This is a genomic window from Halomicrobium zhouii (assembly GCF_900114435.1).
Classification (GTDB): Archaea; Halobacteriota; Halobacteria; order Halobacteriales; family Haloarculaceae; genus Halomicrobium; species Halomicrobium zhouii.
In genome coordinates, this window is record NZ_FOZK01000005.1 from 1 (window position 1) to 56,338 (window position 56,338).

Here is a 56,338-nt window from a genome sequence, read left to right on the forward strand (position 1 = left end):
CGCCGCCGCCGCTGACGACTGAGCTCACCGACGATCCGACGACCGCCGCCGCCGCTGACGACTGAGCTCACCGACGATCCGACGACCGCCGCCGCTGACGACTGAGAGGCGTTTTTCGGGAGAACGAGGACTGTGCGAAAAAGGTGAGCGGAGGGCGGTTCAGTCGCGCCAGACGAACAGCCCGAGGCCGGCCAGGCCGGCCACGGCGACCACCGCACCAATCTGGAGCACGGTCGCGAGTCCGGGGGAACCGCCCGAAACTCCGGGCGCCGCGCCGGCGTCTTCTTGCCCGCCGGTTGCGCCCGAGCTGGAGCCTTGCTGACCGGCGCTCCCGGCCGAGCCGGACCCGCCCCCGCTCGCGGCCGATCCGACGCTGAGGGTTCCGGCCTCGACGGCCGGCCGGACCTTGCTGCCGCCGTCGGCGTCGACCTGGAGCTCGGTCGCCGTGAGTTTTGCCGTGCCGTTCTCCTGGCCCGTCACCGAGACGTACGCCAGCGTTACGTTCGTCGCGCCGGGCGTGACGACGTTCCCGAGGTCGGCGGCCTCCAGCGTGATGGTCCGCCCCGACTCACCGACGGCGGGGTCGGTCGTCGGCTGGTAGTCCTCGGGGTAGCGGGCGCCGGTGAACGACCCCGTCGCATTCGAGTCGAACGCCAGCGTCACCTCGAAGCCCGCGAGTCCCTCGGGGACCCGGTCCAGCGACAGCCTGACGGTGTCGTTCGCGTGCGGTTCGACCGTCGCGTCGCCGACGGTGAGCGTCGTCTCGTTGGCGGCGGTCTGGGCGTCGCTCGCGCCGGGTACGCCACTCACACCGGCCGCACTCGCTGGGCCGGATGCACTGGCCGCGCTGGCCGCACCGACGAGCACCGCGAGGATCAGGGCGGCGGCCAGCAGACCGCCCCACGTCGTCAGCGGGAACCGCCGGTTCGTGGATACTGAGATCATGGATGGAAGAGACCGGGAGCGCCCGGTCGATCAGGTCTCGCGGTAGAGTTCGACGACGTCGTCGTAGTCGATCTCGCCGTTCTCGTTGAAGTCGTAGGCGTCGACGTTCAGCTGGACGGCGTCCGATTCGAGGTGTTCGAACAGCAGGCTGACGTCGTCGTAGTCGATGCGGCCGTTGCCGTTGAGGTCCTCGAACTTACCGTCGCCGTCGGGATCGGTCGGTGGCCGGCCGCTGCCGCCGGGGCCGCCGCCGAGCTGCGGCGGGCCGGTGACGACGACGCCGCGGCGGGCGTCGACAGTGACCGAATCGCCGTCGTCGTCGTCCAGCGCGGGGATGCCGGGGACGACGTCGGTCGTGCCGCCGGACTGCCCCTCGACTTCGACCGTCGCCAGCGTCACGTCCGTCGCACCGTCCTGGATCTCCTCGTCGACGTCGCTGAATCGGAAGCTGGCGGCCGAGCCGTCGTCTTCGACGGTGGCCGGCACGGTCAGCGAGAAGGCGTCGCCGTAGCTCGCGTCGGTGATGGTCGCGACCTCGGGGTTACTGAGTTCGACCGTCAGTTCGCCGCCGGAGAGGCCGTCGGGTAGCGAATCCGCGGTGATCTCGACGGTGCCGGACTCGCCCTGTGCGACGGCGAGCGAGCCGGCCTGGACGTTCGTCGGCGGCTCGTAGACGTAGAGGCAGTCGTTGGGGTACGAGCGGTTGGACTCGGCGAAGCCGTCCTCGCAACAGATGACGCGGCCGTCGCGCATCGCGTAGACGTTGTCGATGTTGCGGAGCGAGTCGTTGGCGTCGCCGGCGGGGTCGGTGAAGTCGGGGCCGACGATCACCGGCTCCAGGCGGGAGACGTCGTAGTCCTCGTCGAGACGGGCGCGGTAGACGACGCCGCCGTCGACGCGCTCCATCTGGAGGTCGCCCTCGCTGTTGGCCATGTCGTCGTTGAACTCGGAGATGCCGAAGTAGACGAAGTCGCCGGGGCCGGCCTCGTCGACGCTGTCGACGCCCTCCGCCTTGTTGAACTCGATGGTGGCGCCGATCTCCTTGGCCGCCGCGCGGGTCTCGAGGAAGGGGACCTTCCGGAGCTCTTCGTCGACGCCGTCGTGGCCGTCGGCCTCGTACTGCTCGGCCCACTCGACGATCTCCTCGTTGGAGATGTAGTTCTGGTTGCCCGCTTCGACGACCGTGCGGTCGGCCGCTTCGAGGACTTCGTCGGTGACCTCGTCACCCTCGCTCCACTCGGAGTGGGCTTCGAGATAGTCGGCCTGGGTGACGTCGTCGTACTCGGCGATCCACGCCTCGCACTCGGCGTTGCTGGCGTGGCCCAGCGGGAGCCAGTCGAAGACGAGGTCGGTGTCGGCCGGGGAGTTGCGCGACCCCGAGTCGGCGACCGACGCGGCGTCGTTGGTGACCTTCGGGGCGTAGAGGGTGCCCGCGACCTGCATCGGGTCGTCGTACTCGTCGATGGGCTCGTCGGCGACGAACTTGTAGATCCCCTTGCTGTCGCCGTCGGAGCAGCCGTAGACGGTCTTGCGGTCGCCCACGAAGTCCGGGGACTCCCAGGAGGCGCGACCCATGACGTAGTACTTGATGGGCTGGGGGGTCTCCGCGGCGGGTTCGCGGAAGTCCACGTGGTAGCCGTACCGGTACGGGTTCGGGTAGACGTCCGTGATCGGTTCGGTGGTGTTCGCGTCCTCTCCCTGGTCGACCCGCGCTGCGCCCAGGTAGTACGCGAGGAACTCCACGCCGGTCAGCGCCCAGTACCCCTGGACGTTCCAGCCCTCGTCGTAGTACTCGCCGATGGCGTCGCCGATCGACGACGGGTTCGGCCGGTTCCAGAACTGGCAGCCGGCGACGAGGCCCTCGCCGCTGCCGGCCTCGACGATGTCGCTCACGGTGTTGGTCAGGGCGACGCGCGTGTGGGCGTAGTTCTCCTCCGAGGAGACCATCGTGCCCCACGGCGTCAGGTCGCCGTAGCAGTTGATCCGCGTGCCGCCGAGTTCGCGCAGCGGCTCGGTGTTGGCGAGGTTGAGAGCGTTCTCCAGGTCCGCCTCCCACTCGCCGTCGCCGGTCATCTCGATGGGGACGCGTGTCACGTTGCCGGGGCTGTTCTCCCAGTTGGTGAAGAGGTACCCCTCGGTCCCCTCCTCGTCGGTGGGGACGAACTGGTTGCAGTCGGGGTTGGTCGCCGCGCCCCCGTACTGGGTCCCCTCGAAGGTCGACTGCGTGACGTCCGTGCCGTCGGGGGTCTGGGTCACGCCGAGGCGCTCGTCGCCGCCCTGGATCTCCTCGCGGGCCTGGGCGAGCATCACGAACTCGTGGTTCGCCGAGCGGACCTGGCCTTGCTCTTCGACCGTGTTCGGGATGCCCAGTTCCTCGAAGTCGTCGTTGTCGCCGTCGAACTTGAAGGCGAAGCCGCTGAAGTAGCCCACGCCGGCCCGGTCGTAGGGCGGCTGGTTGGCCTTCGCGCCGCCGTTCGAGAATCCGTCGCCCCGGGTTCCCGTCGAGGGGTGCTGGAGGCTGTACAGCAGGCCACCGTTCTGGAAGACGAACGGGCCCGTCACTTCCGCGCCGAAGGACGTGTGGGAGAAGCGCTTGAGATCTCCCAGCACGCTCGGGGCGCCGGGCGTGTCCGTCTCGTCGACGTCTGCGCTCGCGACGCCGACCGCGCTGGCACCGAGCGCGGCGGCGACTGTCGATTTCATCAGGTTCCGTCTGTTGAGGTTCACCATGCACCCGTATCCGAGATTGCGCACACAAAGCGGTTTTATATTACGTCTCTTGGCCGTAGATAATCCACCCGCCCGCTATGTCCCGTCGGGTCGGGCACCCCTCGTTATTGTGAGTACGTAGTCATGTAGTGATCAGTCGGGATCGCCTGGGTGCCACGGTCGCGGTCGTCGGAGAGACGGACAACTGGCGGGCGTCGCTGCGACGGTGCGGAAAAGGGGGAACCGGTTGTCGATTACTGGCCGTCGGCGCCGGCCCGTCGCCGTCGCGGACCGGGAAGAATCCCGACGACGATGCCGTCACTCGGTGCCGCGCTCTCGCACTCCCTGGCGGATGCTCTCGGCACGCTTTCGGACGTTGTCGAGCATCCGCTGGGCCTTCTCCGGCTTGTGGGCGAAGAAGGATCCGAGCCACTCCAGGTCGACGTGTTCGCGCGTGTAGAGGTAGGCGGCGATGGTGTCCCGGCCCGCCTGGAACATCACGGGCGGGATGCCCCGCTCGCCGGTCCCGGCCTCCTGGAACCCGTTGACGTCGAAGTAGACGTCCGCGTACAGCGCCGCCTTCTCGGGGTCCGCGAACGTCTCGCCCCGGTGCTGGGGCGCCTCGAACCGGTACCGCCGCTCGTCCGGGCCGCGGTCCGAGTCCCCGTCGCCGGGGGCACACTCGACGATCCGGACGTCCAGGACGTACGCGCGATACACTGACTCGGTCGGTCCGTCCGTCCCTTGCCCGCTGGACTGCGCCATACTGGCCGTCTGGGCCCGGGTTATTTCACCCTGGGTATTTGTGATATATATCGGTCCCCGGAGTCCGTGTGACAGCGATACCCAACCGTCTCAGACCGGTCCCGACCGGCCGCGTTCGGCGGCGAAGCGATCCGCGGGCTCTACGCCTTTATGCCCGGCGCGTGAACGCGCCCGTATGACCCACACGAAGGTCAGCTACGAGGACGTGGAACCGGTCTCGGACGGACTGTACTTCCTGCGCGACCCGCTTGACGCCGAGAACCTCGGCGTCTCTGTCCTGGAGTGCGAACCGGGCTACACCGGGCTGGAACACGACCACGCCGAGGACGGGCAGGAGGAGGTGTACGTGCTCGTCGAGGGCGAGGCGACCGTGACGGTCGACGGCGAGGACGTCGAGATGGCGGCCGGCGACGCACTCCGCATCCCGCCGGAGGCCACCCGGAAGATAACCAGCGTCGATGCGGAGAGCCAGTTCGTGCTGACCGGCGCCCCCTGAGAGGGATTCCTTCCCCTGTTTTCGAGACATCCGGCGAAACGACGACGGCCACCGCCGTCGGGTGTCAGCGGACACGACGTTTATCAGAACCGGGACTCTCTACACGGTGTATGAGCGAACCGGCCGACCGTTCCGACGCCGCGTTCTGGGGCGACGCGGACGACGGCGAGGCCCGTCGACGCTACCGGTCCCTGTTGCATTCACTCGGCGAGGGGGTGGTTCGGCTCGACGGCGAGGGGCGAATCGCCGCCGTCAACGACCCACTCGTCGAACTGAGCGGCTACGACCGTGCGGCACTCCATGGCGAGGGCGTCGCCGCGCTGTTCGGCGACGACGGGGCTGCCATCGCAGACGCGGTCGACCGCGGTGAGGCGACCAGCACCGACAGCGGCGACGGCAGCGACCCGATTCGATGCAGCGTGCAGCGCGCCGACGGCACGACGGTCGGCTGTACCGTCCGGGTCGCCGGGACGGAGGGAACCGACGACGCCGAGGCGACCGTCTGCGTCGCCCGCCGGTCGGCCGACGACGGGCGACCGGAGCATGCGGCCGGCGAGAACCGGGGGGACGCCGACCGGCAACACGGCCTGGAGGGCTACGAGACCATCGTCGAGACGGTCAGTGACGGCGTCTACGTCGTCGACCAGAACGGTCGATTCACGACGGTCAACCGTGCGTACGCGGAGCTGCTGGGCTACGACCGCGAGGAACTCGTCGGCGAACACGTCTCGCTGGTCGTCGACGACGACGTGGAGGCGCTCGCCCAGCAGACCGAGACAGCGATGGTCGACGACGAGATGGAGGGTCCAGTGATCGAGGCGGACCTCGAGACCGCGGACGGCGACCGTATCACGGCCGAAGCCACCTTCGCGCTGTTGACGGACGTCGAAGGCGAGACGCGCCGGATCGGCGTCGTCCGCGACGTCACGGAGCGAAAGCGGGCGATCCGCCGGCTCGAACAGGAACGCGACATGTTCGCCCAGGGGCCCGTCGTCGTCTTCCAGTGGAAGAACGAGCCGGGGTGGCCGGTCGAGCGCGTCTCCGACAACGTGGCCGCGGTCTTCGGTTACACTCCCGAGGAACTCGAATCGGGCGAGGTCCCCTACACCGACCTGCTCCTCGCGGAGGAACGCGACCGGATCGCCGCGGAGGTGGCGGACGCCGCGGACGCGGGGATCGAGCAGTTCAGCCACGAACCGTATCGGATCCGGACCAGCGACGGCGACGTCCGGTGGGTGACGGACACGACGAAGATCGTCCGGGACGAGTCCGGCGAGGTCGTCCGCTACCTGGGCTACCTCGTCGACATCACCGAACGGAAGCGACGCGAGCGCGAACTCCGGAAGTACGAGACCATCGTCGAGACCATCAACGACGGTATCTACGTCAAAGACGCGGACGGTTACTTCACGATGGTCAACGAGGCGTACGCGGAGCTGACGGGGTACGACCGCGAGGAACTCGTCGGCGCCCACGCCTCGCTCGTCGTCGACGAGGCCACCATCGACCAGTCCGAGGTGATCCGGTCGGCGGCCGACACCGAGGCGACGAACCCGACGATGGAGGCGACCATCCAGACCGCCGACGGCGACGAGGTCCCCGCCGAGGGGACCTTCGCGACGATACCGGCCGAGGACGGCCCGGCGAAACGCGTCGGCGTCGTCCGCGACATCACCGAGCGCAAGGAACAGCGCCGGCGCATCGAGGAGAGCGAACGGCGCTACCGGACGCTGGCCGAGCACTTCCCGAACGGCGCCGTCGGCGTCTTCGACGAGGACCTCCGGTTCACGCTGGCCGAAGGCGCGGTCCTGGGCGATTCGCTTCCGAGCGCCGACCGGCTGGAGGGCACCCGGGTCCCGGAGCTGTTCTCCGGGGAGACCGTCGCCGACCTCGTCCCGCTGTTCCGGGCGGCAATCGAGGGCGGCGAGACCCACACCACGGAGACGGAACTCGCCGGCCGACACTGGCAGGTGTGGGCGACGCCGCTTCGGGACGCCGACGGCGAGATATTCGCCGGACTGAGCTTCGCCCAGGACGTCACCGAACAGGTCGAGCGCGAGCACCGCCTCGAAGAACTCGTCGACCGCCTGGAGGCGTCAAACGAACGCCTCGAACAGTTCGCCTACGCCGCCTCCCACGACCTCCAGGAGCCGTTGCGGATGGTGTCGAGCTACCTCCGCCTGATCGAGCAGCGCTACGCCGACGAACTCGACGACGACGGGCAGGAGTTCATCGACTACGCCGTCGACGGCGCCGACCGCATGCGCGACATGATCGAGGGACTGCTCCAGTACTCCCGGGTCGACACCGGCGGCGGCTCCTTCGAACCGGTGGACCTGGACGCCGTCCTCGCCGACGTCCGCGCGGACCTCCAGGTGACGCTCGAGGAGAGCGACGCCGAGGTCACCGTCGACGAGCTTCCCACCGTCGAGGGCGACGTCGACCAGTTGCGACAGCTGTTCCAGAACCTGCTCGACAACGCCGTCGAGTACAGCGGCGACGAGCCGCCGCGTATCGAAATCGACGCCGAGCGGGCTGGCGACGAGTGGCGCGTCTCGGTGAGCGACGACGGCATCGGCATCGGCGCCGACGACGCCGACCGCGTCTTCGAGGTGTTCCAGCGCCTCCACGCGCCCGACGACTACTCGGGGACTGGCATCGGCCTGGCGCTGTGTGAACGCATCGTCGAGCGCCACGGCGGCGACATCTGGGTCGACTCGGAACCCGGCGAGGGGGCGACGTTCACGTTCACCCTCCCGGCCGCGGGTGAACGCGATGCGTGAGGAGCGCCACGGGTCCGACCCGGCCGAGATACTGCTGGTCGAGGACAACCCAGGGGACGTCCGCCTCACGCAGGAGGCCTTCGAAGAGGGGAAGATACGCAACGAACTCCACGTGGTGAAAGACGGCGTCGCTGCCCTGGACTTTCTCCACCAGCGCGGGGAGTACGCCGACGCACCGCGGCCGGACATCGTCCTGCTCGACCTCAACCTCCCGCGGAAGAACGGCGACGAGGTGCTCGCGGCGATTCGCGACGACGATGACCTGCACAGCCTCCCCGTCGTCGTCCTGACGAGCTCGGACGCCCAGGAGGACGTCGTCAGGTCCTACGAGCTACAGGTCAACGCCTACCTGACCAAGCCCGTCGACCCGGCGGCGTTCATCGAGACGGTCCAGTCCTTCCAGGAGTTCTGGCTCTCCGTCGTCCGGTTCCCGCCGGACGACGACGCCGAGGGGTGAGCCGTTCCCGCGTGGGCGAGCCCGCGTCCGTTCGCGAGCGGTCGCCCGGAACGGCGCGCCTCGTAGCGACGTCGCTTCACTCGGACGGTAAGTACATCCCCTTCGACGCGGGAGCGGTCCGCTCGAATCCCCACTGTTCGTAGAACCCGTCGACGTCGGCCATGAGATTCACGTAGGCCGTCTCCGGCGCGTGTTCGTCGACGTACGCCATCAGCGCGTCCATCATCCGCGACCCGAGCCCTTCTCCCTGGTGTGCCGGCTCGACGACCATGTCACAGACGTGGTAGACACAGCCGCCGTCGCCGACGATTCGGGCCATCCCGACAGGCTCGCCGGTCGCCGTCGCCACCATCGAGACGCCGTAGCGGGTGTTCCCGAGACCCCGCCGGGCTGCTTCGAGCGACCGCGGCGCCATTCCGGCGGCCTCGCGCAGGGCGACGAACGTCTCCGGGTCGGGGACGGACTCCCGCAGTTCGTAGGACATGGTCGGCGCGTGGTGGGCGAGCGGCAAAGCGGCTTTCCTTCGCCCCGCTCCGTCGTTCCCGCGGCCGTGCTCCCAGTGACGATCACATACCCCAGGCGATCCGGTCCCACAGCCGCTCGTACCCGTAGTAGGTCCCCGTCTTGACGACGTTCGCGACGAGCCCGATGCTCAGCGCTTCGCCCGTGTTCCCCGTGACGACGAAGGCCACGACGACCGTGATGACGATCATCAGGACCCGGTAGCACAGCGTCTTGACCAGCGCACGCGACATCCGCTGGTGTGGCGACCGGATGAACAGGCCCGATAGCGCCTCCCTCACCGCGTCGAACAGGGACATCTCTCGTCCGGAACTGGACGCCATCGGGGAATAGTGATTGCGGATGGTGCAACGGCGGAGCGGTACTCGTTCCGAACACGACAGTGCGGCCGCTCACCGGTCGAAAACGAAAGGAAAAATCGGTCGAACGTCGATTCAGCCGGGCGTCGGTGACGGAGCAGGGTGGAACGGAGGGAACGGCGCAACGAGCCTCGCGGGCTACGCCCGCTCGGCTTCACGCAGATTCTCGCTTCGCTCCGAATCTGCCTACTGCTCGCGTGTCGCTCACTTCGTTCGCTCCCGCTCGCAATTCCGAAGACCTCCTTTCAGGAGGTCTTCCTACATCATGCCGCCCATACCGCCACCCATGCCGCCCATGCCGCCGCCCATTCCGCCGGGCGCGCCGCCTGGGCCGCCGGGGGCGTCGTCCTCGTCGTCGTCGGAGCCGCCGCCCTTCAGGTCGCCGGCCGCGATGACGTCGTCGATGCGGAGGATCATCACGGCGGCCTCCGTCGCGCTCTCGACTGCCTGGGTCTTCACTCGGAGCGGCTCGACGACGCCGTCCTCGTTCATGTCGACGACGTCGCCGGTGTAGGCGTCGAGGCCGGCGCTGGTGTCGCCGCCGTCGTGCTTGCTGCGCAGGTCGACCAGCGAGTCGATGGGGTCGAGTCCGGCGTTCTCGGCGAGCGTGCGCGGGACGACGTCGATGGCGTCGGCGAACGCCTCGATGGCCAGCTGCTCGCGGCCGCCGACGGAGTCGGCGTGGTCGCGCAGGCCGAGGGCGAGTTCGGTCTCGGGGGCACCGCCGCCGGGGAGGACCTTGCCGTCCTCCAGCGTGGCGGCGACGACGCCGAGCGAGTCGTCGATGGCGCGTTCGACCTCGTCGACGACGTGTTCGGTGCCGCCGCGGAGGATGAGCGTGACCGCGCGGGCGTCCTCGACGTCCTCGACGAAGATGCGCTCGTCGCCGCCGACGTCCTTCTGGGCGACGGAGCCGGCGAAGCCGAGGTCGTCCTCGGTGACGTCGTCGATGTTGGAGACGACGCGGGCGCCCGTGGACCGGGAGAGCGCCTTGATGTCGGACTTCTTGGCGCGGCGGACGGCCAGGATGCCTTCCTGGGCCAGGTAGTGCTGGGCCATGTCGTCGATGCCCTTCTGGGCGATGACGACGTCGGCGCCGGCCTCGGTGAGGTTCTCGACCATCTCCTTGAGCTGGGCCTCTTCCTGGTCGAGGAACTGCTGGAGCTGGTCGGGGTCGGTGACGTTGACCTCGGTGTCGAGCTCCGTCTCGGGCACCTCGATGGCCGTGTCGAGGAGGGCGACGTCGGCGTCCTCGACGGCGTAGGGCATGTTGTCGTGGACGCGCTCCTTGTCGATGATGACGCCCTCGACGAGCTCGGACTCGTCGGTGGAGCCGCCGACGACGGTCTCGACCTGGATGTTGTCGGTGTCGACGACGCCGTCGTCAGCGACCGACTGGACGGCCTTGACGACGAGCTCCGAGAGGACGTCCTTCGAGGACTCCGCGCCCTTGCCGGTCATGGCGGTGGCCGCGACCTTCTCGAGCTGTTCGGTGTCCTCGGGCGTGACCTCGATGGCCTGCTCCTCGAGGATCTCCTTGGCCTTCTCGGCGGCCTGACGGTACCCCTGGGCCAGGATGGTGGCGTGGATGTCCTGGTCGAGCAGGTCCTCGGCCTTCGAGAGGAGTTCGCCCGCGATGACGACCGCCGTCGTCGTGCCGTCGCCGACCTCGTCCTCCTGGGTCTGGGCGACTTCGACGATCATGTTGGCGGCCGGGTGCTCGATGTCCATCTCGTCGAGGATGGTGACACCGTCGTTGGTGACGACGACGCCGCCCGCGTCGTCGACGAGCATCTTGTCCATCCCCTTCGGACCGAGCGTGGTCCGCACGGCCTCGGCGACGGCCTGGGCGGCCGTGATGTTCATCGACTGTGCGTCTTTGCCCGAGGTCCGCGAGGACTCCTCGGACAGTACGAGCATGGGCTGATTACCCATCTGTCGCTGGCTCATAGTCACTGATTGATTGAATGTGATTCTATATAAAGGTGGTGGTGCCGGACGAGTCGTCCGCGACGCTCGCGGCGGTTTTCCGGTGTGTCAACGGTTAGCAAATGGCTGGTTTAAGTACGGGCCGGTGCGCCGACGCCGGTGAGCGGAGGCTATCCCATCGCGAACTGGCGATGGCGGAGTTCCGGGGTCACCTTGATCCGGTCGATGTCCTGGCCGCTCCGGAACCAGACGAACCCCGCCCGCGTGAACAGCTCGCGACACTCCAGGCGGACCTCCCGGGGGTTCCCGCCCGTCCGCTCGTAGACGTCCTCGATTGCGGCCTGGGTGAACAGCTCCTGGGACTGGCCCTCGTAGGGTTCGTCGCGGAAGTACGCCAGCGACCGCTCGACGTACTCGGCGACTTCGGCCGGCCCGAACGGCTCGATGCCGTCGTAGAACCGCACGCGGGAGTCGAGCGTCGCGCGGACGTCGGACAGCCGCTCCTTGCCGGTGGGCGTCCCGCTCAGGAACAGCCGAACGCCGGCGTCGCCGGCGACCTGGATGGCCGGCAGCAGCGACTCGGGCAGGTCCTCCAGTTCGTCGACTACCAGCAGGATGGTCTTCCCGTCCGCCCGGATGGCGTCGGTGACCTCTTCGACGGCCTGTTTCGTCTCGTCGGTCGCCCACGGGATGCCGTCGTTCACCTGCCAGTAGTCGGACGTGTCTATCTCGTAGCCGGCGTCGAAGGCCGTCCGGAGGATCCGCTCGTACAGTCCCCGCGGCGTCGTCTCGGCGGGGTTCTCGATATAGGCGACGACGAAGTCCTCGCGCTCTCCCAGGTCGCGCCGCAGGATCTCCCGGAACGCCGTCTTGCCCGTGCCGTACGGGCTGACCAGGCCGATGTGCTGGTCCTGAAGGAGCCAGCTCGTCACCTGGTTAAGCAGCCCGCGGTCGTGGCGGACGTACAGCGGCTCGGGCATCCCGTCGAGCCCGGCCTCCTCCGTAAACGGCAGGTCGCCCAGGTCGGCGGGGTCGCCACCGAGCGCCCGGCCGAACGCGAGGAGCCGGTCCTCGACCTGGTCGAGCTGGTCGAGGATGACGCCCCCGTCGGTCCCGTGCGAGCGCTGGCTGCTCTGCTCGTGAGTCCGTCGCGATTCGGCGGCTGTGTCGTCCGCGGCGCGACCCGGGCTTTCGCCGTCGCCGGTCCGGACCCCGTCGTCCGGTCGCCTGCGCCCGCTGTCGCTCGAGTGGCCCCCACGCTGTCTCCCCATGTCGACCGACCACTCACCCCGCCCGGACTTTAAATTGATGACTGTTCTAGTCGAAACCAGGCCGGGCGTCGCTTAGGACCCTGCTAACCCCCGGCAATACTGACCTGAACCACGCCACGGTGCTGTTTCCGTCCCCGGAATCGACACCTCCGCAGGGTGACTGTTACGAGCGAGGCGGCCCAATCGTCGGCTGTGACTTCGACGCACACGTGCACGTGCGGGGCGACGCTTCGCTACCGCCAGGACATGGTCCGCGAGCAGTCGGGCGTCTACCCGACCTGGAAGTGCAAGGACTGCCTGACGCCGGTGCCGAGTACGGTCGCCGAGCGGATCAAACACCAGCATCCGTCGTGAGCCGGTGACGGCGAGCGGAGCGGTGGCGAAGAACGGACGTCTCGCGGGTCAGCCGTGGAACTGGTGGTAGTTCAGTCCCTGTTTCTTCATCTCGTTGTGGCGGCGTTCGAGGAAGGAGTACACCGAACCGTGCGGCGCACCCTCCAGGAGCATCTCGGCGGCTTCGCGGACGGTGTCGACCTGCTCGGGCCCGCCGATGATGCCCAGCGTCGACCCGTAGATGACGACAGAGGCGCCGGAGAGGTCCTCCATGAGTTCCCTGGTTCGTCCGCCCTCGCCGATGAGGCGGCCCTTCTGGCGGGTGAAATCGTTCCGGTTGCGGGAGGCGGCGTCGATGTCGATGATGTCGAACAGCATCACTTCGTCGTCGAGCAGCCGGAAGGCGTCCTCGGGGGCGAACCCGCGGCCGATGGCCTTCACGATGTCCGGCCCCTTCAGCGCCGTGACCGGGTCACCGACGGACTCGACCTTCACCGCGCCGGTCTCGGAGTCGATGTCGAGGCGAACCTCGGCGCGCTCTTCGATCTCGCGCATGGTCTCACCCCCTTCACCGATGACCGCACCGATCCGGTCCTGCGGAATCTTCACGTGTTGCATAGATGCCCGGAAGTACTTGGTCCGCGCAGTTAAGCCTTCGTCTGTCGATGGCCCGCCGCTGTCGGGCCCTGCAGGCCGTTCCCGGTCCGAGATCTCGCCGGTTCAGACTCGGGGTCAGTGACCGGCGGTCGTCCGTTCAGACCCAGATCCCTTCCCGATAGTTCTCGACCACCTGAGGCGCGTTCGCGAGCGTCGGTATGCGGTCTTCCGGCGCTATCGAGGCCTCCGTCGTCTCCGTGGCTGTCTCGGCCGCCGTCGCGGTTTCGGTCCCGTTCGGCGTCGCCGTGGCGGTTCCGTTCGCGGTCGGCGACGCGGTGGCGGTCGCCGTCTCCGTCTCGGTGGTGGCGTCGCCGCTCCCGTCCCGGACTCGTTCCACGATTTCGCCGTTGTTGCCGACGGCGACGTCGACGCCGCTGGTTCCGTAGGCGACGCCGCGGAGCTTCGTCTTCACCGGGGTCTGGAACCGCTCCCACTGGCCGGTCGAGGTCCGGTCGTACACCTTCCCGCCGTCGCCGGCCGCGACGCCCGCGTCGGGCGTCCGGTCCACCGAGCGGATGCTCTGGCGCCCGCCGTCGACGACGTGTGGCGTCCACCGGTGGCCGTCGTACCGGTAGACGATGCCGTTGCCGGCGGCCACGTTGACGTCCCGTCGCCCGACGCTGGCGACGTCGAAGAAGCTGGTTCCGGCGAAGTCGATGCCGATCTGGTTCCAGGACTCGCCGCCGTCTGTCGATTGTGCGACGTACTGGCTCGTCGAACAGACGTGCCCGTTCGACCGGGAGTGGAAGTCGATGCCGGGGATGGTCGACCCGCCGCCGGGCTTGATCACCTTCTGGTACTTCACGGCGCCGCTGTCCTGCCGGTCGCCGACGAGCAACTCGCCCGACCCGTTGACGAAGTAGAGTCGCTCGTTCTCGCCCGCCGTCCCGCGCACCGCGCAGTCCTCCCACGTGCTGGTCTTGCCCTTCGGCGCCGAGTAGTTCGTCAGTGTCTTCGTGGCGACGTTGTACTCGCCGATGACGCCGCTGCCGCCGACGAACCAGATGGCGTTCCCGCCGTCGGTCACGTCGACGCCCGTGAGTGGCCGACTCCGGGCCTGTGGTCCGTACTCGACGACCTTCTGCCAGCCGTCGTCGAATCGACCGAGGACGTCGCCCCCGCCGCCGACCGCGAAGGGCCCCTCGGTCGTATCGACGACGTCGTTGAGCGGTTTGTCCGTGGGCGATTCGGCCGCCGCCCACTCTCCCCCGCCGTCACTCTGGGCCAGGGCCGTCGCAGACGTCCCCGTGATTCCGACCGTGGTCGCTCCTGCAAGCTGTACGAACCGCCGTCGCGTGTGTTCTGTCACTGTCGTCCCTCCACCACTCGATCGGATCGGTGCGCGTATGTATTACCGACAATAATTAGATTTCTGGACTGTCCGCTGGCCGGCCGAGGGCCCAGCTGTGCCTCGTGCCCGCCGTCGGGTGGGGGCGACGTTCGGTGGTCCACCGACCGCGCTCTGACTTGAAATTATTATAGAAACAGAGATGTATACGAAGTCTGTGACTATGTGGGTGATCGAATCCGTCTGGCGATCGAAAGACGACGGGCGTACAGGGTCGCCTTTCGAGATTCTATTAGAGTGACTCTTCACTTTCCAATCGTCTCTTAACACTCGGTTTAGCATGGGAGATGGGGAGAAATACACCAATAATCTCGCAATTCGACACATTCTGTGGCGGTTTCGGTTCCAAAACTGGTTTATCTCTACCGACAGAAAATAACACTTCCAAATGTATACTGTAGATCTGTCACATTTGCCGTTGGGTGCCGGTGGGCTCCGGACGCGTATCGCCCTCACGGTAAGGCGGAGGAACCGCCAGCGGAGCGTCGGCGGGCCCCGTCGCGGCAGGTCGTCCGAAGACTGTTGGTGAATAACAGGATTAATATTGTTATTAGATGCCCTTTTCGCAACCGGCTCGGTCGAGGTGGAAAGGGCGTTCGGCGCCCCCACCGAACCGTTCGCGGCTGGCGAACGATCTGGGGCGGGTGCGAGGGGTTCTCACCCGAAGTCGGCCGGGCGCGTTCGCTAGTCGCGAACGCCAGCCGCCGCCTCCCGACCCATGGCGTTCTCGACGGAGCGGGACGCGCTGACGAGGAGTCCCTGGGTTCCCTCCTCGATGGGGGTGCCGTCGAGGTCGTCGGTCGTCCCCGAGATCACGATGGCACCAACGGGATCGCCGGGCGATCGGACGATGGGGGCGGCGACGCACTCGACGCCCTCGACGTACTCCTCGCGGTCGACGGCGGTTCTGCGCTGCCGGACTGCCTCGAGCTCGGCCCGTAACGCGTCCGAATCGGTGACCTTCTCGCCGGTGGACGGGGCGAGGTCGCCCTCTAGAACCCGTTCCTGGACCGTTTCGCCCGCGTACGCCAGGATGACCTTGCCGGCGGCTGTCGAGTGGAGCGGCTGCGTGTCTCCTCTGGCGGGGCCCATCCCCTCCGTGGACGCCGCGTTGTTCACGTAGGTGACGACCGCCGTCTCCGCCTCGTACAGCACCAGGGCGACCGTCCGGTCGACGGAGGCCGCCAGGCTGTCGACGGCATTCTCCCCATTCTCCGTGGGGAATCGTGCGAGCGTGTCGGTCCCGAGCGCCCACGTCCCGAGGCCGACGTGGTACTCGTGGTCCTGCTGGACGAGGTACCCACCTGCCGCCAGCGTCTTGACGTGCTTGAACACGCCGCTCTTCGACCGGTCGAGGTGGCGAGCGATCTCGCTGACCCCCGCACCGTCGAGTTCACGAACGGCTTCGAGCACCTCGAAACTCGTCGCCGCCGCGTTGACCAGCCGAGCGTCGTCCTCTGTCATACGAACCCGTTCGAAGCGACGCCACATTAATCGTTCGCCATCAGCGAACGCCTGGCCGACCAGCTGGCTCGCGCCGTTCCAGGCACCGCCTCCAGTCAGTCAGATGTCAGGACCCGTCCCCAGCCGGCCCGACGTGCTCACCGGCTATCGTTCGCAAGATCGGGGGAGCCCACCCGGCTACGCGGCCGAATCGACGGCCGGGTACACCGATCGTTCGCCAGTAGCGAACGACGTTCCCTGCCGAGTGGCCGCTCTCACGCCGGTCATCGGCCCCCCTCGGACCGGATACCGGCCGACATCGCCGTGGGCAGGGGGAAACTGTTACCTTCTCGCGGCGAGCATGCAGTGCAAGCACCCGAACCATGGCAGATCAGCCCCGGTCTGAAGTAAGCAGGGACGACGGCTTCTCGTCGGTCGTCCGCGCCGTCGTCCCGGACGTCGTCAGGCGGCGGTACACGCTGAAGTTCGCGCTGATCCTCTTGATCATGGGTATCACCGTGGGCGTCATCGGTGCCACGGCCACGGGGATGCTCTCCTCGGAGGTGGAGAACAACGTCGAACAGGAGTACGAGGACCTGGCGACGCAGCAGGCAAACGCCGTCGAGAAGTGGGTCCAGCGCAACTCCGTCTCAGTCAAACTCGCCTCGAAGAACGCCGTCCTCTCCCGGACGGACCCGAGCGCCCGCTACGACATCCGGCGCGAACTCGCGACGACCGGCGGGAACCTCTACGGCGCTCGCTCGACGTACGTCATCAACCGGTCGGATTCGAGCACGCGGATCGTCGCCAGCCCGCAGTTCCCCTACGACGTGGACGTCTCCGAGACGTCGCGACACTGGATCGCCAACGTCTCGCTGACCGAGATGGGGGTCGCCGACGTGCGCGTCACCGACGTCCACGACGTCGGGAACGGACCGGTGATCGCCTTCATCAGCCCCATCCAGAACGCCCCGAACCGGTTCCTGGTCATCGAGTACGACGTCAACCGCCTCGCGCGCTCGCTCGAACAGGGTCGCTCCTCGCGGTTCACACAGGTCGTCGACGACGAGGGGACGGTCCAGGTCGCCTCCGGGTCCTCGGAGATCCTCCGGCCATACGGTAGCGAGGCGGCCCAGGAGCCGCTCAGGCGCGCCGCGGCGCTCCAGGGATCGGGCGAGTCCGCCGGCGTCATCGCCCGGTTCGGACCCCATCCCGAGGTGCTCGACGAGGAGTACACCGTCGGGTTCGCGCCCGTGACCGTCCAGAACACGGACCTGGACTGGACGGTGGTGGTCCACCAGCCGACGAGCGAGGCCTTCGCGTTCGTCGAGGCCATCTCCCTGTACGGCCGGCTGGCGACGGTCGCAGGGATGACGTTCATCGTCCTGATCGGCGCAGCTATCGGCCTGAGCACGACCCGGTCGATCAACCGCCTGCGCCACCTGGCCGAACAGCTCCAGGCGGGCGACCTCGACGTCGACGTCCACTCGCCGCGCATCGACAGCATCGGGGAGCTGTACGGCGCGTTCGACGACATGCGGGCGTCGCTCAAGCGACAGATCGAGGAGGCCGAGCAGGCCCGCGAGGAGGCGGAGGTCTCCCGCGCCGAGGCGGTCCAGATGAACGCCTACCTCCAGAACAAGGCCGCCGAGTACTCCGAGACGATGCGCGAGTGCGCGGCCGGCGACCTCACGCGCCGCCTGGAGACCGACGGCGAGAACGAGGCGATGGACCGCATCGCGACCGAGTTCAACGCGATGGTCGAGGAGCTGGAGGCGACCACCGCCGAGGTCAAACGCTTCGCCGAGGAGGTCGAGGAGGCCGGCGAAGTGCTCCAGACGAGCTCCGACAGCGTCCGCGTCACGAGCGAGCACGTCGCCGACTCGGTCCAGGCCATCTCGGACGACGCCTACGACCAGAAGGAGCGACTCGAGGCCGTCGCCGAGGAGATCGACGAGGTGGTCGACGCGCTCGTCGACTACGCGGACGACCACGACGAAGTCGACTTCGAGGAGCCCCTGACGCAGTTCAACGAGATCGTCCAGCAGGTCCACGACGTGGCGACGACCAGCCAGAAGACCCTGGCCGAGTCCGAACTCGTCGCGGGCGCGGCCGAGGAACAGGCGGCAGAACTCAACGAGGTCTCCGGCCGAGCCCAGGAGCTGACGCGCAACGCGCGGGCGCTCGGTGACGTCCTCGACACCTTCGAGGTCGACGCGGACGCCGGGGCTGACCGCGGCGAGGACGGGCCACGGACGAACGGCGACTCGCCCGAGCCGGAGCGCTGACCCCCACGTCCCGCCAACGTACTGCGAAGATCGTTACAGATATAGAAAAGCATATATGGCCAAATGTGAGTATGATTGTCCATGGCGAACGTCTCACTGGCGGCTGCGACCAAAACCTTCGACGACGACGGCGACAAGATCGTCGCGGTCGACGAACTCGACCTGGACATCCGGGACGGGGAATTCCTGGTGCTCGTGGGTCCGTCGGGCTGTGGGAAGTCGACGACGCTCCGGATGGTGGCTGGTCTCGAATCCCCGTCGTCGGGCACGATCACGCTCGGCGACGAGGTGATCAACGACAAGACACCCCAGGAGCGGGACATCGCGATGGTGTTCCAGTCCTACGCCCTGTACCCCCACATGACTGTCCGGGGGAACATGGCGTTCGGGCTCGAGGAGTCGACCGACCTCTCCGACGCGGAGATCACCGACCGGGTGGACGAGGCCGCCGACATCCTCGGCATCACCGACCTGCTCGACCGCAAGCCCGGTGAGCTCTCCGGTGGCCAGCAACAGCGGGTCGCGCTCGGCCGGGCCATCGTCCGCGACCCGAAGGTGTTCCTGCTCGACGAGCCGCTGGCGAACCTGGACGCGAAACTCCGCGCGGAGATGCGCACGGAGCTCCAGCAGCTCCAGGAGGACCTGGATACGACGACCATCTACGTCACGCACGACCAGACGGAGGCGATGACGATGTCCGACCGCATCGCCATCCTCGACGGCGGCGAGCTCCAGCAGGTCGGCACACCGATGGAGTGTTACCACGAACCGGCCAACGTCTTCGTCGCCGGCTTCATCGGCGAGCCCTCGATGAACTTCTTCGACGTCACCAACGAGGGCGACGTGCTCGTCGGCGAGGACTTCCGCTACCCCGTCTCCGATGCGGCCGCGGCCGCGGTCCAGGGTCACGACGACCTGGTGCTCGGCATCCGCCCGGAGAACATCGAGATCGTCGAGGATCCGATGGCCGACGACGTCCTTCCGGCCGTCGTCGACGTCGTCGAACCCCACGGCAACGAGAACGCGGTCCACCTCCGCTTCGCGGACCAGAGCGGCGAGACGCGCTTTACCGCCACGGTCGGCGGCATGCGCAGCCTCTCCGGGGGCCAGGATGTCGGCGTTCGCTTCCCGGAAGACGCGCTCCACCTGTTCGACGGTCACAGCGGCGACGCGCTCCGGAACCGGATCGTCGAGGACCTCGACCAGGTCGAGCAGATCGGCACGACGTAGCGCCTCGCTTTCTCCCACGGCCGGCCGGTTCTGGTCGGCTCTCCCTCGGCTCTCCCGCCGCCGGCCAGCGCTGGTCGGTTCTGGCGGTCCGTCCGGCCCGTTCGTCCGCCGGGAGCACCGTCGCTTCCCGGAGTGACCCCAACTGACGCACCATAATGATTAAATAGTTTGGAAGGGATCCACTACCATATGCCTGAGAACGGTGACTCAGACGGCGACAGCTTCGTAACGCGGCGAAAGATGATCGGTACCGGCGTCGCCGGTATCGGCGCGATGGTGGCCGGGTGCAGCGGCGACGGCGGCGACGGTGGCAGTGGCGGCGACGGCGGCGACGGTGGCAGTGGCGGCGACGGCGGTGACGGCGGCGATGGCGGCGACGGCGGAAGTACGCCGACGGTGACGGACAACCCGATGGAGGCGCTCCACGGGTGGACCGGTGGCGACGGCGCCGCGGCCGCCGAGCAGATCGTCTCGATGTGGGAGGAGCGACACCCCGACTGGGAACACCAGATCGAACCCATCGGCGGCGACGCGAACGAGAACCTCAACGCGACGGTCGCTCGCCGGCTCGCGAACCGCAACCCGCCGGACGCCTTCGCCGGGTGGCCGGGCCTGAACATGACCCAGTACGGTGGCATGCTCTCGAACCTCTCGCCGGTCTTCGAGGAGCACGGCTGGGAGGACGTCATGCACCCCAAGGCCCTGGAGGCCTGCAAGATGAACGACGAGTACCGGGCCGTCCCGCTCGGTTCCCACCGGCTGAACAACCTGTTCTACAACGTCAGCGTCCTCGAGGAGGCGGGCGTCAATCCCGACGACGTCACCGACTGGGACTCGTTCGTCGAGGCGCGCCAGATGATCGCCGACAACACGGACTACACGCCGGTGACGACGACGACCGTCGCGCCCTGGGCCGTGCTCCAGTACTTCGCCCAGATCATGCTCGGGACGGAGGGCCAGGACGCCTACCGGGCCTGGCTCGACGGTGAGGGCGACGAGCAGGCGCTCGTCAACGCCCTCGACAAGACCCAGGACTTCGTCGAGACGGGCACCAACGAGGACCGCTCGACGCTCAGTTTCCCCGAAGCCAACGACATGATCATCAACGGCGAAGCGGGCTTCTTCACGATGGGCAACTGGGCGGCCGGTATGTACCGGAACGCCGAAGACTTCGAGTTCGAGGAGGACTGGGGCTGGATCCCATTCCCCGGCACCGGCGACATGTACGTCTGGCACCTCGACTCGTTCATGTTCCCGCAGGACGGCAACGCCCCGGTCAAGTCCGAGGCCTTCGCCGAGCTCATCGGCGACGCCGAACTGCAGATCGCCTTCAACAACCTGAAGGGGTCGATCCCGCTCCGCACCGACATCGACGGCGGCGAGCTCCACCCCTTCCTCAACCTCAACGTCGAGGACCTGAACAACCTAGAGCAGTTCCCGCCGACGCTCGCCCACGGGCTGGCGTGCACGCCCGAGCAGCTCGACGCCTGCAAGGGAGCCATCGCAGACAACTTCATGGGTCCGTACAACTCCCAGGACGCGGCCTCGGCCCTGATGGCGGTCTTCGAATAGGCACGGAACCGTCCACCTAACTCTATTCATTTATGGCAAGCTCAGAAGACACGGTAACCGGTTCCCGTTCGATAGCGGCCGGCGAGACCCGCGGCGACTGGCGAGACCGGGCGCGGCGCTTCTCCAAGAGCGACTTCGTCCGCAGTCTCCCCTACTGGTTTATCCCGTTCAGCATCATGGGGCTCGGCGTCTACGGCGGCATCGGCTGGAACACGCTCATCTCGCTGACCGACTACGAGGGATTCCAGCCGCCGGACTTCACCGACCTGGACTTCAGTATGTACGTCCAGGCGCTGCAGGACCCCTCGGTCATCCTCGTCACGAAGAACACCTTCGTCCTGATGGTCGCGTTCACGACCATCACGATGATCCTGGGACTGTTCCTCGCGATCGTCCTCGACCGGGGAATCAGGTACCGGGAGAAGATCCAGACCATCTACCTGTTGCCGATGGCGCTGTCGTTCGTCGTGACGGCCCAGTTCTGGCTCTGGATGTACAACATCAACAACGGTCTGGTCAACGCGGTGATCGGCCTGTTCGGGCTGGGGCCGTACAACTGGATCGGCAACCCCGATCTCGTGCTCGGGTCGGTCGTCTTCGCGCTGATCTGGCAGTTCAGCGGCTACGCCATGGTCGTGTTCCTGGCGGGGCTGCAGTCACTGCCCGACGACCAGTTCGAGGCCGCCCGTATCGACGGCGCGAGCACGTTCAAGACCTACTGGCGGGTCATCATCCCGCAGCTCAAGTCGTCGTCGGTGAGCGCGGCCGTCATCCTGGTGATCTTCGCGCTGAAGGCCTTCACCTTCCTCTACTCGATGTTCGGTCAGTACCGCGTCCCGCGGGCGACGGACATCCTGGCGACGCTGATGGTGCGAGAGGCCTTCCAGCTCCAGAACTGGGCGTTCGCGGCCGCGATCGCGACGATCCTGCTCGTCATGTCGCTCGCCGTCATCGCACCGTACCTCTACTACCAGTACAAGCAGGGGAGCCTCTGACATGAGCAACGCAACCAACTCACGCGCGGAAAGTATCGCTCGCGTCCTGCCGGCGCTCGACTACTCGAAGATCGCCATCTACCTGCTGGTGATGTTCTTCGCGACGTTCTTCATCGCGCCCATCTGGACCGGGCTGGTGACGGCGTTCAAGACGACCGGTGCCGTCACGGCGACGACGCCGTTTCTCCCGCCCGGCTCCGAGGGGTTCACGCTTCAGAAGTGGACGACGGCGATCGAGTACCTCTCGACGGGGATGACCAACAGCCTCCTCATGTCGTTCCCGGCGACCATCGCCAGCGTCACCCTGGGCAGTACCGCGGCCTACGGGCTGACGCTCGTCGACTGGCACAAGCGGACGCAGTTCGCCGTCCTGGTGCTGTTCATGTTCGGGATCTTCATCCCGTACCAGGCGGTGCTCGTCCCGCTGTCGGACTTCTGGATCAACATCGTCGGCGTCGACGGCCTGGTCGGACCGGTGCTGGGGGGCCTCCCCTTCTTCACGGAGCGCCACTCGCGGCTGTTCGCGGTGACTGTCACCCACGTCGTCTACGGCATCCCGATCTGTATGCTGCTGTTCCGCGGCTACTACGTCGCGCTCTCGGACGAACTCATTGAGGCGGCCAAGATCGACGGCGCCTCGATCACGAGCATCTACCGGCGCATCGTGCTCCCGCTGTCGAAGCCGATGTTCGGCGTCGTCTTCATCTACCAGTTCACGATGATCTGGAACGAGTTCCTGTTCTCGCTGACGCTGATCGGGAGTTCGTCCAGCCCCGCTGCGACGGTGACGCTCGTCCTCTCCGGCCTGGGGAGCGACCTCACCGGCGTCGACTTCGGGCTCCGGATGGCCGGCGCCTTCGTCGCCGCCCTCCCGACGCTGATCATCTACGTCCTCTTCGCCGAGCAGTTCGCGAAGGGGCTGGCCTCGGACAACTAGTCCGGGCTGCCGATTTTCGTAGCCGATCCGTGTATACTCATTCTCTTATATGTTATCGCGGCCGACAGTTACCGGTCTAGCGACGCATTCGTCTCCGGAGAGCGGGACGATGGCGTAACGGCAGTGAAGCGACCGATACGAGAGGAACTGTCGAGACGGGGCTCCGGACGACCAGACGGAGCGTTTCAGCGGTCACTCGCGGACATCCGGGCCCTCTCCGACGGCGAACGGTCCGGTGACCGCGTTTCGAGCGGTCAGTTCCGAGCGTGCGCCGTACCGCTGCCGAATGATGTGGAATATGACTATTCCGAGGAAACATACGTGCTCCGTCACGACGGTAGCGTCGTCGATCACTACCTCGAAACCGTTACGGTCGTCGGGGCGGCAACGTCCATCCATGCACTCTCGTCGTCCGCCCCGCTCTCCGCCCCGACGGACGTCGGGCCAGCCCAGTCCCCGCGAGGAGTGTCACCCACCGACGGCCGCCTGCCGGCGGCGTGGTGGCCGATGACGGCCGACCGCGGGGTCGCGGCCTCGTGGGCCATCGGGATGGGGTTGCTCCTGGGGGCCGTCGCCGGGACGGTGGTCTCGACGCGGACGCCCGGCGAGGAGGTCCGCCGCGTCGCCGGGTTCGCGCTGCTCTTCGTTCCCGCGCTGTACGCGATGATCGTCAGCCGGTGGGACCACTGGCACCAGAAGAACCCCTACGTCCGGTTCGCCGTGCTCTTCCTCGGCGGCTTCGCCGCCATCGGGCTGGTGACGGCCCCCGTCGTCCTGCTGTTCGGCGGCACCGGCCTGGTGGCCACCGTCGCGGAGTTCCTGGCCGCCCTCGGGGGTTTCGGCGTCGCCGCCTGGATCGCCTTCTACGGCGGCGACGAGCGGATCTGGGCGGTCGTCGTCGACCGGCTGGACATCGAGTGGTGAACGCCGATCCCGGTACGAGTTCGCACACTTCGCGAATCGTTAAGTGAGGACCGGCTGTAGCGAGCCGGTATGTCGCTGACCGACAGGGAGTCGCCCTACGCCATCACGATGTGGGACTTCTCGTGGCTCGAACGCCGGTACAAGGGCGGCGGGTACGCCGACTGGGACCGGACGCTGGACGAACTGGTCGAGCGGGGGTACGACGCGGTCCGCATCGACGCCTACCCGCACCTAGTTTCCCGGGACCCGGACCGGACCTGGACGCTGCCGCCCGCTTTCGAGGCCAGCGACTGGGGCGCACCGGACACCTGCGAAGTCACTGTCGGCCCGGCCCTGACCGAGTTCGTCGGGAAGTGCGCCGAGCGCGACGTGGCGGTTGCGCTCTCCTCGTGGTTTCGCGAGGACGAGACCGGCGCCCGGCGGGGGATCCGGACCCCGGCGGACCTGGCGACGGTCTGGGTGGACACCCTCGACCACCTCGCCGACGCCGGCCTGCTCGACGCCGTCGCCTGGGTGGACCTGGTCAACGAGTTCCCCCTGGCCGAGTGGGCACCGTTCTTCAACGACCCCGAGGCGCCCCGTTCCGACCGCCTCGACCGCGACACGCCCGCGGGTCGCCGGTGGATCAACGAGTCCATCGCGGGCGTCCGCGAGGCGTACCCGGACCAGGAGTACTGCCTCTCGGAGACGGCCGGCCCTGGCAAGGAGTGGGGTCGAGAGCCGGCCGACGGGATGGACCTGCTGGAAACGCACCTCTGGCTGCAGAACACGACCGACTACTACCCGTGGGCGGCGTTCGACCACGGCATCGACACCGACGCCCACTACGAGTGGCTCCGCGACGTCGGCCGGGAGCGCTACCGCGAGGACCCCGACCGCTGGCAGGCGGCGCTCGAAGCCGAGATCGAGGCCGCCGCCGAGTGGTCCAGAGACGTCGGCCTCCCCCTCGCGACGACGGAGTCCTGGGCGACGATTCACTTCAAGGACTGGCCCGGTCTGGAGTGGGACTGGCATAAGGAACTGTGTGCCGTCGGCACCCGGAAAGCCGCCGAGACCGGTCGCTGGACGGCCATCTCGACGAGTAACTTCTGCGGTCCGCAGTTCAGCGGGATGTGGGACGACGTCGCGTGGCACCGCGAGCAGACGGCCGCTATCAAGGACGCGACCGTCGACGTGTAGGTCGGTCTATCGAGAACCGGGGTCTCATAGTGGTGGTTGTAACTTTTTACCGGCGTTCGACGTGGCCGGTGCCGGCGAACGCCGGAACGGGCTTACAACCACCACTATCACCCACCGAAGCAGTCGTGTCGCCAGATCGTTCGCTGCTCCGGCGGTTCGTCGCCGTCGGGCCCGGTCTGTTCGAGGACGTAGACGATGCGGAACGTCTCCAGCCTCGCGCCCCGGTCCCGGTCGTCGTTCCACTCGCGACAGTGGTACTGGCCGTAGTAGAGGCGGTAGTCGCTGTAGGAGCGCTGCCAGAGGTTCATCATGTACTTGCGCGACCGCGCGTCGTCGTACTGGGCGGAGACGTCGGCCGGTTTGTCGAAGCTGACCGGTGCGCCGCCGCGGTAGACGTCGACCTGGGTGCCGTTAGTGAGCGTCCCGGGCATCACGTACCAGCCGTCGTCGCGTAGCGGGTCGGGGGCGAACATGGTCCAGTACTGGGGCAACTGCAGCGTCTCGCCCCACCGGTCGAGGGGCTGGGGGACGATGTCGCGGTGCTCGGTGGAGTAGCTTGTCCGGTCGTCGACGAGCTGGACGTTCCACAGGCCGACGAACACCAGCGAGGTGACAGCGACGGCGAGGGCCGTGAGTCGGACGCCACGGCGGGCGTGCCGGGCGACGTCGTCGTCGGCGAACGAGAGCCCGACGCTCCCGCGCTCGGCGACGGTCCGGGCCCACGACGGCGTCCACCGTCCGGTGTCCTCGGGGATCAGGCGGTCCCAGACGACGGGCGGCACGAAGGCCGTGAGGGCGACGACGGCGACGAAGGGGAACAGTCCCAGGTGCATCGTCAGGAACATGCCGAGGTGGGCGCCGACGAAGGACGCCGCCAGCGCCGCGCGCGGCCACCACGTCAACAGGATCAACAGCGGCGCGGCCGTCCAGAGGACGACGATGGCCCAGTTCAAGGCGACCATCACGCCCGGCATCCCCGCGAGCGCGTCGCCGAGGGGCGTCGTGAACTGTTCGAGGCTCATCGCGTAGGCGAGGCCGTCGCCCCGGAGCCAGACGTCGCCGTCGTGTTTCATCGCGACGTTGGCGGCGTACATCAGGACGACCTGGCAGAGCAGGCCGACGGTCCCGATGGAGAGGACTCGCCCCTCGCGGCCGCCGGTCCGGAGCGCGTCGACGGAGAAGCGCGCCCCCATCGGCGCGAACATCGCCCAGAACAGCACCAGCCGGAGCAGGGTGTCGCCGCCGTTCAGCACCAGCGGCATCCGGGCGTGCAGCGACGCCCAGAGGAGCCACGCCAGCACGCTCGCGACGCGGGTCCGGTAGCCCACGAGAAAGGCGACGGCCACGAGCGCCTGCACGGCGAACAGCGCGCCGACCAGTTCGACGCTCCCCGCCGCGAGGTGGATCGAGAGTTCCGACCGCTCGGTCAACAGCGCCCACCGCGGGAGGACGCCGGCGTCGGTGTAGTGGGCCCGCAGGTGGGTCGCCCGCATCGCCAGGTCCGCGAGCAGGAGGACGCCCAGGCCGATGCGAACGGCGCCCAGCGCGCGAGCGTCGACGCCCAGACGCGGCTCCAGGAGGGCCCGCACCCGCTGCCACCGCCGCCCCGCCGGGAGAGACATGGTTCCATTCACCGAACCGGACGACGAAAAATGTTACGTACTGATCACTAGCCGGTAGCGGGCCCACCGGCGGTCATCCCGTGCTCACTCCCCGAGCGACGGCTGCAGGGCTGCGCGCTCGTCCCCGGTCAGTCGGAACGGTGCCAGCTCCTCGGCGAGCGGCCCGAGCGCGTTCCGTCGTTCCTGGTGTGCCCGCAGGAACTCGCCGACCGTCTCCGCGGCGTACTGCTTCAGCTCGCCGCTGAGTAGCTCCCCGTGTCGGTACTCCCCGGCGAGTCGTTCGACCGCCTCGTCGTCGGGTTCCAGGAAGTAGTACAGCAGCTGGTAGGCCACGTCGACTTCGGGGTCGCCGCCGTGTTCGCGGTGTGCGTCGACGTCAGCGCGGCCGCCGGAGTAGGCGTGCTGCACGATCGTCTCGCGGGCGTCTTCGGGGTCGTCGGTGAGTTCGATGCCGGGCGCGTCGTCGGAGGAACTCATCTTCCCCGGGCCCGCCAGGCTCGGGAGGAACTTGCCCAGCAGTGCCCCCGGCTTTTCGACGTCGAAATCCTCCTTCGCGGCGACGTCGCGGGCGACCCGGACGTGCGGGTCCTGGTCGATGGCGACCGGCACCAGCGTCGGGTGGCGCCCGTGGACGAGCTGTGGCAGCAGGAGGTGGGCGGCCTGCACCGCCGGGTAAAAGGAGAGCCCGACGTTCGGCGGCTCGCCGTAGACGGCGTCGACGGTCGACTGGGTGATCCGTTTTGCCATCCGGACCGCCGTCGGGTAGACCACGTCGGCGTCGAGGGTGTCGACGAGGATGCGCGTCCGCTCGGGGTCGAACCCGACGGCGAGCAGATCCCGGAGGTTGTCCCGCGTGTGCCCGCGGATTTCCTCGACTGACTGGTCCTTCAGGAGGTACTTCTCGTCGTCGGAGAGGGGAATGTAGACGCGAGCGCCGGTCTCGTCCTGGATCCGCTTCGCGAGGTAGAACGGCATGACGTGGCCCAGGTGCAGCGGTCCGGACGGGCCGACCCCGGTAACGATGGAGTGAGTCGTCCCGCGCTCGGCGGCGTCGAGGAACTGGTCGACGTCGCGACCGGCGTAGTAGATGCGCCGGCGGACCAGCGGGTGGTCCGGGAAGCGGGCGGCCTGCTCGTCGGTCAGCCGGTCGGCGCCGAAGCGGTCGAGGAGCTTCTCGTAGTCGACGTCCCCCTCGATGTCGTACGGCGTGACGGTGAACTCGTCCTCGTCGGTGTTCGTCGGTCGATCACTGGCTGTCGGGTCGGTGTCGTCGTCGGCTGGCATCGGTGTCGTAAGTGGATTCGCGTCGGTGGTCGCGCGTCGGTACCGAGTGAGAGAACGAGTGAGCGTCGACCCGCCGCCGGGACGGTTACGCCGCCCCGGAGGCGCTGCCGACACTGTCCGCTCCCGGAGTCTGCGTGCGCCAGCGCCACGCGGGAGCGGACTGCATCAGTGTGAACCAGTCGACCGGTTTACAAAACGGTTTCGAACAGCTAACTCAGTCCTCGCGTACCGCGTCGACGACAGACAGGTCCTCGTCGAGAGTCACCGCGAGCGTCTCGCCGCCGTGCTCCACGTCGACGCGAACCCGGAGCGGGTCCTCTGCCAGCACAGTCGTCGCCTCTCGCCGCAGGAACGGCAGATGCCAGGGCGGCTGGTCCCGCAAGTCGACGCTGTGGTCGCGGTAGAACGCAATGACGGCGGGGTGGGTCAGCAGGACAGCGCCCGGTGAGGCCTGCAGCGAGTTCTGGCACCGCTCACAGCGGAAAACGGCGAGCGGGAAGTCGTCCACGTCGAACGAGGGAACGCTTCCCCGTTCGAGCCGGCCCGTCGTCGGCCCCGAACAGAGCGTACAGAACCCCGCCATTGACTTCCGCAACGTAGCGTCCAGGTACCGGCCGAAGGCGGCCGGGATCTCCTCTCGCGGGCGTCCCTCAACCGCGGCTGGCGGGAGCGCACACCCGGCGACCACTCTGTCGCAGTCGACGCAGCCGACCGTCATGCGCTCGTCCTCGTAGCGCGCTTCGAGCCCCGCGCCGCAGGACGGACAGACGTCGCGGTCGGCCGACAGCGGGACCGGATCCACCGACAGCGACGCCGTATACGCCCCTGAGAGGATGGCGCCATACACCTGTGCGCCCGCGGTGGTGAGTTCGTATCCGTCCTCGCCCTTTCGGACGAATCGGTCGAGGAGCTTCTGGAGGTGGTAGTTGAAGCCGGCGCTGTCTCGGACGCCGACGCGCGCTCGGAGTTCCGAGAACCCGAGTGCGTCGGGTTGCGCTTCGGCGAGTGCCCGAACGATGTCGACTCGCGTCTCGTCCCCGAGCACGGCGAATGCCTGTTCGGGCGGCACGTCGGCCTCGGTGTCGTCGGAGTCGGTCACTCTCGGAACGTCGACCGCCGGGATAAAAACAGATACCGGTGGCCAGACCGCTGGCGGAGGCCCGAGAGCCTGCCGGAGAAATAACGCGCCTACGCGTCGTCGTCGTCCTCGTCGGCGGTGACGAACTCGTACAGGTCGTCGGCCGTCACGTCGACGCCTTCGCCGGCGAAGAAGTTCGCGATGTTCTGACAGTCCCGTTCGAGGAACTCCCGGGCGTTGCCGTGGTGGGTCGTCACCGCCTGCCCGAGGTCGATGACGACCAGCTGGCCCTCGTGGAAGACGATGTTGTACTCCGAGAGGTCGCCGTGGACGAGGCCGGCGCGGTGGAGCCGGCGCATGTACTCGCGGACCACCTCGAAGGCCGTCTCGGGGTTCTCGACGTGGACCTCGTTGAGTCGCTTGGCCCGCCCGCCCTCGTCGGTGGCGATGTACTCCATGACGAGGACGTTGCGCTCGACGGCCAGCGGTTCCGGCGCCCGGACGCCCGCCGCGCGCGCTCGCTTGAGGTTGGCGAACTCCTTGCGGACCCAGGCGGTGACGACCTTCTTCTTGTCCGAGCCGATGCCCTCGAAGCGCGGGTCGCCGTCGAGGTACCCCCGCATGTCCTTGAAATCCGAGGCGTTGATGCGGTACACCTTGACGGCCACTTCCGGTGACTCCGCCCGGCCCAGTTCGTCGCGGGCGGTGTCGCCGCCCAGCGCGGTGTAGACGTTGGCCTCCTTGCCGGTCGAGATGGGACCGCCGAAGGCGTCGATGTAGCCGTCCTGGACGAGCTTGTACAGCGCGCCGAAGGTGGCGTCGTCGAACACCGACGCCTCGACTTTGAACTGCTCGGTGTTCTTGATCCGCTTGCGCCACTGGCTGAACTCGCGGTCCCGCTCGCGGGCGATGCGGTCCGCGTCGGTGTCGGAGACGTCGATCTCTTCCCACTCGTCGCCGACGCCCTCGACCTCCTCGGGCTCCAGCAGGTCGAACTCCGCGTCGCCGGTCATCGCCGCTCACCCGGGGCCGTGAGGAAAGTCATGTGAAGTGGCTACTCCTGGATGTGTCCCTCCTCGCGTAACTGGTCTGCCTCCTGCTTCTCGTAGCGCCACGTGATGTCGGCCTTCTCGTCCTGCCAGTCCCAGGGCTCGACGAGGACGACGTCGTCTTCGCGGATCCAGATCCGCTTTTGCATCTTGCCAGGGATGCGAGCAGTCCGCTCGGTCCCGTCCATACACCGGACCTCGACGCGGTTGGCTCCCAGCATGTTCGTCACGACGGCGAACACCTCGTCCTCGTCCGGCATGCGGAGATCTTTCCTGCTCTCGTTGTCGCTCATGGTCGCCTCTTGGCCGGGGGGACGGTTAAGTTTTGCAAAAACTGCTCTCTGGAACAGTCGGAACCGCGTTTGTTGCTGCCGAGAGCGACTGTAACCACAAGAAAGCCCCGACGCGTTCACCTCCCGCGGGTCGTTGCGGTCCTTGCGTCCCCGGGGTTCGGTGAACGCGTCGCCCCTTTCAGTCCCGCCCGCCTGGTCAATCAAACCGGGCGGGACTGAAAGGGGCCGGTCGCTCGTGGAGCGAGACCCACCAAGCACGCCGAAGGCGCGCGCAGGTGCGGTCGCAGCCCACGAGCGACCGGGGGCTTTCTGGTTCTACTTTTCGTTGGAGTTCCCACTCCTGCCACGAGCCTCTTCGATTCGACGTCGCGAGTGGTAACGTACAAAACCCGCCCGGCTAAAACACGGACAGATGACGCCGACGTTGCCCGACGAGGCCGACGCGTGGGTTCGCGCCTGGCGCGACCGGCTGAACGACTCGGAGGAGTTCGTCGACGCCGCTGGGGAGTTCGAGGCGGCGATACTGTTCGTCGTCCAGCCTGACGAGAGTTACGACGGCGACCCGGTCCGCATGCTCGTCGACGTGGCCGACGGCGAGTGCGTGACCGCGGCGGCAGTCGCTGTCGACGCCGACAGGCAGTACGACTACGCGCTCCGGGGCCCTTACGCGGCCTGGAAGGCGCTCCTGCGGGACGAACTCGACACCGCCGAGGCGGTGATGGGCGGCCCCTTCGACGTCGAGGGCGACACCCTGGCGCTGATGAGCCACCGGAAGGCCTTCCTCGCGATGGTCGCGACGGCCCGCGACGTGGACGTCGAGTTCGCCCACTAGCCGACGGGACCGTTTCCGGACCGTAGCGCTTACCGCCGTGGCACTGGCAGGTGGGAGTATGCTCGACAAACTCGGGATGGCCGGCATCCTCGGTGTGCTCGTCATGCTGGCCGGAATCGCCATCGTCGCCTGGCAGAACCTCTTCCTGGCCGCCGGCCTCGCCTTCGTCGTGGCCGGCATCGGACTCATCGTCTACGGCATGGTCACGAACCTCCTCTCCGCGTTCGGCCTCGGCGGCGGTGGGATGGGCGGGATGGGCGGCGGTCTGCAGTAGAACGCCGGGACGTATCGCGCTAGTCGCTCTGCCCTCTCTCACCAGCCCGGTGCTCGGAGATCAGCCGGTCGACCATCTCGGCGTTGCGGTCCCGCCGGCGTTCCTCGGCGCGTTCCTCCCAGTCCGCGATGGCGGCCTCGACTTCCTCCTCGCGGGCGACGGCGAGTTCGTCCACCTCCTGGACGGTGACCATCTCGGCGGGGGCGACGGGAATTCCGTGTTCGAAGAGGATAGTGTCCGCCACGTCCGAGAGCCCGCCGGTCCGGAGGACGAGCTTGGGGTCCACGTCGGCCAGTTTCTGGGCAGTGCTTCGGCCGGCGCCCGAGGCGTCCCTGAGGAGGACGATGTCGTCCTCGATGAGCCCGATGCTCTCGTCGGCCTCGCGGATGGCGCCCGTGGTGAACTGGTCGACCACCTTCACCGACGTGAGGCCCTGCTTCTTCTCGGAGACGTCGGCGAAGTTCGAGTGGTCGAGCTTCCACAGCGCCTTGAGCCGGTCGAGTTTCCCCTCCAGGTTCTCGTTGCGCTCCCGTTCCTCCTCGAGTTCGTACTCCAGGCGCTCGGTCTTCCGCCGGAGTCTCGTCACCTCGCTGTCCCGCCGGACCTCGATGCGCTCGTCGCTGCGTGCCTGGGAGAGCGCCTCTTCTTTCTCGGCCAGCTCGTCGTCTTTCTCCGCGATGGTGTCCTCCAGCGACTCGGCGTGGTCCTGGAGGCGCTCGACCTGTTTCCGTAGCTCCTTGATCGTCTGCTCTTCTTCGGTGAGTTCGCGTGGCTGGTGGTCCTCGCTCCCGTCTGCTCCGTCGTGACCACCGTCACCGTCGCCGTCCTCACCGAGGTCCGCCAGCACGGTCTCGACGGACTCCTCGCCGGCGACGACTCTGGCGGTCACCTCGCCGGTGTCGACGCGCGGCGGTACTTTCCGCGCGATGCGCTCGAACTGGTCCTCGTGGGCGTCGTAGGCCGACAGCGCTGCCGCCATCGCGTCCCGCTGGTGGTCGTTGTCGTACCCCTCGTCCCGGGTCCGGTGCTGTTTCTCGTCGACCGGCAGGTCGGACTGCGGCGTCCACCCCGCCGCGTCGAACGACCGGCGGAGCTTCTCGACGGTCTCGGGCATCGGCGTCACGTCCGCGGCGACGATGATCGGTCGCCCCTGCTCGACGATCCACTCGGTGACGTCGGCGGCGTCGACGGTCCGCGAGGAGAAGACGTCCAGCACGGAGCCGTCGAGGCCCACCACTGCGGCGGCTGTCGTCGTCCCGGGGTCGACCCCCACCACGACGTGGTCCCGCCGTTTCGCGAGCGGTCGGAACTCGATGCCGTCGCGGCGCTCGCGCTCGATTTCGATGCGCGTGTCGCCCGCCCGCTCCCTGGAGACGGGGATGTCCTGGGGTCGGGCAGAGACTGTGAAGATTGCCTGCGAGAACCCGCCGTACTTTTCGGTGACGTCCTTCTCGTAGTCCAGACCGGCGCCCTCCAGCTCGGACTCGACCTCGCGGGCCCGGCGCTTGACCGAGCCGTGGATCCGGCGGGTGAACCGGTCCTCAGACCAGCCGCCACCGCCACCCGTGGAGCGCCCGCGCGAGACCTTCACCTCCGTCGTGTTCGTAAAGGCCGACACCTCCTGGCCGACGTTGGCCGCCGCGAGCCTGGCCGCCGCCTCGGCCTCTTTCATCGGTTCCTTGGCGTAGGGGACCCCGTGGCGCGAGGCGACCCTGGAGAGTGGCTCCGGTCGCTCCGCTCCGGTCACCTGGACGAGTTTCGTCTCGTCCGGCAGCTCGCCGAGGAAGTGGACCAGCGAGTCCTTGTCCTCGGCGAGTTCGTACATGTTGTCCGTCGCGACGATGGCCGGCTCCTCGCTCTCGATGCGCCGCCGGAGTTTGCGGTGGCTGACGACGTCCCGTTCCACCTCCTCCCCGCCGTCAGAACGCTCCCCGTCCTGACGTGCTCGGGAGACTCCCGTCTCCCGACCGTCGAAGACGACGAGCGCGTAGGAGGGGGCGTCGCCGCGGACGTCACCGCTCTGGACGTCCACCCCGAAGACGACCGCGTCCAGCGCTCCCGTGCGCGTGTTCACGTTCGCGTGGTAGGGCGTCCCGGACCATAACGCTCACGCCGGGATCGGTCCGGCGACCAGTAGCGGCCGCGGTCCTATAGCGACTCGATGAACTCCAGCGTGTACCCCTCGGGGTCCTCGACGAACGCGACGTAGGCGTCCGCCGCTTCGACGGTGAGGGGATCCGTGACGACGGTGCCGCCGGCCTCGACCGCTCGCTCGACGGTCGCGTCGAGGTCGTCGACGGTCAGGGCGACGTGGTCGACGTCGGCCCGGCCCGGCGCGATGGGCGTCGTCCGGTCCGGGTCGTGTTTGAGCTGCAGTTCGCCGTGTTCGTCGCCGAGGTAGATATTCTCGACGCCGTCCATCTCGAAGGACCAGGTGCGTTCGAGGCCGAGGGCCTCGTAGAACTCGATCGCCCGGTCGACGTCCGATACCCACAGCGCGACGTGTGCGACGTCCATGGTTCCACTCTCGAACCGCGCTGAAATGACAGTACCGACTCGGTCGTCCGTGGTCTCGCTGGGTTCCCATCAGGCCGTTCGTGTCGGAAAGTTGGCGTCGACTTTTTCCACTCGTCCCCCGACCTCCGTCGCATGGAGTACACGACCCTCGGTTCGACCGGGATGGAGGTCTCGAAGATCTGTCTGGGCTGCATGAGCTTCGGGAGCGGCGACGAGTGGATGCTCGACGAAGACGACTCGCGGGAACTCATCGAGCGCGCGATCGACCTCGGAATCAACTTCTTCGACACGGCGAACGTCTACTCGTCGGGCGAATCCGAGGAGATCCTCGGGAACGTGCTGGCCGACTACGACCGGGACGAGCAGGTCGTCGCGACGAAGGTCCGCTGGCCCGGTGCGAAAGAACATCGCAACGCCGAGGGGCTGTCGCGGAAGACCATCGAACAGGAACTCGCCCACTCGCTGGACCGGCTGGGAATGGACACCGTCGACCTCTACCAGATCCACCGCTGGGACTACGACACGCCCATCGAGACGACGCTGCGGGCGCTGGACGACGCGGTCCGCCGGGGGCAGGTCCGGCACCTCGGCGCGTCGTCGATGTACGCCCACCAGTTCCAGCGCGCGCTACACGTCAGCGACCGCGAGAACCTCGCGCGCTTCGAGGCGATGCAGGACCTCCACCACCTCACCTACCGCGAGGAGGAACGCGAGATGTACCCGGTCTGCGACCGCGAGAACGTCGGCGTCCTGCCGTGGAGTCCGCTCGGGGCGGGCTACCTCACCCGGCCACACGAGGAGTTCAGCGCCACCACGCGGGGCGAACACGAGATCGACTACGGCACCCCGTATCACGAGGGCCCCGGCAGCGAAGAGATAAACGAGCGCGTCCAGGAACTGGCCGCCGACAAGGGAGTTACGATGGCCCAGATCGCGATGGCCTGGCAGTTCCAGCACGACGCCGTCACCGCGCCCATCCTCGGGACCTCGAGCATCGAACACCTCGAGGAGGCCGTCGAAGCGCTCGATATCGACCTCTCGGCCTCGGACGTCGAGTACCTCGAAGAGCCCTACCACCCGGTGCCGGTCTACGGCCACGAGTAGGGTCTCCCATCCCCGTCCTTCTTGCCTGCAGCGTCCGTCCGATCCGACATGTCCGACGCGGACGACGCCGTCGTGTTGGTGACTGGGGGAACGAGCGGCATCGGCCGCGAGACGGTTCGCGGGCTGGCGGATCGGGGTGCGACCGTCCTCGTCCACGGACGCGACCGCGGCCGGGGTGAGCGCGTCTGTGAGATGGTCCGCGAACGCACGCCGGGTGCGGCCACCTTCTACCCGGCCGACTTCGCTGACTTCGACCAGGTGCGAACCCTCGCTGGCGCGGTTGCCGACGACCACGACCGACTCGACGCGCTCGTCAACAACGCGGGGACCTGGCAGGACGAGCGACGTCTCACGGACGCAGTCGGTGACCGCTCCGATGGGTCACGAGTCAGGATAGAACTGACCGTCGCGGTGAACCACTGCGCCCACTTTTTGCTCACCCACCGTCTCTTCCCGCTCCTCGACGCCGCGGACGGGCGCGTGGTCACGGTTTCGTCGGACCTCCACCGGCGAGCCTCCTTCGACCTGGACGCTCTCACCGGACCGGACGGGCCGACCGGGCGCGACGCCTACGCGCTCTCGAAACTGGCGAACGTGCTGTTCACGTTCGGCCTGGCGCGTCGCGCAGCGGCCGCGGGTGTCACGTCGAACGCGTGCCACCCCGGGGTGGTCCCGTCCAGCCGCCTCGCCCGGGATTCGAGCGGCCTGTCCTCGCTCGTCTGGAAGGCATTCGGCGCTCTCGGTGCGAGGATCCCGATCGGCCCGGTCGTCGACGAACGCGAGGCAGCGCGGACCTCAGTCTACCTGGCGGCGTCGGACGACGTCGCCGGGACGACCGGCCAGTACTTCGCCGACCGTGAGCCCCGGTCGGCGGCGCCGAGCGCGTCAGACCGCGAGCGACAGGACGCGCTCTGGGAGTGGACTGCCGACGCCACCGACGTCGACGCCCGGCTACCGGGGGTCCCTCACTCCTCGTCGGGGTAGGGCACCCGGAGTTTCTGGCCGTCCTGGGCGACGAAGCTCTCGCCCTCGAACGCATCGGCGGCCTCGTGGGCAAGTGGCGACGGGTCCCCGCCGTAGCGCGTCGAGACGTGCGTGAGCGCGAGGCGTTTGGCCCCCGCTCGCTGGGCCACCTCGGCGGCCTGCTTCGCCGTGGAGTGCGCCGTCGCCTGCGCCCGGTCCCGGCGGTCTTCGGCGAAGGTAGCGTCGTGGATCAAGAGGTCGGCGTCCTCGCTGGCCGCGGCCACGGCGTCGGTGGGCTCCGTGTCGCCGGTGTACACGAGGGTACGACCAGGCCTGGCCGGGCCGACGACCTCCTCGGGTTCGACGACGCGGCCGTCGTCGAGTTCGACGGACTCGCCGCGGTGGAGCTTGGAGTAGGCGGGACCAGGCGAGATGCCCAGTTCGTTCTCCGCCTTCTCGCGGTCGAACCGGCCCTTCCGGTCGTCCTCGACGACGGCGTAGCCCACGGAGTTGCAGCGGTGCTCGGTCCTGATCGCGCGGACCTCGTACTCCTCACGGTCGACGACGACGTCGCCGGGCGAGACCTGGTGGATTCGCACTGGAAACGCGGGGTCGTTCCCGCCGACGTGGATCAGGTCTTCGATCTGGCTGCGAGTGCCCGTGGGGGCGTGGATGGCCAGGGGCTCCTCTCGGTCGTTGAAGTCCCACGTCTGGACCAGGCCCGGAAGGCCCAGGATGTGGTCGCCGTGGAGGTGGGTGACGAAGACGTGCTCGACCGCGAAGCCGGTGTTGTACCGCATCATCTGGCGCTGGGTCCCCTCGCCGCAGTCGAACAGCAGCTGGTCCCCTTCCCGGTTGACGAAGACGGCGCTCGTGTTGCGCTCGGTCGTGGGCACGGCGCCGCTGGTCCCGAGAAACGTTACCCGCATGGCGAATCGTCGGCGGGGGAGGGGTAAACCCGTGTCGGATTTCCACCGAGACGCCACTGGCCAGGGGGACGGACGCCTCGATCTCCCGCCGTTCGTTCACGTTGCGGAGGGACACCACGACACGCCCCGTCCAATCGCAAGACGGCGGCCGGAAACCGGGACGTATTTCAGTGGGGGGTTCGGGAAAGCAAGGCTGACTCGCCCTCGTGCCTGTCGGGGGTTCTCCCCCTCGATTCCGGTGGGACCAAGGCTTCTCTTAGAACCGACAGAATCGCACTAGGGCGGGCCTGTCACCGCCCCCAGGACTGAACGAACTCTCCGGTTTATCTGTTGATCGAACGACGTTTCGACTGCATCGTCATGACAGTACCAACACCTGACCAGAGAGTAGTATGACACGCTCCACGAACAGGGCCGCTGTCGTCATCGTCGCGTTGATGATAGCACTCAGCGGCGCGTTCGTCGTACAGGGGGCCGTCGCGCAGGAGACTGCCGACGACTCCGGGAGCGACGAGTCATCGCTCGAGGTCGTATCGCTGAACGCACCGGAGAGCGCCGCGCCCGGGTCGAACGTCACCGTCGGCGCGGAGATCGAGAACCCCACCGACGACCGGATAACCGAATCCGTCGAGTTCCGCCTCGGCGGGCCGGTCGTCGCCACGAAGCTCGTGACAGTCGACCCGAACGACTCCGAGGTGGTCCAGTTCCGGGCCGACACGGAGGGGCTCGAGACGGGGACCTACTACCACGCCGTCTTCGCCGAGGACAGTGGACAGGTCGAACAGATCACCCTCTCCGAGTCGTTCACGCTCGACTCGGTCGACGCACCGGAGAGCGCGACCGTCGGGGACGAACTCACCGTCGAGGCCGAGGTGACTAACCCCAACGACTTCGAGACGAACCAGTCGGTGACGTTCCGCCTCGACGGCCAGGTCGTCTCCGAGGAGCGGGTCACGCTCGACGCCGAGGAGAGTGACACCGTCACGTTCGACGTCGCCACCGACGACCTCGAAGCCGGCGACTACGTCCACGGGGTCTTCACCCGTGACGACGGGCAGTTCCTCCAGCTGACCCTCGACGCCTCCGAGGACGGAGAGGAGACCGAGACCGAGACGGAGACTGAAACCGAGACAGAGACGGAGACCGAGACGAAATCTGAGGATACGGAGACCGAAACCGAAGCGGAAGAGCCCGAGACCGAGACGGAGACAGAGACGGAAACTGAAACCGAGACCGAGGCCGAGGACGAGGACGAAACCGAGACTGAGACGGAAACGGAAACCGAGACCGAGACCGAGACCGAGACCGAGACCGAGACGGAAACGGAAACGGAAACCGAGACTGAGACGGAAACGGAAACCGAGACTGAGACGGAAACGGAAACCGAGACTGAGACGGAAACGGAAACCGAGACTGAGACGGAAACGGAAACCGAGACTGAGACTGAGACTGAGACTGAGACTGAGACGGAAACGGAAACTGAGACAGAGACAGAAACGGAAACCGAGGCTGAGACTGAGACCGAGGACGAACCGAGCGCGTCGGTCGTCTTCCCGACCTACAACGCCACGATGGTCACCGTCGACCAGGTCACGGTGTCGGAGGGCGGCTTCGTCGCCATCCACGAGCAGACCGACGACGGTGAAGTCGGGCCGGTCATCGGCGTCTCGGAGTACCTGGAGGCCGGGACTCACGAGAACGTCGAGGTCCACCTCTTCGACGTCCCCGGTGCGGAGTACGACCAGGACGAGCTCACGGAGAGCCAGACCCTGATCGCGATGCCGCACCTGGACACCGACGACGACCAGACGTTCGACTTCGTCGAGAGTGACGGCGCGGACGACGGTCCCTACACCCAGGACGGTGAGGCGGTCACCGACGAGGCCTACATCCAGCTAGACGACGTCGAAGAGCCGGAGACGGAAACGGAAACTGAGACGGAAACGGAGACCGAGACCGAGACCGAGACGGAGACAGAGACCGAGACGGAAACGGAAACTGAGACCGAGACAGAGACCGAAACCGAGGCGCCCGCTGCGGAGGTGAACGCGAGCGTCACCTTCGAACAGCAGACGACCGACGGCTCGACGATAACGGTCGATTCGGCCGAACTCGATGAGGGCGGCTTCGTCGCCGTCCACAACGAGAGCCTGCTCGACGGCGACGCCGTCGGCAGCGTCGTCGGCGTCTCCGAGTACCTCGAACCCGGCGAGCACGAGGACGTCGAGATCGAGCTCTTCGACGTCCCCGGTGCGGAGTACGACCAGGACGAACTCACGGAGAACCAGACGCTGATCGTGATGCCGCACCTGGACACGAACGACAACGAGACCTACGACTTCGTCGCGACCAACGGGTCGGAAGACGGGCCGTACACCCAGGACGGTGAGGCGGTGACCGACGACGCGCTCGTCCAGGTCGACGCCGTCGAACAGCCGCCAGAAGAGACAGAGACCGAGGAACCGCTGACCGAGACGGAGACGGAAGCACCGGTCAACGAGACGGAGACCGAAACCGAGACCGAGGTCGCGGCGCCCGAAAACGCCTCCGTCGCGTTCGAGAACCAGACCTCGAACGGGACGACGGTGACCATCGACAACGTCACCGTGCCGGAGGGTGGCTACGTCGCCATCCACGACCAGTTCCTGTTCGAGGGTGACGTCATCGGGAGCGTCGTCGGCGTCTCGGAGTACCTGGAGGCCGGGACCCACGAGAACGTCACGGTCACCCTGTTCAACGTCTCCGGCGCGGAGTACGCGCAGGACTCGCTCACCGAGAACGAGACGCTGATCGCGATGCCGCACATGGAGACGAACGACAACGAGTCCTACGACTTCGTCGCCACGAACGGCACCGAGGACGGTGCCTACACGGTCGACGGTGAACCGGTCACCGACGAAGCGCTGATCACCGTCCAGGCAGACGCCGAACCGGTCCAGGAGACCGAGACGGAGACGCCGGTCAACGAGACGGAGGCGCCTGTCAACGAGACGGAGACGCCGGTCAACGAGACCGAGGCCGGACTCACCGAGAACGAGACCGAGAACGAGACGACGAACGAGACGGCCGCGATGGACGCGAACGCGTCCGTCGAGGTGACGAACGTGAGTTCGCAGGGCACCGCGGTGACTGTCAACGCGACCCTGTCGGAGGGCGGCTACGTGGCCATCCACAACGATAGCCTGCTCGCCAACGCGACCGAGCTCGACCTGGACGAGGCGGTCGACAGCACTATCGGCGCCTCGGAGTACCTCGAAGCCGGTGAGCACGAGAACGTGACGATCACGCTCTTCGACGTGCCGGGTGCCGAGTTCAACGAGACCGAGCTCACCGAGAGCCAGTTCCTGGTCGCGATGCCGCACATGGAGACGAACGACAACGAGACGTTCGACTACGTCGCGACGAACGGCACCGAAGATGGGCCCTACACCATCGACGGTGAACCGATCGTCGCACCCGCGATCTACGACGCGCCGGGCGACGACGAGACGATAGTCGGTTACAACGAGTCCGACGACGAGGCGGCGGACGTCAACGAGACCGAAAACGAGACTGAGGCCGGACTCACCGAGAACGAGACCGAGAACGAAACTGACGGGCTGAACGAGACCGAAACGGAGACCGAAGCCGGACTCGACGAGACTGAAAACGAGACCGAAGCCGGACTCGACGAGACCGAAACCGACGCGGCGGGTGACACGACGACGGTCACGGCACAGACCGCGGTCACCTTCGAGAACCAGACCGCGAACGTCACCGAGAACGGTACCGCGGTGACCATCGCGTCGACGACGCTCTCCGAGGGTGGTTACGTGGCCATCCACAACGAGAGCCTGCTCGACGGTGACGCCGTCGGCAGCGTCGTCGGGGTCTCCGAGTACCTCGAGGCCGGGACCTACGAGAACCTCTCGGTGGTTCTCTACAACGTCTCCGGCGCCGAGTTCGACGACACCGAGTTCACGGAGAACGAGACGCTGATCGCGATGCCGCACATGGAGACGAACGACAACGAGACGTACGACTTCGTCGCCACGAACGGGACGGCTGACGGGCCGTACCTCGCCGACGGCGAACCCATCGTCGACGACGCCACCGTCGCACCGCCGACCGAGGACGCGACGGACGCCGACGAAATGAACGAGACGAACGCCACGGAGAACGAGACGAACGAAACCGCGACCGGGACGAACGCCACGGAGAACGAGACCGAAGCGCTCGTCGCTCCCTGACGCGATCCGCCCGGCTTCATTTTTCGACTCGCGATCGAGTTCCGTAGCTCCGCGGCCGCTCGTGGAGGGCTAGCGTTTTTAGCCCTGGTACCATACACCATGGTATGAAGTTCGTCATCGTCGGCTACGGACGCGTTGGGATGCGGACCGCCGGCATTCTGGCCCCGGAGGGCCACGACGTCGTCGTCGTCGACAACGACCCGGACAAGGTAGACCGAGCACGGACGGAGGGGTTCGAGACCGTCGCGGGCGACGGCACGGACGAGAGCGTCCTCGAGGAGTCCGGACTGGCCGACGCCGACGCCATCGGCGGGCTGACCGGCGACCTCAACACCAACTTCACGGCCTGCATGATCGGCAAGGAGTACGGCTGCCGGACCGTGTTGCGCATCGACGAGGACTACCGCGAGGAGATCTACGAGAAGTACGACGCGGACGTCGACGAGATAATCTACCCCGAACGCCTGGGCGCGGCGGGGGCCAAGACCGCACTGCTCGGGGGCGACTTCAACGTCATCGCCGACCTCGCCGAACAGCTGACTGTCGCGACGGTGGACATCCCCGAGGGCGCGCCCGTGGTCGGCTCGCGCGTCGTCGAGGTCGACCTCCCGAGCCAGGCGCGCATCTACGCCCACGGCCACGACAAGGAACCCATGACCATCCCGCTGCCGCGGACGGAGATCGAAGCGGGCGACCACGTGGCGGTCCTCTCCGATCCCGACGCCATCACGGAGGTCCGGACGGCGCTCAGGGGAGCGTAGTCACTCCGGAGAGTGGAGAGGGGGTCGAGCGCGACCCGTCCGGAGGGCAGCCGGCGCGTACCGAAAGAGGATGGGTCGCGTCGTCCGGGCGCGCGATGGGAGGATGGGATACGGGCGCACCGTCGTCCTGTCCGGCGACGGCACGCGAGCCGTACGTGCGCACCCGTCGAGTCGGACCCGTGGCTCTCACTTAAACACCCGTCAGACGGTCGTCTCACACGGCCGTCCGCCGGGGATTTTTGGTCGCGCCGTCCCTCGATACGCCCATGACATGGGGAACGCTCTTCGAGCGCGCAGACGAGTACGACGTCACCGTCGAGGCCATCGACCGGGCGCTCTCGGAGCACAGGGATGACCGCTGACCCGACCCGCGTCGTCGCCGACGCCGACGTCCTCGCCGCGGACCTCCTCGTCGGTGGTGACGCCCGCGCGGCCCTCGACCACGTCCGCAGGCACTCCTGGGTAACTCTGGTCGCCAGCGATCCGCTGCTCGACGACGCCGAAGCGGTGATCACTGACCTGGCCGACGCCGACCTCGCCGCGGACTGGCGCGAGCGAATCGAGCAGGAACGGGAACCGGTCGACCACCCCGACGACGACCATCCGGCGCTGGCCTCCGCCTACCGCGGCGAGGCGGCCCACCTTCTCACGTTCGACGAGTCGCTGCGCAGCGCCGAGGCCGGTCTCTCCCTGCAACCGCGCGTCTCGGTCAGCGTCCGCTCGCCGGACGCGTTCGCGACCGTCTTCGACGCCGAATCCCTGTACGAGGCGACCCGCGACGGCGAGTATCCGGGACCGGACCGCGACCCCAGGGACTAGCACTCACTCACTCTCGCCAGCGGCCGCTCGTGGCCGCTACCGCCCGTTACCGGCCACCGTTGACGATCCGGGCGCCCCAGCGACGGAGTCGCCGGGGACAGATCCGCAGGAACAGGGTCAGGAGTTTCATCGGCAGACCGGGGATCACGACCGCCTCGCCGGCCTGGAGACCGTCGTACGCCGCTCTCGCGACCTCATCGGGCGTGTGGGAGAACACCTGTGCGACGGTGGAGTCGCCCATGCCGGCGCGTTCCTGGAACTCGGTGTCGACCGGACCTGGACAGACCACGGTCACGTCGATCGCGGTGTCGCGGTACTCCGATGCTAGCGCCTCCGAGAAGCTGTTCACGTAGGCCTTGCTGGCGTAGTAGCCGGCCAGCAGCGGCCCGGGCGTGAAGCCCGCGACGGAGCCGACGTTCAGGACCTGCCCCCGGGACCGGCCGTCGAGGAACCGGTGGGTGAGTTCCACGAGCACGTCGACGTTCAGCCGGAGCTGGGTCCGCTGGTCGGCCAGGTCGCCCTCGCCGAAGCGGCCGTAGACGCCGACGCCGACGTTGTTGACGAGGGTGTCGAGGGAGATTCCCCGGCCGTCGAGTGAGTCGAACAGCCGGTCCGGTGCGTCGTCGTCGGTGAGGTCAATCGGGATGGCGGTCGCGTCGACGCCGTAGTCGGTTTCGAGTTCGTCGGCGAGCGACCGGAGGCGCTCCTCGCGCCGGGCGACGAGGACCAGGTCGTGGCCGTGCCTGGCGAACTCGGTCGCGAGCGCGCGGCCGATGCCCGCGCTGGCACCGGTGACGAGGGTAGTTGGAGCCATCAGCCGGTCAGACCCGTCCGGTCTCGTCGAGCCAGTCGCCCAGTTTCGCCAGCGCCCGGCCGCGGTGGGAGACGGCGTTCTTTTCTTCAGTGCTCATCTCCGCGAACGTCGTCCCGTCGTGTTCGAAGATGGGGTCGTAGCCGAACCCGCCGTCTCCGCGGGGGGCGACGATGGTCCCCGGAACGACGCCCTCGAAAACCTTGACCGGCGGGTCGCCGTCGCGGACGGAGTCGGTACTGTCCGACGCTTCGAACCCCTCACCGTCGCAGTACGCGACGACCGTCCTGAATTTGGCCCCGTGGTCGTCCTCGGGTTCCGTGAGCCGCCAGACCCGATCGATACCGACGTGGGACTCGACGTAGGAGGAGTACGGCCCGGGGAAGCCGTCGAAGGCGTCGACGAACAGCCCGGAGTCGTCGACGATGACCGGCCCGCCGGCCTCCCGGTAGGCCTCCCGGGCGCCGTGGGCGGCGATGGCGCCCAGGTCCTCGCCCTGTACCTCGGTGTAGTCGAAGTCCAACTGCTCGACCGACCCCAGGTACTGCTCGGCCTCGTGGACCTTCCCGGGGTTGGTCGTGACGAACGTGAGCATACCGCTACTCCGGCGAGGGCGGGAAAATAGGCGTCGGTTTCGCGAATGCTCCCCTCAGTCGACGATAACTTCGACCGGTTCTTCGTCGCGCTCGGCTGGGCCCTGGGACCGGCTCTTGCCCTCCTGCCACAGGAGCGCACCGACGACGGCCAGCGCCACCCAGGAGCGCCAGTTGGCGAGGTTCAGCGTGTAGCCGATGCCGAAGGGCTTCTCGACGAGCATGCCGTCGTCCGGTTGCCAGTACGAAGAGAGCAGTCGCCGGACGCTGGGGCGGTCGAAGTTGTACGGCACGCCGAAAATCTCGCCAGACTGTGGTTTGTCGGCCATACGCGACGGTTGGGCACGCGCCGTTAAGTCGTTTTTCCCGCCGATAGTGACGACTGGCGGTCTTATCCCAGCAGCGTCGTCACGGGGCCGTCGAAGTTGAGGATGATCGCCTGGGCGCGGTCGCCGAAGACGGCCTTCCCCGTCGGCGAGCGCTTCTTGCCGGTGAGGAACACGTGGTCCGTGTCGTTTTTCTCCGCGCTCTGCAGGATCCGGTCGGCCTCAGTCTCGGAGTCGCCGAGGCGGGCGGCGACGACGTCCCAGTCGAGGTCGAGGCCGTCGAGCGTCTCCTCGACAGTCCCCTCGGAGCGCTGGCGGAGGTTGTCGAGGACCGCCCGCTCGTTGTACGTCGTGTGTTCTCCCTTTCCGGCGGCCTCGAGGCTCTCCCGCTTCTCCTCGTACTCCTCCGGCGTCATCAGCGCCAGCACGTCGAGGTGGGCGTCCACCCCGGCGGCGAGCTCGCTGGCTTCGCGGAGTATCGTCTGCCCGTCCTCGCCCGTCTCCAGAACCACGAGTGCTCGTTCCATGGCTTGGTTTCGGGTAGCTGACCACTTAATCTCACTGGTAGCGGCCACGCCCTTCGATCTCCCGTAGCTGGTCGATGACGGCCCCGTCACGCTCGCTGGTCTCGCGGTAGGCGTCCTCGGCCACGTCCCGGAGCACCCCGGCGTCGTCGGTCGTCCCCGCCAGCGACTGTGCGAGCACGTGCAGGTCCATCGCGTGGTCCTCCTCGTCCTGGGTGTAGTAGCCCAGGCCGAAGTCGATGAGGAAGGTCTGGATAGCGCCGTCTCCCTCCGCTGGCCCCACGCGGACGTTCCGCGTCGTCGGGTCGCCGTGGACGAATCCCGCGTCGTGGATCCGCGCGAGGTGTCGGCCCACGTCACGGACAGTCGCCTCGGTCAGTGCCTCCCGGAGGTCGTTCTCACCGACGTGCTGGAAGACGATGCGGGACTCCCAGGGGTCGACGTCGCGGATCACCGGCGTCGGGACGCCGTGGCGGCGGGCCTCGCTCGTCAGCCGCGCCTCCTGCCGGGTGCGTTCGACCCGCAGACGCTCGTCGAGTGCCGGATGGCGGTAGGACCGGGGCTTCCGCTCCTTGACGACGCGGTCCCCCTCGAACCGGACGGTGGCCTCCGCGCCCTGGAGTTCGCGGTCATCGACGGTTGCCGATTCGTCGGGCCGCTTCGCGCCCCGACCCCGCCAGCTGACGTCCACCTGATCCGGCCGGTAGTCCGAATCGACGCGCGACTCCTCGATGGCGACGGTGTCGCCAGCCGCGAACATCTTGGCGCCGAGGACGGCGATCATGCCGGCGTTGTCCCGCAGGAACTTCGCCGGCGGGGCGTAGAAGTCGGCGCCGCGCTGGTCGCACATCTCGGCGAGCATCGCCCGCAGGCGGTCGTTCTGGGCGACGCCGCCGCCGAGGACGAGTTCGTCGCCGTCGGTCAGCGACAGCGCCCGCTCCGAGACTTCGGTGAGCATCGCGAAGATCGTCTCCTCCAGCCCGCGGCAGACGTCCTCGACGGCCTCCCCCTCGTCGACGGCCTGCTTCGCGGCGGACATGATCCCCGAGAAGGAGAAGTCCATCCCCTTGACGACGTAGGGGAGGTCGAGGTACTCGCCCTCCTTCGCGTGGCGCTCGACCTTCGGCCCGCCGGGGTGGCTCCAGCCGACGTGGCGGGTGAACTTGTCCAGCGCGTTGCCGACGCCGGTGTCCATCGTCTCGCCCAGCACCCGGTAGCGCCCGTTGCGATAGCCCAGGATGTGTGCGTTCGCGCCGGAGGCGTTCAGGCAGACGGGGTCGTCGAACCCCGAGAAGTGCCGGCCCACCTCCAGATGGGCGACCATGTGGTTGACACCCACGAGGGGAACGTCGAAGCGCTGGGCGACGGCACGGGCCGCGGTGCCGACGATGCGGAGGCACGGTCCGAGACCCGGACCACGGGAGAAGGCGACGGCGTCGATGGGCGACGCTGGATCCTCGCTGGACTCTGCGACTCGCTCTTCGGCGTGTTCGATGGCCGTCTCGACGACCTGTGGAACCGCCTCACCCATGTGCTCGGCGGCCTCCCGGGGGTGGATGCCGCCGCTCGCGGGCTGGTAGGCGTCGCTCTCGATGAAGACGTGCTCGTCGTCGGTGTGGGTCGACGGGTCCGCCGTCTCGAAAACGGCTGCGCTGGCCGCCCAGGCGGTCCCCTCGATGCCCAGTACTCGCATTCGGTCGCCCGATCCGGCCGATTCGCTCATCTGGTTGTGGTGGATTCGGATACCCACGGAAAAGACGACTTCGATACGCGCGGGCGCCAGGCGCCGACGCTGGAGCCGCCCTCGGACCCTGTCGCTGGCGCGGTCAGGACTGGTCGTCGAACTCACTGCCGTTCCGGGACCGAGAGAGCGCGGCCGCCCCCGTCGCGAACGCGACCTGCGTGGCGACGCCGGTCGCGAGCGAGACGTCGCAGGCCAGGCCCGCCCACCGGACGACCGACCAGGTCGAATCCCCGGCCGCGAGCACTTCGACGGCGACGGGGAACGCGATCTGGTACCCGAGAACCGCGCCGACTGGAAACAGTGCGGCGCCGACCAGCGCGAGGAACGCGCGACGGGATCCGGCGTGCGACGTACTGGCCCACCACCGGCGGAGAACGACAGCCTCCAGCGCCAGGACGAACCCGACGACCAGTGCGACCCGAACCTGCGCGAGGATGACGTCGAACGGGGTGACCCTGAAGTGCGTCTCGACGGTCGCCGCGTCGTTCAGGCTGCTTTGCAGTACGTCCCAGAGGACCGCCTGCATGGCGAACACCGTCACCGGGACCGCGGCCAGGAAGGTGACTACCCCGAGGACGATCGCCAGTGGGTCGCCGAGCGTGCCCACGATGACGGCACGGACGCTCGACCGATCGTCGGCCGTCTGGCGAGCGGATGACGAACTGGTCATTCGTCCGAACGGTTCGTCGGTCGGGGTATCAATCTACTGGGACCGAACGGGATGAGAGGCCGCGCGAACGCAGTCGCTACCGGAGAAGATGCGTCGAAAGCGGAAAAACGGCCCTTACTTCCACTCGGTGTAACCGCACTTGCCGCAGTGCTGGCGGTCGTCGTGCTCGGCGAGGAACGCGTCGCCACAGCGGGGACAGCGTTCGCGGGCCTCCTGGCCGTCGTCGTCGTAGTACTCGTTTCGGGCCATCGGATCAGGCCTCCTCCGCCTCTTCGCCGTCGCCCTCGCCGTCGGCGACGATCTTGTTGCGTTCGAGCATGTGGTCCTGTTCGACGTCGCGGGCCTGCTCGGCGCTGTCGTACACCTTGGCGTAGCCGATGGTCCGGCGCATGCCGAACTTCGTGTCGAGTTCGTGGACGACGGTCTCTTCGGCGTCTTTGTTCAACATTGCGGCCAGCGAGTCGCGGACGGAGAGACGAGAGGGGGTCGCGTCCTCGTGTCGCACCTCGAACCGAACGTCGGTCCGGTGCAACATGGGGTTCTCGTCTTCCTCGATGATTTCGATGTCCATGTTTCGTTGTGTGTTTCTAGCCCTTGAGTCGCGTAAAAGGATTTCGAAGCCGTCGGTGGCCTCACTCGACAGTGCTGGCGTCGTCGTCGGACCCGCTGGCGGCGGATGCGTTTTCATGTGCTGGGACCCGAATCCCCCGGCGGACGGCCGTTTCGAGACCCGAGAACAGGCCCACGGCGAGGAGAAAGCTCCCGAAGAGGACCATGCCGCCGACGGCGAGCGCGCCGCTGGTCGAATCCATCGTTCCGAGTGCCACGCTGACTGCTCCGATGGCGACCAAACCTGCGTCTTCCCAGTAGGCCATGACCGACGTGTCTCCTGCACGACGTGTAAATTTACCGTGACGGGAGTTCACTATCGATCGCTGGTTCCGCCGAACGAGTCAACGAACGGAACGGTTTTCACTTCTGTGGCTGAATCCCCTCCCGTGCCCGAACGCCGTCACCGAAACCTGATCCTCGGGACGATGGCCCTCCTGATCGCCGCCTTCGCCGCAGCCGACGTCCTCGCGCTCGGTGGAACGTCGACCGACCTCGGGCGCTTCGACGCCGTCGTCTGGAGCGTCGTCGCCACCGTCGCCCTCGTCCCCTACGCCTCCGCACGGGCTCGCCGGATTCGCGATCGCGCTCTCGGGAGCCGGCCGGTCCGCGTCGCCTTCGGTCTCTTCGGCGTGGGGTTGCTGGCGCTCGCCGGCGGTTTGCTGCTCGAAATCTCTGGGTCGTGGGGCCGTGCATCGCGTCCGTCCCGTTTGAGCGCCGGCTTCTGGATAGCCGTCTTTGGTCTCGGTGGCGTCGGCGCCCTCTGGACGGCACTCGACGGGTGACTGGATCCGGCGCACCGCGGAGGCGACAGGGCTATACCGGCCGACAGCCCCCTGTACGTCATGTGGTGTCCCATGACGTTCTCATCGCCCGGGCGCCGTCACCGGCGAACCGCGAGGCCCGACGCAGTGCGACGCGTTTTGCCCGGATCCGGTGTGCGTCCGGTGCTGGTCGACGGGGATGAGTGACGGGTCGCGCGAGCGGGACCGGGCCGTCGACGCCGACGAGCTACTGGCGGCGCTGCCGGACCCGGTTCTCGTCGTCGCCGGTGACGACGTGATCGTCCGTGTGAACGAGGCGTTCTGCCGCTCCTTCGGCGTCGAGTCCGATCACGCCGTCGGCCGCTCCCTGGACCGGGTCGCGGGCGTCCCCGGCACAGTGATCGGTGCCGTCTCCGAGTGCGTCGCCGACGCTCGCTCCGGTGCCGCCCAGGGCCCGGTCGAGGCGGCGGTCCGGAGCGACGGCGCGGTATCGACGGTCGAGATCGACGCCGGCGTCCTCGACACCGACGACGGCCGGGTCATCGTCGTCGTCCGCGACGTGACCGAGCGGGCCGAACGCGAGCGCGTGCTCGCCGACGGCGAGCGGCGGTTCCGGGCCGTGTTCGAGGGGACGACCGACGCGCTCGTCGTCGCGGACGACGACGGCGAGTACGTCGACGCGAACCCCGCGGCCTGTGACCTGTTCGGCCTCGACAGAGCGGCCCTCCTGGAACGCAACGTCTCGGCGTTCGCCGACGCCGACTACGACGTCGCGGCCGCGTGGGACCGGTTCCTGGCCGAGGGTGCGATGACCGGCGAGTTCGAACTGGTCCGGCCAGACGGCGACCGACGGACCGTCGAGTTCACGGCGACCGCGGACGTGACGCCGGGGCGCCACCTCGCGACGCTCCGGGACGTCACCGACCGCCGACGGATCGAGGCGGACCTCCGTGAGAGCGAGACCCGCTTCCGGCAGATCGTCGGCCGGGTCGAGGAGACGATCTGGATGGCCGAGGCCGAGACCACCGACCTCCTCTACGTCAGCCCCGGCATCGAGGCGCTGACGGGCCGCCCGCCCGCCTACTTCGTGGACGACCCGATCTGGAACTTCGTGGCTGACGTCCACCCCGACGACGCGCCGGCGGCGCGGGCCGCCGTCGAAGAGTGGCTCGCCGACGTCGAGTCGGGCGACCCCGACGACGAGTACCACTTCCAGTTCCGGTACGTCCGGTCCGACGACGCCGTCGCCTGGCTCCACGTCGACGCCAGCGTCGTGACGGATGCGACGGGCCGGCCCGACCGCATCGTCGGCATCATCGACGACGTGACCGACATGAAGTGTCGCGAGCGAGAACTGGAACGGAAGAACGAGCGCCTCGAGGAGTTCGCGGGGATGGTGAGCCACGATCTGCGCAACCCGCTCCAGGTCGTCGTCGGGCGGGTCGCGCTCCTCCGCGAGGAAGGCGTGGCGACCGAGTCGGTCGCCGACATCGAACGCGCGGTCGACCGGATGGCACAGCTCATCGACGACCTGCTGACGCTCGCGAGGGGTGGCGACGACGTCGACACCGTCGAGCCCGTCTCGCTAGAGGTCGTCGCGAGCCAGGCCTGGGGGACGGTCGCCAGCACAGACGCGTCGTTCGCCGTCGTCGACCGCGCGGTCGTCACGGCAGACGAGGGCCGGTTCCGCCAGCTCTTCGAGAACCTCTTTCGCAACGCGATCGAACACGCCGGCCCTGCGGTCGCTATCGAGGTCGGCGTCGTCCGCGACGACGGCGTCGCGACCGGCTTCTACGTCGCAGACGACGGCCCGGGAATTCCCCCGGCCGACTGCGACCGGGTGTTCGAACCCGGCTTCTCCACCGCCACCGACGGCACCGGATTCGGCCTGGACATCGTCGCCGTGGTCGCTGCGGCCCACGGCTGGACGGTCACCGTCACGGAGGGCGCCAGCGGCGGCGCTCGCTTCGAGTTCACCGACGTCGACGTCGCGTGAGCGGCTGGGCCACCGGACGGATAGGACTCCCGACACTCAGGCCCGTCCCGCGGCTATCTCACCAATCTCGGCGAGCAAGTGACTCAGGTGGATCCGGTCGCTCGTCCCCTCCACGAGGTCGGCGTCGATTTCGCCGGCCAGCGCGTGGATCCGGGCGACCCGCTCGCCCGAATACCGCGACCGGGACACGGCGAGGATGTCGTCCAGCACGTCCGACCCGCTGTGGCCCTCGTCGACGAGCAAGTCGTCCAGCGTCGAGCGGGCGTCGGTGAACTCCCCTTCCTCGGCGGCGTCGAGCATCTTCTCGACCGCGTCGTCGGCCTCGACCTCGTTGAGCGACTCGTACGAGTTCTGCATCGTGACGGCGCCGTGCTGTTCGTGGGTGGTCTGGGCGCCCAGCACGGCCTTCCGGAGGTCGCCGTCGGCGTAGCCCGCGACGTACTCCAGGCCGTCGTCGTCGTACTCGACTCCTTCGGCCTCGACGATGCGTTCCAGCGCGCCGACGGTCTCCTCGTGGGTCGGCGCGCGCATGACGACCGGGAAACACCGCGAGCGAATAGGCGGGATGAGCTGTGAGGGCTGGCGCGTCGCGATGACGAACTGCGTCGCCTCGTAGTACTGCTCCATCACGCGGCGCAGCGCCTGCTGGAAGTCCTCGCGCATCCCCTCGGCGTTGTCCAGCAGGATGGTCTTGTAGCTCCCCGACATCGGCGTGTAGCTGGCCGACTCCTTGAGCACGTGGTTGATCAGGTCCGCCTTGGAGGACTCCCGCCGACGCTTCGAGTCGATGAACGGACTGAAGCGCGGGTCGTTCGATATCTCCTTCTTGGTCATGTCGAAGACGTCGGCGACGTTGATCTCGATGAGGTCCGCGTCGGGGTTCTCGTGGACTTCCTGGGCGAGTGCCCGGACGCCCGCCGTCTTGCCCGCCCCCTTCGGCCCGTGGACCAGGAGGTTCATCGGCTCCTCGATGGCGCCCCGGAGGTGCTCGCGTGCCTGCGGCTGGGGTACGTCGTCGAGCGCCGGCGCGTAGGTCTCCGTCCACAGCGGCCCCTTCATTGGGTGTACGTGTGGCGACGCCCGCGTATCAATCCCGCGAAAGTCGCTGTCGTTCTCGCTCCTGTTCCGCCGCTCACGGTGACCCGTTCAGCACAGGTCTCGCACCGTCTCGGCGGCCTCGTCCAGCGTCTCCAGGGGGTCCTCGCCGGGATACTCGTAGATGAGCCAGTCGGAGTCGTTCTCGGCGACGGCGTCGCTGACGCCGTCCAGGTCCAGGTCGCCCTCGCCGACGGGGACGGACTCGCCGGCGTCGACGTCGTAGTCCTTCAGGTGGACGAGGTCGGAGCGCTCGCCCAGCTGGCGCAACCTGGCGACGGGGTCGTCACCGGCGGCCAGCGCCAGCCCGAGGTCGAGTTCGACGTGGAATTCGGTCTGGTCCAGGAACGCATCGAACCCGGTCTCGCCGTTCAGGTCGACGTACTCGTGGTCGTGGTTGTGGTAGTGGAACTCCATCCCGTGCTCGTCGAGTTCGGCGTCGAGGAACTCCAGGCGTTCGACGGCCTCGTCGATGGCCTCGTGGGACGCGAAGTGCTCCCGGTCGAGCCAGGGAACGACGATGTCGTCGGCCGTCAGCTTCTCGTAGCGCGTGACGGTCTCGGCGAACTCGTCTTCCAGTTCGTCGATCTCGACGTGGGCGCCGGCGACCGCCAGTTCCGTCTCGTTGAGCGCCTCGACCACGTCGTCGGGGTCCTCGTCGGCCACGCGGAAGGCGAACTCGACGCCCTCGAAGCCGGCGTCGGCCACGAGTTCGAGCAGTTCGGTGAACGGCCGGTCCACGTTACGGAGCGTGTACAGCTGGATGGCGGGGCGGGTCATGGTTCGAAATTGGGGCCTCGAGCGGAAAGACGTTCGCGTCTGACAGTTTGCGATTCGGCGTCCGGTGGCCGGCGGCTGACGTTTATCTACCATGGGTTTGCACAGTGCTACCATGGAGGTCCCCACCGACCCCTCGCGGCCGCCGTCCCTGCGGTCGGCGCCGGCCCACGAGTTGCCCCCGCCGACCGAACTCCCCGACCCCGCGGACCTTCCCGCCGACCCCGACCTGCCGGACCCCTTCGAGACGTTCGGCGGGGAAGCGGTCGAGCGGCGGGCCGACTGGCTCGCCCGCCGTGCCGAGATTCTCGACCTGTTCCGCCGCTACGTCTACGGCTACGCGCCAGATCCCCCCGAGATAGAGACCGCGGCCGAGCGGACGCCGGGGGTCCTCGACGGCGCGGCGACGCTGACCGAGGTGACGATTTCGTTCCCCGACCTGCCCGCCGACGCGCCGTCGATCACGATGGCGCTGTTCCTGCCGGCGAATGCTGACCCGAACGCCGACACCGACACCGACGGCGACTCACCCGCCGAGACCGGGGTCCCGGTCGTGCTGGGGCTCAACCGCGCCGGCAACCAGGTGACCGTCGCGGACGACGCGGTGACGATACTGGGTGACGCACCGCGGGGCGCCCGGCAGGAGTTCTGGTGCGTCGACCGGATCCTCGACCGCGGCTACGGCTTCGCGACGTACTTCTGCGGGGAACTGGCGCCCGACAGCGAGGACGTGGGCGGCGCAACCGCCGGCGGCGGGAGCACCGCTGGCATCCACGCCACCTACGACGCCGCGGCCCTCCCCGGCCCGCCAGGGAGCGAGTGGGGAACTATCGCCGCCTGGGCGTGGGGACTCCACCGCTGCGTCGACGTCCTCCGCGCGGTCGAGGGCGTCCGTGCTCACCAGATCGCCGTCCTCGGCCACTCCCGCCGGGGCAAGGCGGCGGTGTGGGCCGGCGCGACGGACGAGCGCATCGCCCTGGTGGTCCCTCACCAGTCCGGTACCGGCGGCGTGACCCTCTCCCGGGCGAACGACCAGGAGTCGGTCGCCGACATCACCGGCGCGTTCCCCCACTGGTTCGCCGACGACTTCGACGCCTTCGCCGGGCGCGAGGCCCACCTTCCGGTCGACCAGCACCTCCTCGTCGCCTGCGTCGCGCCGCGGCCCCTGCTCGACACGGAGGGGTCGCTGGACTTCTGGGCCAACCCCGACCTGGCCCACGAGTCGCTCCGGGCCGCTGCGCCGGTCTGGACGTTCCTCGACGCCGACGGCATGGTCGGCGACGGCCTGCTGGCCGGCGACGACGAGATATCGCGAGCCACTGCGGGCGACCTGTGCCAGTACCGCCGGGACACCGAACACACCCTGAACCGGGGGTACTGGGATGCCATCCTCGACTTCGCGGACGCTCACTTCGAGTGAGTTGCGGAGTCGCGGATCCGGCCGGCCGCGGTCGCGACCGTCACCGTTCGCCACTCCGCCGCCGGCCGACCTTGCGCCGAACGTCAGCCTTTTTCGCCGACCGCGCGACTGACAGCGTATGACAGACTGGGTCGCCGACCACCCCATCGAGAGCCGCGAGGCGGCCGACCCGCACCTCGCCCACGTCCAGCGATTTCCCGTCAAGTCGCTCGACCCCGAAGAGCGCGAGGAGGCGACGCTCACCACCGTGGGCGCCCTCGAGGGCGACCGCGAGTGGGCCATCCTCGACCGCGCCGGCACCGAGCCCTACGACCCCAAATCGGCCGACGTCGGCGGCAGCGGTGACTACGTCAACGGGAAGAAGACCGACGCCGTCCACCGGCTCTGGTCGCAGTACGTCCCGCGCGACCAGGGCGGGCCCGCGCTGGCCCTGCGGCGACGGGACGACGACCCGGACACCAGCCGCCTGTTTCCGCTCTACGACGGCCGCTCCGGCGAGAACCCCGCCACCGAACGCGACGTCCACGGCGACCTGAACCGCTGGCTCTCCGAGTACTTCGACCGGCAGGTGAGCGTCCGCTGGGACGGCCGCGGCCAGCACGACGACCGCGAGCGCCACGGCCCGACCGTCGTCTCGACCGCCACGCTCCGGGAGGTCGCCGCCTGGTTCGACTTCGACGTCGCGTCGGCCCGCCGGCGCTTCCGCGCCAACCTCGAGATCGGCGGCGTCCCGCCGTTCTGGGAGGACCAGCTGTTCACCGACGAGGGCGAGGTCGTCCGGTTCCAGGTCGGCGACGCCGCCGTCGACGGCGTCCACCCCTGCCAGCGCTGCGTAGTGCCGGGACGGGACCCGGACACCGGCGCGGAGACGCCGGGCTTCCGGGAGACGTTCATTCAGCGTCGACAGGAGACCATGCCCGAGTGGACCGGCTGCGACCGCTTCGACCACGCCTTCCGCCTGATGGTCAACACGCGCGTTCCCGAGGAGTCCGATGGAACGTCGGTTCGGGTCGGCGACCCCGTTCAGATCGTCGGGACTCGGTCTGAGTAGGTAGGTGAGCCTGATGTCGGGACTGATCAGCGAGTGTAACGAACTCACCCCGATCGTTAGCAGTCGAGGGCGATACTGCAAAGGCCTCGAAAGCCCTCGGCGCGCTCGCGGTCGCTCAACGGGATACCCTCACGCCCGTTCGGGTAGGGCCCGCTGAGCGACTGCCTTCCAGCGCGACCGCACCTCGCCCTTTCATTCCTCCAGGACAGCATCGCTCGCGCGATAAAACGCGCGAGCACTTCCCTCCCCACTCCTCCCCGGATTCGCGGCGTCCGCCGCGAATCACGCTTCCTGACCGCACCGCCCGGTGATCGGCCGGGAGCACGTGCCCGAACGAATGTGAGGGCCGTGCGACCAGGGGAAGGGCAGGGCTGCTGTCCTGGGGGAATGAAAGGGTGAGGCGGGCTCCGGGAACCCCGGCCCAGCAAGCACCGGAACGAAGTGAGGAGCGCAGCGGGGCCGCGGGACCGGAGCGCGCCGAGGGCTTTCTGGTTGTCGTTGGATCCGAAGTCAGCTCCAGAGAGCGCGCCGAGGGCTTTCTGGTTATTAGCTGTTGTAGGAGTCGCGGATCCAGCCACTCCAACAGGCCCGATCAAATCACGCCCTCCCCAGACTCCAGCGCCGTCCCTCGAATCCGCGTTCAAACCCGCCGAAGACGACCCAAAACCAACGACTTCGGAACACCGGAACAACCGCCAGAGCATTAGGACCGTCCGTCCAACCAGTGATCGATGCCAATCGACTCGTTGCCGAGGATCGGCCTCGGGACATACTCCGACGACAACAGAGCGCAGTGGCGCGACAACGTCCGGACGGCACTCGACGTGGGCTACCGGCACGTAGACACGGCCCAGGTGTACGAGAACGAGGAGTACGTGGGCCAGGCCATCGCGGAGAGCGACGTCGACCGCGAGGACGTCTTCCTCTCGACGAAGACGGTCCACGTCGACGTGCCCCCGGAGCCGGAGGACACCGCCGACGCCATCGACGGCTGTCTGGACCGCCTCGGCGTCGACTACGTCGACATGCTGTACGTCCACTGGCCGGCTGACAACTACGACC

At 67.9% G+C, this 56,338-nt stretch carries 53 protein-coding genes (1 of these 53 cut by a window edge); 23 read left to right on the top strand and 30 right to left on the bottom strand.

Translation table 11 applies throughout. The features are described 5' to 3' along the window. Positions 1–159: 159 nt before the first annotated feature. The 3 genes from BM337_RS18430 to BM337_RS18440 all read right to left on the bottom strand — a co-directional run bounded on the left by BM337_RS18430 (position 160) and on the right by BM337_RS18440 (position 4,419). Positions 160–945 carry a hypothetical protein gene (locus BM337_RS18430; protein ID WP_089818734.1) on the bottom strand — a complete coding sequence of 262 codons (786 nt, stop codon included), beginning with the start codon at positions 943–945 and terminating at the stop codon, positions 160–162. A gap of 30 nt (positions 946–975) precedes the next feature. Continuing rightward, positions 976–3,675 (bottom strand): alkaline phosphatase PhoX, encoded by a 2,700-nt coding sequence (locus BM337_RS18435; protein WP_089818736.1) that lies wholly within the window; start codon positions 3,673–3,675, stop codon positions 976–978. A gap of 297 nt (positions 3,676–3,972) precedes the next feature. After that, positions 3,973–4,419 carry a hypothetical protein gene (locus BM337_RS18440; RefSeq protein ID WP_089818738.1) on the bottom strand — a complete coding sequence of 149 codons (447 nt, stop codon included), beginning with the start codon at positions 4,417–4,419 and terminating at the stop codon, positions 3,973–3,975. Between the two features lie 175 nt (positions 4,420–4,594). On the opposite strand from BM337_RS18440, the gene BM337_RS18445 reads away from it, so the two are divergent. From BM337_RS18445 to BM337_RS18455, 3 genes are all read left to right on the top strand, one after another. Beyond that, positions 4,595–4,915, top strand: coding sequence for a cupin domain-containing protein (locus BM337_RS18445; protein ID WP_089818740.1), 321 nt, complete (start codon positions 4,595–4,597; stop codon positions 4,913–4,915). A 110-nt stretch (positions 4,916–5,025) separates the two neighbouring features. Further along, a complete protein-coding gene (locus tag BM337_RS18450) occupies positions 5,026–7,698 on the top strand; it encodes a PAS domain S-box protein (RefSeq protein ID WP_089818742.1) in 2,673 nt (890 codons plus the stop codon). Beyond that, complete coding sequence (locus BM337_RS18455; RefSeq protein WP_089818744.1) at positions 7,691–8,155, top strand: response regulator; 465 nt, start codon at positions 7,691–7,693, stop codon at positions 8,153–8,155. Before BM337_RS18450 ends, BM337_RS18455 begins: the two co-directional genes overlap by 8 nt. 76 nt (positions 8,156–8,231) lie before the next feature. Here the strand turns inward: BM337_RS18455 and BM337_RS18460 are convergent, their stop codons facing one another. The 4 genes from BM337_RS18460 to BM337_RS18475 form a co-directional block, all read right to left on the bottom strand. After that, a complete protein-coding gene (locus BM337_RS18460) occupies positions 8,232–8,639 on the bottom strand; it encodes a GNAT family N-acetyltransferase (RefSeq protein WP_089818746.1) in 408 nt (135 codons plus the stop codon). An 82-nt stretch (positions 8,640–8,721) separates the two neighbouring features. Then, positions 8,722–8,976: a DUF2061 domain-containing protein gene (locus BM337_RS18465; protein WP_177227713.1), complete on the bottom strand. Its 255-nt coding sequence runs from the start codon at positions 8,974–8,976 to the stop codon at positions 8,722–8,724. Between the two features lie 318 nt (positions 8,977–9,294). After that, positions 9,295–10,971 (bottom strand): thermosome subunit alpha, encoded by a 1,677-nt coding sequence (thsA, locus tag BM337_RS18470; RefSeq protein ID WP_089819174.1) that lies wholly within the window; start codon positions 10,969–10,971, stop codon positions 9,295–9,297. Positions 10,972–11,135: 164 nt separating this feature from the next. Continuing rightward, entirely contained in the window at positions 11,136–12,236 is a 1,101-nt protein-coding gene (locus tag BM337_RS18475) for an ATP-binding protein (RefSeq protein ID WP_089818748.1), read from the bottom strand. 192 nt (positions 12,237–12,428) lie between these two features. Here BM337_RS18475 and BM337_RS21305 point away from each other — a divergent pair, with 192 nt between their 5' ends. Continuing rightward, positions 12,429–12,590 (top strand): hypothetical protein, encoded by a 162-nt coding sequence (locus BM337_RS21305; RefSeq protein WP_177227708.1) that lies wholly within the window; start codon positions 12,429–12,431, stop codon positions 12,588–12,590. Positions 12,591–12,638: 48 nt separating this feature from the next. Here BM337_RS21305 and BM337_RS18480 read toward each other — a convergent pair whose 3' ends face one another. From BM337_RS18480 to BM337_RS18490, 3 genes are all read right to left on the bottom strand, one after another. Then, complete coding sequence (locus BM337_RS18480; RefSeq protein WP_089818750.1) at positions 12,639–13,187, bottom strand: KH domain-containing protein; 549 nt, start codon at positions 13,185–13,187, stop codon at positions 12,639–12,641. 136 nt (positions 13,188–13,323) lie between these two features. Next, positions 13,324–14,535, bottom strand: coding sequence for a WD40/YVTN/BNR-like repeat-containing protein (locus BM337_RS18485; protein WP_245778703.1), 1,212 nt, complete (start codon positions 14,533–14,535; stop codon positions 13,324–13,326). 723 nt (positions 14,536–15,258) lie between these two features. Next, positions 15,259–16,038 (bottom strand): IclR family transcriptional regulator, encoded by a 780-nt coding sequence (locus BM337_RS18490; RefSeq protein WP_177227715.1) that lies wholly within the window; start codon positions 16,036–16,038, stop codon positions 15,259–15,261. Between the two features lie 362 nt (positions 16,039–16,400). On the opposite strand from BM337_RS18490, the gene BM337_RS18495 reads away from it, so the two are divergent. The 5 genes from BM337_RS18495 to BM337_RS18515 all read left to right on the top strand — a co-directional run bounded on the left by BM337_RS18495 (position 16,401) and on the right by BM337_RS18515 (position 23,039). Next, positions 16,401–18,305: a HAMP domain-containing protein gene (locus BM337_RS18495; protein WP_089818754.1), complete on the top strand. Its 1,905-nt coding sequence runs from the start codon at positions 16,401–16,403 to the stop codon at positions 18,303–18,305. Between the two features lie 81 nt (positions 18,306–18,386). Further along, positions 18,387–19,535 (top strand): ABC transporter ATP-binding protein, encoded by a 1,149-nt coding sequence (locus BM337_RS18500; protein WP_089818756.1) that lies wholly within the window; start codon positions 18,387–18,389, stop codon positions 19,533–19,535. Between the two features lie 189 nt (positions 19,536–19,724). Next, positions 19,725–21,107, top strand: a complete 1,383-nt coding sequence (locus tag BM337_RS18505; RefSeq protein WP_089818758.1) for an ABC transporter substrate-binding protein — start codon at positions 19,725–19,727, stop codon at positions 21,105–21,107. A gap of 32 nt (positions 21,108–21,139) precedes the next feature. Then, a complete protein-coding gene (locus BM337_RS18510) occupies positions 21,140–22,102 on the top strand; it encodes a carbohydrate ABC transporter permease (RefSeq protein WP_089818760.1) in 963 nt (320 codons plus the stop codon). Position 22,103: 1 nt separating this feature from the next. After that, positions 22,104–23,039, top strand: coding sequence for a carbohydrate ABC transporter permease (locus tag BM337_RS18515; protein WP_089818762.1), 936 nt, complete (start codon positions 22,104–22,106; stop codon positions 23,037–23,039). Between the two features lie 192 nt (positions 23,040–23,231). Here the strand turns inward: BM337_RS18515 and BM337_RS20805 are convergent, their stop codons facing one another. Next, positions 23,232–23,438, bottom strand: a complete 207-nt coding sequence (locus BM337_RS20805) for a hypothetical protein (protein WP_143117761.1) — start codon at positions 23,436–23,438, stop codon at positions 23,232–23,234. Positions 23,439–23,546: 108 nt separating this feature from the next. On the opposite strand from BM337_RS20805, the gene BM337_RS18525 reads away from it, so the two are divergent. Then, on the top strand, positions 23,547–23,963 hold the full coding sequence (locus BM337_RS18525; protein ID WP_089818766.1) for a hypothetical protein: 417 nt from the start codon (positions 23,547–23,549) through the stop codon (positions 23,961–23,963). Positions 23,964–24,032: 69 nt separating this feature from the next. After that, positions 24,033–25,142, top strand: a complete 1,110-nt coding sequence (locus BM337_RS18530; protein WP_089818768.1) for a cellulase-like family protein — start codon at positions 24,033–24,035, stop codon at positions 25,140–25,142. Positions 25,143–25,249: 107 nt separating this feature from the next. On the opposite strand, the gene BM337_RS18535 is transcribed toward BM337_RS18530, so the two are convergent. The 5 genes from BM337_RS18535 to eif1A all read right to left on the bottom strand — a co-directional run bounded on the left by BM337_RS18535 (position 25,250) and on the right by eif1A (position 30,468). Next, positions 25,250–26,764 carry an HTTM domain-containing protein gene (locus tag BM337_RS18535; protein WP_089818770.1) on the bottom strand — a complete coding sequence of 505 codons (1,515 nt, stop codon included), beginning with the start codon at positions 26,762–26,764 and terminating at the stop codon, positions 25,250–25,252. Between the two features lie 84 nt (positions 26,765–26,848). After that, positions 26,849–28,048 carry a tryptophan--tRNA ligase gene (locus BM337_RS18540; protein ID WP_089818772.1) on the bottom strand — a complete coding sequence of 400 codons (1,200 nt, stop codon included), beginning with the start codon at positions 28,046–28,048 and terminating at the stop codon, positions 26,849–26,851. A 214-nt stretch (positions 28,049–28,262) separates the two neighbouring features. Next, positions 28,263–29,147, bottom strand: a complete 885-nt coding sequence (locus BM337_RS18545) for a winged helix-turn-helix domain-containing protein (RefSeq protein ID WP_245778704.1) — start codon at positions 29,145–29,147, stop codon at positions 28,263–28,265. A gap of 89 nt (positions 29,148–29,236) precedes the next feature. Then, entirely contained in the window at positions 29,237–30,139 is a 903-nt protein-coding gene (rio1, locus tag BM337_RS18550) for a serine/threonine-protein kinase Rio1 (protein ID WP_089818774.1), read from the bottom strand. 41 nt (positions 30,140–30,180) lie between these two features. Further along, complete coding sequence (gene eif1A, locus BM337_RS18555) at positions 30,181–30,468, bottom strand: translation initiation factor eIF-1A (protein ID WP_089818776.1); 288 nt, start codon at positions 30,466–30,468, stop codon at positions 30,181–30,183. A gap of 412 nt (positions 30,469–30,880) precedes the next feature. On the opposite strand from eif1A, the gene BM337_RS18560 reads away from it, so the two are divergent. Both BM337_RS18560 and BM337_RS18565 read left to right on the top strand, forming a co-directional pair. Beyond that, positions 30,881–31,300, top strand: a complete 420-nt coding sequence (locus BM337_RS18560; protein WP_089818777.1) for an SCP2 sterol-binding domain-containing protein — start codon at positions 30,881–30,883, stop codon at positions 31,298–31,300. A 58-nt stretch (positions 31,301–31,358) separates the two neighbouring features. Beyond that, on the top strand, positions 31,359–31,574 hold the full coding sequence (locus BM337_RS18565; RefSeq protein WP_089818780.1) for a DUF7470 family protein: 216 nt from the start codon (positions 31,359–31,361) through the stop codon (positions 31,572–31,574). Positions 31,575–31,593: 19 nt separating this feature from the next. Here BM337_RS18565 and BM337_RS18570 read toward each other — a convergent pair whose 3' ends face one another. Both BM337_RS18570 and BM337_RS18575 read right to left on the bottom strand, forming a co-directional pair. Then, positions 31,594–33,648 (bottom strand): DUF460 domain-containing protein, encoded by a 2,055-nt coding sequence (locus tag BM337_RS18570; protein ID WP_089818782.1) that lies wholly within the window; start codon positions 33,646–33,648, stop codon positions 31,594–31,596. A gap of 74 nt (positions 33,649–33,722) precedes the next feature. Further along, a complete protein-coding gene (locus tag BM337_RS18575; protein ID WP_089818784.1) occupies positions 33,723–34,091 on the bottom strand; it encodes a VOC family protein in 369 nt (122 codons plus the stop codon). Positions 34,092–34,223: 132 nt separating this feature from the next. On the opposite strand from BM337_RS18575, the gene BM337_RS18580 reads away from it, so the two are divergent. Together BM337_RS18580 and BM337_RS18585 are read left to right on the top strand one after the other, a co-directional pair. Continuing rightward, positions 34,224–35,195 (top strand): aldo/keto reductase, encoded by a 972-nt coding sequence (locus BM337_RS18580; RefSeq protein ID WP_089818786.1) that lies wholly within the window; start codon positions 34,224–34,226, stop codon positions 35,193–35,195. A 48-nt stretch (positions 35,196–35,243) separates the two neighbouring features. Continuing rightward, the gene (locus tag BM337_RS18585; RefSeq protein ID WP_089818788.1) at positions 35,244–36,179 is read left to right on the top strand and encodes an SDR family NAD(P)-dependent oxidoreductase; all 936 of its coding nucleotides are present in this window, start codon (positions 35,244–35,246) and stop codon (positions 36,177–36,179) included. Here BM337_RS18585 and rnz read toward each other — a convergent pair. Next, positions 36,161–37,087, bottom strand: a complete 927-nt coding sequence (gene rnz, locus BM337_RS18590) for a ribonuclease Z (protein WP_089818791.1) — start codon at positions 37,085–37,087, stop codon at positions 36,161–36,163. The genes BM337_RS18585 and rnz overlap by 19 nt on opposite strands. 392 nt (positions 37,088–37,479) lie before the next feature. Between rnz and BM337_RS21310 the strand changes: the two genes are divergently transcribed. The 3 genes from BM337_RS21310 (at position 37,480) to BM337_RS18605 (ending at position 42,896) form a co-directional block, all read left to right on the top strand. Continuing rightward, on the top strand, positions 37,480–41,316 hold the full coding sequence (locus BM337_RS21310; protein ID WP_089818793.1) for a DUF7282 domain-containing protein: 3,837 nt from the start codon (positions 37,480–37,482) through the stop codon (positions 41,314–41,316). A 104-nt stretch (positions 41,317–41,420) separates the two neighbouring features. Continuing rightward, the gene (locus BM337_RS18600) at positions 41,421–42,077 is read left to right on the top strand and encodes a potassium channel family protein (protein WP_089818795.1); all 657 of its coding nucleotides are present in this window, start codon (positions 41,421–41,423) and stop codon (positions 42,075–42,077) included. Between the two features lie 351 nt (positions 42,078–42,428). Next, entirely contained in the window at positions 42,429–42,896 is a 468-nt protein-coding gene (locus BM337_RS18605) for a DUF7384 family protein (RefSeq protein WP_089818797.1), read from the top strand. A gap of 46 nt (positions 42,897–42,942) precedes the next feature. Here BM337_RS18605 and BM337_RS18610 read toward each other — a convergent pair whose 3' ends face one another. From BM337_RS18610 to BM337_RS18650, 9 genes are all read right to left on the bottom strand, one after another. Further along, positions 42,943–43,710, bottom strand: a complete 768-nt coding sequence (locus BM337_RS18610; RefSeq protein WP_089818798.1) for an SDR family NAD(P)-dependent oxidoreductase — start codon at positions 43,708–43,710, stop codon at positions 42,943–42,945. 7 nt (positions 43,711–43,717) lie between these two features. Further along, positions 43,718–44,302: an RdgB/HAM1 family non-canonical purine NTP pyrophosphatase gene (gene rdgB, locus BM337_RS18615; protein WP_089818800.1), complete on the bottom strand. Its 585-nt coding sequence runs from the start codon at positions 44,300–44,302 to the stop codon at positions 43,718–43,720. A gap of 54 nt (positions 44,303–44,356) precedes the next feature. Next, positions 44,357–44,629 carry a DUF5808 domain-containing protein gene (locus tag BM337_RS18620; RefSeq protein WP_089818802.1) on the bottom strand — a complete coding sequence of 91 codons (273 nt, stop codon included), beginning with the start codon at positions 44,627–44,629 and terminating at the stop codon, positions 44,357–44,359. 62 nt (positions 44,630–44,691) lie between these two features. Continuing rightward, a complete protein-coding gene (locus tag BM337_RS18625; RefSeq protein ID WP_089818805.1) occupies positions 44,692–45,153 on the bottom strand; it encodes a universal stress protein in 462 nt (153 codons plus the stop codon). A gap of 31 nt (positions 45,154–45,184) precedes the next feature. After that, a complete protein-coding gene (locus BM337_RS18630) occupies positions 45,185–46,843 on the bottom strand; it encodes a bifunctional N(6)-L-threonylcarbamoyladenine synthase/serine/threonine protein kinase (protein ID WP_089819177.1) in 1,659 nt (552 codons plus the stop codon). 133 nt (positions 46,844–46,976) lie between these two features. Further along, the gene (locus BM337_RS18635) at positions 46,977–47,564 is read right to left on the bottom strand and encodes a twin-arginine translocase subunit TatC (RefSeq protein ID WP_089818807.1); all 588 of its coding nucleotides are present in this window, start codon (positions 47,562–47,564) and stop codon (positions 46,977–46,979) included. Positions 47,565–47,678: 114 nt separating this feature from the next. Then, positions 47,679–47,813: a 30S ribosomal protein S27ae gene (locus BM337_RS18640; protein ID WP_089818809.1), complete on the bottom strand. Its 135-nt coding sequence runs from the start codon at positions 47,811–47,813 to the stop codon at positions 47,679–47,681. A 4-nt stretch (positions 47,814–47,817) separates the two neighbouring features. Then, a complete protein-coding gene (locus BM337_RS18645; protein ID WP_089818811.1) occupies positions 47,818–48,135 on the bottom strand; it encodes a 30S ribosomal protein S24e in 318 nt (105 codons plus the stop codon). A 61-nt stretch (positions 48,136–48,196) separates the two neighbouring features. Then, positions 48,197–48,439 (bottom strand): hypothetical protein, encoded by a 243-nt coding sequence (locus BM337_RS18650; protein WP_089818813.1) that lies wholly within the window; start codon positions 48,437–48,439, stop codon positions 48,197–48,199. Between the two features lie 123 nt (positions 48,440–48,562). Here BM337_RS18650 and BM337_RS18655 point away from each other — a divergent pair, with 123 nt between their 5' ends. Beyond that, entirely contained in the window at positions 48,563–48,958 is a 396-nt protein-coding gene (locus BM337_RS18655) for a hypothetical protein (RefSeq protein WP_089818815.1), read from the top strand. Between the two features lie 178 nt (positions 48,959–49,136). Then, positions 49,137–50,933, top strand: a complete 1,797-nt coding sequence (locus tag BM337_RS18660; protein ID WP_089818817.1) for a PAS domain S-box protein — start codon at positions 49,137–49,139, stop codon at positions 50,931–50,933. A 36-nt stretch (positions 50,934–50,969) separates the two neighbouring features. Here the strand turns inward: BM337_RS18660 and BM337_RS18665 are convergent, their stop codons facing one another. Continuing rightward, on the bottom strand, positions 50,970–51,992 hold the full coding sequence (locus BM337_RS18665; protein WP_089818819.1) for an AAA family ATPase: 1,023 nt from the start codon (positions 51,990–51,992) through the stop codon (positions 50,970–50,972). Between the two features lie 87 nt (positions 51,993–52,079). Next, positions 52,080–52,808 carry a sugar phosphate isomerase/epimerase family protein gene (locus BM337_RS18670; RefSeq protein WP_177227718.1) on the bottom strand — a complete coding sequence of 243 codons (729 nt, stop codon included), beginning with the start codon at positions 52,806–52,808 and terminating at the stop codon, positions 52,080–52,082. 112 nt (positions 52,809–52,920) lie between these two features. On the opposite strand from BM337_RS18670, the gene BM337_RS18675 reads away from it, so the two are divergent. The 3 genes from BM337_RS18675 to BM337_RS18685 form a co-directional block, all read left to right on the top strand. Beyond that, complete coding sequence (locus BM337_RS18675) at positions 52,921–54,225, top strand: glucuronyl esterase domain-containing protein (RefSeq protein WP_089818823.1); 1,305 nt, start codon at positions 52,921–52,923, stop codon at positions 54,223–54,225. A gap of 118 nt (positions 54,226–54,343) precedes the next feature. After that, complete coding sequence (locus tag BM337_RS18680) at positions 54,344–55,276, top strand: MOSC domain-containing protein (protein WP_089818825.1); 933 nt, start codon at positions 54,344–54,346, stop codon at positions 55,274–55,276. Between the two features lie 731 nt (positions 55,277–56,007). Further along, on the top strand, positions 56,008–56,338 hold the start of the coding sequence (locus BM337_RS18685; protein ID WP_089818828.1) for an aldo/keto reductase. 482 nt of this gene lie beyond the right edge of the window; only the first 331 of its 813 coding nucleotides appear in the window; it begins with the start codon at positions 56,008–56,010; its stop codon lies off the right edge, out of view.

Excerpts from the sequence above, each read along its gene's own strand:
- BM337_RS18430 (WP_089818734.1), bottom strand. The coding sequence starts at position 945 with ATGATCTCAGTATCCACGAACCGGCGGTTCCCGCTGACGACGTGGGGC.
- BM337_RS18435 (WP_089818736.1), bottom strand. The coding sequence starts at position 3,675 with ATGGTGAACCTCAACAGACGGAACCTGATGAAATCGACAGTCGCCGCC.
- BM337_RS18440 (WP_089818738.1), bottom strand. The coding sequence starts at position 4,419 with ATGGCGCAGTCCAGCGGGCAAGGGACGGACGGACCGACCGAGTCAGTG.
- BM337_RS18445 (WP_089818740.1), top strand. The coding sequence starts at position 4,595 with ATGACCCACACGAAGGTCAGCTACGAGGACGTGGAACCGGTCTCGGAC.
- BM337_RS18450 (WP_089818742.1), top strand. The coding sequence starts at position 5,026 with ATGAGCGAACCGGCCGACCGTTCCGACGCCGCGTTCTGGGGCGACGCG.
- BM337_RS18455 (WP_089818744.1), top strand. The coding sequence starts at position 7,691 with ATGCGTGAGGAGCGCCACGGGTCCGACCCGGCCGAGATACTGCTGGTC.
- BM337_RS18460 (WP_089818746.1), bottom strand. The coding sequence starts at position 8,639 with ATGTCCTACGAACTGCGGGAGTCCGTCCCCGACCCGGAGACGTTCGTC.
- BM337_RS18465 (WP_177227713.1), bottom strand. The coding sequence starts at position 8,976 with ATGTCCCTGTTCGACGCGGTGAGGGAGGCGCTATCGGGCCTGTTCATC.
- thsA (WP_089819174.1), bottom strand. The coding sequence starts at position 10,971 with ATGGGTAATCAGCCCATGCTCGTACTGTCCGAGGAGTCCTCGCGGACC.
- BM337_RS18475 (WP_089818748.1), bottom strand. The coding sequence starts at position 12,236 with ATGGGGAGACAGCGTGGGGGCCACTCGAGCGACAGCGGGCGCAGGCGA.
- BM337_RS18480 (WP_089818750.1), bottom strand. The coding sequence starts at position 13,187 with ATGCAACACGTGAAGATTCCGCAGGACCGGATCGGTGCGGTCATCGGT.
- BM337_RS18490 (WP_177227715.1), bottom strand. The coding sequence starts at position 16,038 with ATGACAGAGGACGACGCTCGGCTGGTCAACGCGGCGGCGACGAGTTTC.
- BM337_RS18495 (WP_089818754.1), top strand. The coding sequence starts at position 16,401 with ATGGCAGATCAGCCCCGGTCTGAAGTAAGCAGGGACGACGGCTTCTCG.
- BM337_RS18500 (WP_089818756.1), top strand. The coding sequence starts at position 18,387 with ATGGCGAACGTCTCACTGGCGGCTGCGACCAAAACCTTCGACGACGAC.
- BM337_RS18505 (WP_089818758.1), top strand. The coding sequence starts at position 19,725 with ATGCCTGAGAACGGTGACTCAGACGGCGACAGCTTCGTAACGCGGCGA.
- BM337_RS18510 (WP_089818760.1), top strand. The coding sequence starts at position 21,140 with ATGGCAAGCTCAGAAGACACGGTAACCGGTTCCCGTTCGATAGCGGCC.
- BM337_RS18515 (WP_089818762.1), top strand. The coding sequence starts at position 22,104 with ATGAGCAACGCAACCAACTCACGCGCGGAAAGTATCGCTCGCGTCCTG.
- BM337_RS20805 (WP_143117761.1), bottom strand. The coding sequence starts at position 23,438 with ATGGATGGACGTTGCCGCCCCGACGACCGTAACGGTTTCGAGGTAGTG.
- BM337_RS18525 (WP_089818766.1), top strand. The coding sequence starts at position 23,547 with ATGACGGCCGACCGCGGGGTCGCGGCCTCGTGGGCCATCGGGATGGGG.
- BM337_RS18530 (WP_089818768.1), top strand. The coding sequence starts at position 24,033 with ATGTCGCTGACCGACAGGGAGTCGCCCTACGCCATCACGATGTGGGAC.
- BM337_RS18535 (WP_089818770.1), bottom strand. The coding sequence starts at position 26,764 with ATGTCTCTCCCGGCGGGGCGGCGGTGGCAGCGGGTGCGGGCCCTCCTG.
- BM337_RS18540 (WP_089818772.1), bottom strand. The coding sequence starts at position 28,048 with ATGCCAGCCGACGACGACACCGACCCGACAGCCAGTGATCGACCGACG.
- rio1 (WP_089818774.1), bottom strand. The coding sequence starts at position 30,139 with ATGACCGGCGACGCGGAGTTCGACCTGCTGGAGCCCGAGGAGGTCGAG.
- eif1A (WP_089818776.1), bottom strand. The coding sequence starts at position 30,468 with ATGAGCGACAACGAGAGCAGGAAAGATCTCCGCATGCCGGACGAGGAC.
- BM337_RS18560 (WP_089818777.1), top strand. The coding sequence starts at position 30,881 with ATGACGCCGACGTTGCCCGACGAGGCCGACGCGTGGGTTCGCGCCTGG.
- BM337_RS18565 (WP_089818780.1), top strand. The coding sequence starts at position 31,359 with ATGCTCGACAAACTCGGGATGGCCGGCATCCTCGGTGTGCTCGTCATG.
- BM337_RS18575 (WP_089818784.1), bottom strand. The coding sequence starts at position 34,091 with ATGGACGTCGCACACGTCGCGCTGTGGGTATCGGACGTCGACCGGGCG.
- BM337_RS18580 (WP_089818786.1), top strand. The coding sequence starts at position 34,224 with ATGGAGTACACGACCCTCGGTTCGACCGGGATGGAGGTCTCGAAGATC.
- BM337_RS18585 (WP_089818788.1), top strand. The coding sequence starts at position 35,244 with ATGTCCGACGCGGACGACGCCGTCGTGTTGGTGACTGGGGGAACGAGC.
- rnz (WP_089818791.1), bottom strand. The coding sequence starts at position 37,087 with ATGCGGGTAACGTTTCTCGGGACCAGCGGCGCCGTGCCCACGACCGAG.
- BM337_RS21310 (WP_089818793.1), top strand. The coding sequence starts at position 37,480 with ATGACACGCTCCACGAACAGGGCCGCTGTCGTCATCGTCGCGTTGATG.
- BM337_RS18600 (WP_089818795.1), top strand. The coding sequence starts at position 41,421 with ATGAAGTTCGTCATCGTCGGCTACGGACGCGTTGGGATGCGGACCGCC.
- BM337_RS18605 (WP_089818797.1), top strand. The coding sequence starts at position 42,429 with ATGACCGCTGACCCGACCCGCGTCGTCGCCGACGCCGACGTCCTCGCC.
- BM337_RS18610 (WP_089818798.1), bottom strand. The coding sequence starts at position 43,710 with ATGGCTCCAACTACCCTCGTCACCGGTGCCAGCGCGGGCATCGGCCGC.
- rdgB (WP_089818800.1), bottom strand. The coding sequence starts at position 44,302 with ATGCTCACGTTCGTCACGACCAACCCCGGGAAGGTCCACGAGGCCGAG.
- BM337_RS18620 (WP_089818802.1), bottom strand. The coding sequence starts at position 44,629 with ATGGCCGACAAACCACAGTCTGGCGAGATTTTCGGCGTGCCGTACAAC.
- BM337_RS18625 (WP_089818805.1), bottom strand. The coding sequence starts at position 45,153 with ATGGAACGAGCACTCGTGGTTCTGGAGACGGGCGAGGACGGGCAGACG.
- BM337_RS18630 (WP_089819177.1), bottom strand. The coding sequence starts at position 46,843 with ATGCGAGTACTGGGCATCGAGGGGACCGCCTGGGCGGCCAGCGCAGCC.
- BM337_RS18635 (WP_089818807.1), bottom strand. The coding sequence starts at position 47,564 with ATGACCAGTTCGTCATCCGCTCGCCAGACGGCCGACGATCGGTCGAGC.
- BM337_RS18640 (WP_089818809.1), bottom strand. The coding sequence starts at position 47,813 with ATGGCCCGAAACGAGTACTACGACGACGACGGCCAGGAGGCCCGCGAA.
- BM337_RS18645 (WP_089818811.1), bottom strand. The coding sequence starts at position 48,135 with ATGGACATCGAAATCATCGAGGAAGACGAGAACCCCATGTTGCACCGG.
- BM337_RS18650 (WP_089818813.1), bottom strand. The coding sequence starts at position 48,439 with ATGGCCTACTGGGAAGACGCAGGTTTGGTCGCCATCGGAGCAGTCAGC.
- BM337_RS18660 (WP_089818817.1), top strand. The coding sequence starts at position 49,137 with ATGAGTGACGGGTCGCGCGAGCGGGACCGGGCCGTCGACGCCGACGAG.
- BM337_RS18665 (WP_089818819.1), bottom strand. The coding sequence starts at position 51,992 with ATGAAGGGGCCGCTGTGGACGGAGACCTACGCGCCGGCGCTCGACGAC.
- BM337_RS18670 (WP_177227718.1), bottom strand. The coding sequence starts at position 52,808 with ATGACCCGCCCCGCCATCCAGCTGTACACGCTCCGTAACGTGGACCGG.
- BM337_RS18675 (WP_089818823.1), top strand. The coding sequence starts at position 52,921 with ATGGAGGTCCCCACCGACCCCTCGCGGCCGCCGTCCCTGCGGTCGGCG.
- BM337_RS18680 (WP_089818825.1), top strand. The coding sequence starts at position 54,344 with ATGACAGACTGGGTCGCCGACCACCCCATCGAGAGCCGCGAGGCGGCC.